At 33.8% G+C, this 57,671-nt stretch carries 54 protein-coding genes, 6 pseudogenes and 1 other annotated feature (2 of these 61 cut by a window edge); of the genes and pseudogenes, 23 read left to right on the top strand and 37 right to left on the bottom strand.

What is annotated here, in order from left to right; all coding sequences use genetic code 11:
- Positions 1 to 583, bottom strand: partial view of a dihydroxyacetone kinase subunit DhaK gene (gene dhaK / locus JNUCC25_RS09150; RefSeq protein ID WP_064471556.1) — the beginning only. The gene continues 1,181 nt to the left of window position 1, outside the view; only the first 583 of its 1,764 coding nucleotides appear in the window; the start codon lies at positions 581 to 583; its stop codon lies beyond the left edge, outside the window.
- A 1-nt stretch (position 584) separates the two neighbouring features.
- On the bottom strand, positions 585 to 1,718 hold the full coding sequence (locus JNUCC25_RS09145; RefSeq protein ID WP_013056510.1) for a glycerol dehydrogenase: 1,134 nt from the start codon (positions 1,716 to 1,718) through the stop codon (positions 585 to 587).
- Between the two features lie 306 nt (positions 1,719 to 2,024).
- Here JNUCC25_RS09145 and JNUCC25_RS09140 point away from each other — a divergent pair, with 306 nt between their 5' ends.
- Complete coding sequence (locus JNUCC25_RS09140) at positions 2,025 to 3,068, top strand: PocR ligand-binding domain-containing protein (RefSeq protein ID WP_029324494.1); 1,044 nt, start codon at positions 2,025 to 2,027, stop codon at positions 3,066 to 3,068.
- Positions 3,069 to 3,356: 288 nt separating this feature from the next.
- Here JNUCC25_RS09140 and JNUCC25_RS09135 read toward each other — a convergent pair whose 3' ends face one another.
- Positions 3,357 to 3,488: an aspartyl-phosphate phosphatase Spo0E family protein gene (locus JNUCC25_RS09135; RefSeq protein ID WP_307872060.1), complete on the bottom strand. Its 132-nt coding sequence runs from the start codon at positions 3,486 to 3,488 to the stop codon at positions 3,357 to 3,359.
- Positions 3,489 to 5,010: 1,522 nt separating this feature from the next.
- Positions 5,011 to 5,225, top strand: a binding site (T-box leader).
- A gap of 43 nt (positions 5,226 to 5,268) precedes the next feature.
- Between JNUCC25_RS09135 and JNUCC25_RS09130 the strand changes: the two genes are divergently transcribed.
- Positions 5,269 to 6,645 (top strand): amino acid permease, encoded by a 1,377-nt coding sequence (locus JNUCC25_RS09130; protein WP_064471554.1) that lies wholly within the window; start codon positions 5,269 to 5,271, stop codon positions 6,643 to 6,645.
- A 317-nt stretch (positions 6,646 to 6,962) separates the two neighbouring features.
- On the opposite strand, the gene JNUCC25_RS09125 is transcribed toward JNUCC25_RS09130, so the two are convergent.
- Positions 6,963 to 7,406: a hypothetical protein gene (locus JNUCC25_RS09125; protein ID WP_029324493.1), complete on the bottom strand. Its 444-nt coding sequence runs from the start codon at positions 7,404 to 7,406 to the stop codon at positions 6,963 to 6,965.
- A 185-nt stretch (positions 7,407 to 7,591) separates the two neighbouring features.
- Between JNUCC25_RS09125 and JNUCC25_RS09120 the strand changes: the two genes are divergently transcribed.
- Together JNUCC25_RS09120 and JNUCC25_RS09115 are read left to right on the top strand one after the other, a co-directional pair.
- Positions 7,592 to 8,317 carry a ZIP family metal transporter gene (locus JNUCC25_RS09120; protein ID WP_013056505.1) on the top strand — a complete coding sequence of 242 codons (726 nt, stop codon included), beginning with the start codon at positions 7,592 to 7,594 and terminating at the stop codon, positions 8,315 to 8,317.
- A 143-nt stretch (positions 8,318 to 8,460) separates the two neighbouring features.
- On the top strand, positions 8,461 to 8,826 hold the full coding sequence (locus JNUCC25_RS09115) for a darcynin family protein (protein ID WP_029324491.1): 366 nt from the start codon (positions 8,461 to 8,463) through the stop codon (positions 8,824 to 8,826).
- 821 nt (positions 8,827 to 9,647) lie between these two features.
- On the opposite strand, the gene JNUCC25_RS09110 is transcribed toward JNUCC25_RS09115, so the two are convergent.
- The 3 genes from JNUCC25_RS09110 to JNUCC25_RS09100 form a co-directional block, all read right to left on the bottom strand.
- On the bottom strand, positions 9,648 to 9,836 hold the full coding sequence (locus JNUCC25_RS09110) for a hypothetical protein (RefSeq protein ID WP_013056501.1): 189 nt from the start codon (positions 9,834 to 9,836) through the stop codon (positions 9,648 to 9,650).
- A gap of 26 nt (positions 9,837 to 9,862) precedes the next feature.
- On the bottom strand, positions 9,863 to 10,042 hold the full coding sequence (locus JNUCC25_RS09105; RefSeq protein WP_013056500.1) for a hypothetical protein: 180 nt from the start codon (positions 10,040 to 10,042) through the stop codon (positions 9,863 to 9,865).
- 303 nt (positions 10,043 to 10,345) lie between these two features.
- Positions 10,346 to 11,200: a malate synthase gene (locus JNUCC25_RS09100; RefSeq protein WP_454223144.1), complete on the bottom strand. Its 855-nt coding sequence runs from the start codon at positions 11,198 to 11,200 to the stop codon at positions 10,346 to 10,348.
- A gap of 625 nt (positions 11,201 to 11,825) precedes the next feature.
- Between JNUCC25_RS09100 and JNUCC25_RS09095 the strand changes: the two genes are divergently transcribed.
- Positions 11,826 to 12,029, top strand: coding sequence for a cold-shock protein (locus JNUCC25_RS09095; RefSeq protein ID WP_016763693.1), 204 nt, complete (start codon positions 11,826 to 11,828; stop codon positions 12,027 to 12,029).
- Between the two features lie 240 nt (positions 12,030 to 12,269).
- Here JNUCC25_RS09095 and JNUCC25_RS09090 read toward each other — a convergent pair whose 3' ends face one another.
- Positions 12,270 to 12,470: a cold-shock protein gene (locus tag JNUCC25_RS09090; RefSeq protein ID WP_013056497.1), complete on the bottom strand. Its 201-nt coding sequence runs from the start codon at positions 12,468 to 12,470 to the stop codon at positions 12,270 to 12,272.
- Between the two features lie 1,093 nt (positions 12,471 to 13,563).
- Between JNUCC25_RS09090 and JNUCC25_RS09085 the strand changes: the two are divergent.
- Positions 13,564 to 13,761: pseudogene (locus JNUCC25_RS09085) on the top strand (MerR family transcriptional regulator); the annotation flags it as partial.
- 443 nt (positions 13,762 to 14,204) lie between these two features.
- On the opposite strand, the gene JNUCC25_RS09080 reads toward JNUCC25_RS09085, so the two are convergent.
- Positions 14,205 to 14,696: a hypothetical protein gene (locus tag JNUCC25_RS09080; RefSeq protein ID WP_151874524.1), complete on the bottom strand. Its 492-nt coding sequence runs from the start codon at positions 14,694 to 14,696 to the stop codon at positions 14,205 to 14,207.
- A 137-nt stretch (positions 14,697 to 14,833) separates the two neighbouring features.
- On the bottom strand, positions 14,834 to 15,037 hold the full coding sequence (locus JNUCC25_RS09075) for a hypothetical protein (RefSeq protein WP_035439302.1): 204 nt from the start codon (positions 15,035 to 15,037) through the stop codon (positions 14,834 to 14,836).
- Positions 15,038 to 15,577: 540 nt separating this feature from the next.
- Here JNUCC25_RS09075 and JNUCC25_RS09070 point away from each other — a divergent pair.
- The gene (locus JNUCC25_RS09070; RefSeq protein ID WP_029324486.1) at positions 15,578 to 16,159 is read left to right on the top strand and encodes a YitT family protein; all 582 of its coding nucleotides are present in this window, start codon (positions 15,578 to 15,580) and stop codon (positions 16,157 to 16,159) included.
- A 276-nt stretch (positions 16,160 to 16,435) separates the two neighbouring features.
- On the opposite strand, the gene JNUCC25_RS09065 is transcribed toward JNUCC25_RS09070, so the two are convergent.
- On the bottom strand, positions 16,436 to 17,332 hold the full coding sequence (locus tag JNUCC25_RS09065; protein ID WP_454223141.1) for a macrolide 2'-phosphotransferase: 897 nt from the start codon (positions 17,330 to 17,332) through the stop codon (positions 16,436 to 16,438).
- A 936-nt stretch (positions 17,333 to 18,268) separates the two neighbouring features.
- Complete coding sequence (locus JNUCC25_RS09060) at positions 18,269 to 19,366, bottom strand: L-dopachrome tautomerase-related protein (protein WP_454223140.1); 1,098 nt, start codon at positions 19,364 to 19,366, stop codon at positions 18,269 to 18,271.
- A gap of 449 nt (positions 19,367 to 19,815) precedes the next feature.
- On the opposite strand from JNUCC25_RS09060, the gene JNUCC25_RS09055 reads away from it, so the two are divergent.
- Positions 19,816 to 20,601, top strand: coding sequence for an SDR family NAD(P)-dependent oxidoreductase (locus JNUCC25_RS09055; RefSeq protein ID WP_454223138.1), 786 nt, complete (start codon positions 19,816 to 19,818; stop codon positions 20,599 to 20,601).
- Positions 20,602 to 20,872: 271 nt separating this feature from the next.
- Here the strand turns inward: JNUCC25_RS09055 and JNUCC25_RS09050 are convergent, their stop codons facing one another.
- The gene (locus tag JNUCC25_RS09050) at positions 20,873 to 21,004 is read right to left on the bottom strand and encodes a hypothetical protein (protein ID WP_255256000.1); all 132 of its coding nucleotides are present in this window, start codon (positions 21,002 to 21,004) and stop codon (positions 20,873 to 20,875) included.
- A 357-nt stretch (positions 21,005 to 21,361) separates the two neighbouring features.
- Between JNUCC25_RS09050 and JNUCC25_RS09045 the strand changes: the two genes are divergently transcribed.
- Entirely contained in the window at positions 21,362 to 21,850 is a 489-nt protein-coding gene (locus tag JNUCC25_RS09045) for a CBO0543 family protein (RefSeq protein WP_064471548.1), read from the top strand.
- 781 nt (positions 21,851 to 22,631) lie between these two features.
- Here JNUCC25_RS09045 and JNUCC25_RS09040 read toward each other — a convergent pair.
- From JNUCC25_RS09040 to JNUCC25_RS09000, 9 genes and pseudogenes are all read right to left on the bottom strand, one after another.
- On the bottom strand, positions 22,632 to 23,909 hold the full coding sequence (locus JNUCC25_RS09040; RefSeq protein ID WP_140456746.1) for an MFS transporter: 1,278 nt from the start codon (positions 23,907 to 23,909) through the stop codon (positions 22,632 to 22,634).
- Between the two features lie 129 nt (positions 23,910 to 24,038).
- A complete protein-coding gene (locus JNUCC25_RS09035; protein ID WP_263033048.1) occupies positions 24,039 to 25,010 on the bottom strand; it encodes a sugar phosphate isomerase/epimerase family protein in 972 nt (323 codons plus the stop codon).
- Positions 25,007 to 26,185 (bottom strand): Gfo/Idh/MocA family protein, encoded by a 1,179-nt coding sequence (locus JNUCC25_RS09030; RefSeq protein WP_140456745.1) that lies wholly within the window; start codon positions 26,183 to 26,185, stop codon positions 25,007 to 25,009. Before JNUCC25_RS09030 ends, JNUCC25_RS09035 begins: the two co-directional genes overlap by 4 nt.
- Positions 26,186 to 26,368: 183 nt before the next feature.
- Positions 26,369 to 27,550: a levoglucosan dehydrogenase gene (locus JNUCC25_RS09025; RefSeq protein ID WP_013084314.1), complete on the bottom strand. Its 1,182-nt coding sequence runs from the start codon at positions 27,548 to 27,550 to the stop codon at positions 26,369 to 26,371.
- A 131-nt stretch (positions 27,551 to 27,681) separates the two neighbouring features.
- Entirely contained in the window at positions 27,682 to 28,503 is an 822-nt protein-coding gene (locus tag JNUCC25_RS09020) for a sugar phosphate isomerase/epimerase family protein (protein WP_140456744.1), read from the bottom strand.
- Positions 28,504 to 28,856: 353 nt separating this feature from the next.
- On the bottom strand, positions 28,857 to 29,858 hold the full coding sequence (locus JNUCC25_RS09015) for a LacI family DNA-binding transcriptional regulator (protein WP_140456743.1): 1,002 nt from the start codon (positions 29,856 to 29,858) through the stop codon (positions 28,857 to 28,859).
- Between the two features lie 193 nt (positions 29,859 to 30,051).
- The gene (locus JNUCC25_RS09010; RefSeq protein WP_098383247.1) at positions 30,052 to 30,762 is read right to left on the bottom strand and encodes a LytR/AlgR family response regulator transcription factor; all 711 of its coding nucleotides are present in this window, start codon (positions 30,760 to 30,762) and stop codon (positions 30,052 to 30,054) included.
- A complete protein-coding gene (locus JNUCC25_RS09005) occupies positions 30,737 to 33,676 on the bottom strand; it encodes a substrate-binding domain-containing protein (RefSeq protein ID WP_454223133.1) in 2,940 nt (979 codons plus the stop codon). Before JNUCC25_RS09005 ends, JNUCC25_RS09010 begins: the two co-directional genes overlap by 26 nt.
- A 379-nt stretch (positions 33,677 to 34,055) precedes the next feature.
- Positions 34,056 to 34,300, bottom strand: a pseudogene (locus JNUCC25_RS09000) (arsenate reductase); the annotation flags it as partial.
- Between the two features lie 268 nt (positions 34,301 to 34,568).
- Here JNUCC25_RS09000 and JNUCC25_RS08995 point away from each other — a divergent pair.
- Genes JNUCC25_RS08995 through JNUCC25_RS08975 form a run of 5 tightly spaced genes read left to right on the top strand, consistent with a single transcriptional unit; the run spans position 34,569 to position 36,884 of the window.
- Positions 34,569 to 34,814, top strand: coding sequence for a hypothetical protein (locus JNUCC25_RS08995; RefSeq protein WP_013056474.1), 246 nt, complete (start codon positions 34,569 to 34,571; stop codon positions 34,812 to 34,814).
- A 16-nt stretch (positions 34,815 to 34,830) separates the two neighbouring features.
- Positions 34,831 to 35,199 (top strand): spore coat protein, encoded by a 369-nt coding sequence (locus tag JNUCC25_RS08990; protein ID WP_013084321.1) that lies wholly within the window; start codon positions 34,831 to 34,833, stop codon positions 35,197 to 35,199.
- 18 nt (positions 35,200 to 35,217) lie between these two features.
- Positions 35,218 to 36,354 carry a zinc-dependent alcohol dehydrogenase gene (locus JNUCC25_RS08985; protein ID WP_013056472.1) on the top strand — a complete coding sequence of 379 codons (1,137 nt, stop codon included), beginning with the start codon at positions 35,218 to 35,220 and terminating at the stop codon, positions 36,352 to 36,354.
- 17 nt (positions 36,355 to 36,371) lie between these two features.
- On the top strand, positions 36,372 to 36,566 hold the full coding sequence (locus JNUCC25_RS08980) for a hypothetical protein (protein WP_013056471.1): 195 nt from the start codon (positions 36,372 to 36,374) through the stop codon (positions 36,564 to 36,566).
- An 18-nt stretch (positions 36,567 to 36,584) separates the two neighbouring features.
- Positions 36,585 to 36,884 carry a spore coat protein gene (locus tag JNUCC25_RS08975; RefSeq protein ID WP_029324473.1) on the top strand — a complete coding sequence of 100 codons (300 nt, stop codon included), beginning with the start codon at positions 36,585 to 36,587 and terminating at the stop codon, positions 36,882 to 36,884.
- Positions 36,885 to 37,126: 242 nt separating this feature from the next.
- Here the strand turns inward: JNUCC25_RS08975 and JNUCC25_RS08970 are convergent.
- Positions 37,127 to 37,645, bottom strand: a pseudogene (locus tag JNUCC25_RS08970) (L-dopachrome tautomerase-related protein); the annotation flags it as partial.
- Between the two features lie 118 nt (positions 37,646 to 37,763).
- Here JNUCC25_RS08970 and JNUCC25_RS08965 point away from each other — a divergent pair.
- Positions 37,764 to 38,114, top strand: a pseudogene (locus JNUCC25_RS08965) (PhzF family phenazine biosynthesis protein); the annotation flags it as partial.
- Between the two features lie 446 nt (positions 38,115 to 38,560).
- Positions 38,561 to 39,595, top strand: coding sequence for a DUF3231 family protein (locus tag JNUCC25_RS08960; protein ID WP_064471547.1), 1,035 nt, complete (start codon positions 38,561 to 38,563; stop codon positions 39,593 to 39,595).
- 369 nt (positions 39,596 to 39,964) lie between these two features.
- On the opposite strand, the gene JNUCC25_RS08955 is transcribed toward JNUCC25_RS08960, so the two are convergent.
- From JNUCC25_RS08955 to JNUCC25_RS08935, 5 genes are all read right to left on the bottom strand, one after another.
- Positions 39,965 to 40,438 (bottom strand): hypothetical protein, encoded by a 474-nt coding sequence (locus tag JNUCC25_RS08955; RefSeq protein ID WP_064472224.1) that lies wholly within the window; start codon positions 40,436 to 40,438, stop codon positions 39,965 to 39,967.
- Between the two features lie 450 nt (positions 40,439 to 40,888).
- On the bottom strand, positions 40,889 to 41,161 hold the full coding sequence (locus JNUCC25_RS08950) for a GlsB/YeaQ/YmgE family stress response membrane protein (RefSeq protein WP_454223130.1): 273 nt from the start codon (positions 41,159 to 41,161) through the stop codon (positions 40,889 to 40,891).
- A gap of 306 nt (positions 41,162 to 41,467) precedes the next feature.
- A complete protein-coding gene (locus JNUCC25_RS08945; protein ID WP_064471546.1) occupies positions 41,468 to 42,286 on the bottom strand; it encodes an STAS domain-containing protein in 819 nt (272 codons plus the stop codon).
- 67 nt (positions 42,287 to 42,353) lie between these two features.
- Positions 42,354 to 43,094 (bottom strand): STAS domain-containing protein, encoded by a 741-nt coding sequence (locus JNUCC25_RS08940; RefSeq protein WP_454223128.1) that lies wholly within the window; start codon positions 43,092 to 43,094, stop codon positions 42,354 to 42,356.
- Complete coding sequence (locus tag JNUCC25_RS08935) at positions 43,046 to 43,216, bottom strand: hypothetical protein (RefSeq protein WP_454223127.1); 171 nt, start codon at positions 43,214 to 43,216, stop codon at positions 43,046 to 43,048. The genes JNUCC25_RS08940 and JNUCC25_RS08935 overlap by 49 nt, the downstream gene beginning before the upstream one ends.
- 391 nt (positions 43,217 to 43,607) lie before the next feature.
- Here JNUCC25_RS08935 and JNUCC25_RS08930 point away from each other — a divergent pair, with 391 nt between their 5' ends.
- Positions 43,608 to 43,940, top strand: coding sequence for an MEDS domain-containing protein (locus JNUCC25_RS08930; RefSeq protein ID WP_253880750.1), 333 nt, complete (start codon positions 43,608 to 43,610; stop codon positions 43,938 to 43,940).
- The gene (locus JNUCC25_RS08925) at positions 43,937 to 44,167 is read left to right on the top strand and encodes an MEDS domain-containing protein (protein WP_223272345.1); all 231 of its coding nucleotides are present in this window, start codon (positions 43,937 to 43,939) and stop codon (positions 44,165 to 44,167) included. The genes JNUCC25_RS08930 and JNUCC25_RS08925 overlap by 4 nt, the downstream gene beginning before the upstream one ends.
- An 84-nt stretch (positions 44,168 to 44,251) precedes the next feature.
- Here JNUCC25_RS08925 and JNUCC25_RS08920 read toward each other — a convergent pair whose 3' ends face one another.
- The 5 genes and pseudogenes from JNUCC25_RS08920 to JNUCC25_RS08900 form a co-directional block, all read right to left on the bottom strand.
- On the bottom strand, positions 44,252 to 44,548 hold the full coding sequence (locus JNUCC25_RS08920; RefSeq protein WP_454223124.1) for a hypothetical protein: 297 nt from the start codon (positions 44,546 to 44,548) through the stop codon (positions 44,252 to 44,254).
- Positions 44,549 to 45,016: 468 nt separating this feature from the next.
- Positions 45,017 to 46,405 (bottom strand): catalase, encoded by a 1,389-nt coding sequence (locus JNUCC25_RS08915; RefSeq protein WP_029324465.1) that lies wholly within the window; start codon positions 46,403 to 46,405, stop codon positions 45,017 to 45,019.
- A gap of 1,030 nt (positions 46,406 to 47,435) precedes the next feature.
- Positions 47,436 to 47,534: pseudogene (locus JNUCC25_RS08910) on the bottom strand (hypothetical protein); the annotation flags it as partial.
- A 252-nt stretch (positions 47,535 to 47,786) separates the two neighbouring features.
- Positions 47,787 to 48,890, bottom strand: a complete 1,104-nt coding sequence (locus JNUCC25_RS08905; RefSeq protein WP_064471544.1) for an NADH:flavin oxidoreductase — start codon at positions 48,888 to 48,890, stop codon at positions 47,787 to 47,789.
- Positions 48,891 to 48,941: 51 nt separating this feature from the next.
- Positions 48,942 to 49,586: a DsbA family oxidoreductase gene (locus tag JNUCC25_RS08900; protein ID WP_029324461.1), complete on the bottom strand. Its 645-nt coding sequence runs from the start codon at positions 49,584 to 49,586 to the stop codon at positions 48,942 to 48,944.
- A 151-nt stretch (positions 49,587 to 49,737) separates the two neighbouring features.
- On the opposite strand from JNUCC25_RS08900, the gene JNUCC25_RS08895 reads away from it, so the two are divergent.
- Positions 49,738 to 50,589, top strand: coding sequence for a LysR family transcriptional regulator (locus JNUCC25_RS08895; RefSeq protein ID WP_029324459.1), 852 nt, complete (start codon positions 49,738 to 49,740; stop codon positions 50,587 to 50,589).
- A 110-nt stretch (positions 50,590 to 50,699) separates the two neighbouring features.
- Positions 50,700 to 50,984 carry a DUF4145 domain-containing protein gene (locus JNUCC25_RS08890; RefSeq protein ID WP_035439300.1) on the top strand — a complete coding sequence of 95 codons (285 nt, stop codon included), beginning with the start codon at positions 50,700 to 50,702 and terminating at the stop codon, positions 50,982 to 50,984.
- Between the two features lie 508 nt (positions 50,985 to 51,492).
- Here the strand turns inward: JNUCC25_RS08890 and JNUCC25_RS08885 are convergent.
- Positions 51,493 to 51,924 (bottom strand): ASCH domain-containing protein, encoded by a 432-nt coding sequence (locus JNUCC25_RS08885; protein ID WP_013056457.1) that lies wholly within the window; start codon positions 51,922 to 51,924, stop codon positions 51,493 to 51,495.
- A 172-nt stretch (positions 51,925 to 52,096) separates the two neighbouring features.
- On the opposite strand from JNUCC25_RS08885, the pseudogene JNUCC25_RS08880 reads away from it, so the two are divergent.
- Positions 52,097 to 52,204, top strand: a pseudogene (locus JNUCC25_RS08880) (M4 family metallopeptidase); the annotation flags it as partial.
- A 972-nt stretch (positions 52,205 to 53,176) separates the two neighbouring features.
- Positions 53,177 to 53,647, top strand: a complete 471-nt coding sequence (locus JNUCC25_RS08875) for a DinB family protein (protein WP_029324455.1) — start codon at positions 53,177 to 53,179, stop codon at positions 53,645 to 53,647.
- 313 nt (positions 53,648 to 53,960) lie between these two features.
- Here JNUCC25_RS08875 and JNUCC25_RS08870 read toward each other — a convergent pair whose 3' ends face one another.
- The 3 genes from JNUCC25_RS08870 to JNUCC25_RS08860 all read right to left on the bottom strand — a co-directional run bounded on the left by JNUCC25_RS08870 (position 53,961) and on the right by JNUCC25_RS08860 (position 57,322).
- A complete protein-coding gene (locus JNUCC25_RS08870; RefSeq protein WP_454223121.1) occupies positions 53,961 to 55,439 on the bottom strand; it encodes an Lsa family ABC-F type ribosomal protection protein in 1,479 nt (492 codons plus the stop codon).
- A 637-nt stretch (positions 55,440 to 56,076) separates the two neighbouring features.
- Entirely contained in the window at positions 56,077 to 56,748 is a 672-nt protein-coding gene (locus JNUCC25_RS08865) for a hypothetical protein (protein ID WP_064471543.1), read from the bottom strand.
- 184 nt (positions 56,749 to 56,932) lie between these two features.
- Positions 56,933 to 57,322 carry a hypothetical protein gene (locus JNUCC25_RS08860; protein ID WP_029324449.1) on the bottom strand — a complete coding sequence of 130 codons (390 nt, stop codon included), beginning with the start codon at positions 57,320 to 57,322 and terminating at the stop codon, positions 56,933 to 56,935.
- A gap of 209 nt (positions 57,323 to 57,531) precedes the next feature.
- Between JNUCC25_RS08860 and JNUCC25_RS08855 the strand changes: the two genes are divergently transcribed.
- On the top strand, positions 57,532 to 57,671 hold the beginning of the coding sequence (locus JNUCC25_RS08855) for a hypothetical protein (RefSeq protein WP_029324447.1). 172 nt of this gene lie beyond the right edge of the window; only the first 140 of its 312 coding nucleotides appear in the window; the start codon lies at positions 57,532 to 57,534; its stop codon lies beyond the right edge, outside the window.

The following is a 57,671-nucleotide window of genomic DNA, read 5'->3' as shown; positions in this document are numbered from 1 at the left end:
CTGTACAAGAAGTTAGCCCAATACCAATGCTTTTAACATTCGCAATAGCGTTTTCCGCTGCCTCTTTCACTTTTGGTAGATCATATCCGCGTTCTGCTGCAGCACCTGCTATTTTATGGACAAGAACAGTACCAGCTACTCCACGTCTTCCAACTGTATATAAACTGTCCTGTACAGCAATATCATCATCTACTTTTACATAATCCACTTGAATTCCATCTTCTTCTGCCAGATAAGCAGCATTCTTGAAATTCATCATGTCACCACTGTAGTTCTTAATAACTAGTAAAGTTCCCTTATCGCTTGCTGTTTCTTTAATGGCTTGATAAATCTGTATTTGAGAAGGTGAGGCAAATACATCACCACAAACTGCTGCATCTAACATGCCCTTCCCAACATATCCAGCGTGAGCAGGTTCATGTCCACTACCGCCCCCACTAATTATACTTACTTTGTTTTTATTAATTTGCTCTTTTTTAATGACTTTATATTTTTCAATTAAATTCAGTTCAGTATGTGCTAGAACCATTCCTTTACACATTTCAAGTACGACATCTTCTGGTTTATTAATAATTTTTTTCATCTTATATTAACCTCTTCTTATAATCATTTCCAATTTGATCTGCTGCGATGATAGCTGCAGCTACTGACTCTGGAGTAATAGGGAATGGCATAGAATAAATAGATTCCTCTGGAATACAAGCTTTATTAGCTACTTCCATTAACTCTTCTTGTGTGATTTGTTCTACTCCAATATCAGCAAGACAAACTGGAAGTCCTACTGCTAAACAGAAATCTAACACTTCTTCTATTTCCTCAGTTGGGGCATTTTCCAATACCAATTGTGCTAATGTACCAAAAGCTACTTTTTCACCGTGGAAGTAGTGGTGCGCACTTTCTAAAAGAGTAAGTCCATCATGAATTGCATGTGCCCCAGCTAATCCACCACTTTCAAACCCTAATCCTGATAATAAGATATTGGCTTCAATAATGTTTTCTAAGGCTGGAGTAACAACATTATGATCGCTTGCAGCTTTTGCTTTAACCCCGTCCTCTAATAGAGTGTTGTAGCAATGTTTTGCTAAAACTAACGCTGCATTTGTACCTTTTGCTGGTGCACATAAGTCCTCACGCACTCCACAAGGTAATCCAGCATTTACATTAGAGAAAGAACGTGCTGTTGCTCTTGCTTCGAAATAAGTGGATAATGCATCTCCCATACCAGATACTAAGAATCTAGTAGGTGCATTAGCAATCACTGTTGTATCAATCAATACAACACTTGGGCTTTGCTTAAAGTATGCGTAATCATCGAAAGCACCCTCTGGTGTATATATAACTGCGGAATGACTTGTAGGTGCATCTGTAGCAGCGATTGTTGGGACGATAATTAATCCCTCTCCCTCTGCCACACATTTTGCTGTATCAATTGCCTTACCGCCACCTAAACCAATTGTACAATCACAGTTGTTTTCTTTTGCTATTTCCTGCAATCTAGAAATTTCTGGTCTTGAACATTCGCCATTGAATCCGCCTTCAAAAAATGTAATACCATATTTTTCTGCTGTTGCATCTAATTTGTCTTGTACACGTTTAATATCTTCAGGATGTGCTATTAAAAGTGCAGAAGTACCAAATGTTTTCACGAAATAACCTAGGTTTAAAATTTCATTTTCACCTTGAATGTATTTTGAAGGACTAATAAATGCTTTCCTCATAACTAAAACCTCCTAATTGACTTTGTAATCCCTTACAATTGGAATTTTACTATCTTTTGTCCAAGATTACATTAGTCTTAAATGACGAGTTTTTACAACCTTTTATCGTATTTTTTTGCTCTCTTCATTTAATATGGTATTATTATGACATTATTTCAGGTAAAAATATTACCAAGTTCATGTTGAGCAGAGATGACCTTTATCGCTAAGAACTCTTTTATTTCATGAACTAAAGAATAAAGAAAAAGTATTCTCAAATAGTTGATTTAAACTACCACAAGGTAAGTAAGGGAGATAAAAACATCATTGAAAACTACTTACATGAATTTAGATAAAATACTAGATTTAAAAAAGTGGCGAAATCTTCAAGATTCGCTTGCTCTTGTTACAAAATTAGCGATTGTCACGGTTAACTATAAAGGAGTGCCCATTTCTCAACACAGTAGCGTACGTCCATTTTGTGAGACTATGCGTAAAAATCCTAATACAGCAAAACTTTGTGAAAAGTGCGATGCGCGGGGAGGACTAGAGGCAGTCAGAACCAATGCTCCTTATATCTATTTATGCCACTGGAATATTGTCGATATTGCCATTCCCATTATAATTGATGATAAATATGTAGGTGCCATCATGGCGGGAGAAGTGAAAATTAAGGATGGTGACAAACATCCTCCCTTGGAACAAATGCTTACTGTTCCATCAAAGGGATTTGAACAGAATTTAAATAATAATGAGGAAATACAGCGTCTATATGATTCTATTCCTACTCTATCCTATACAGAAATTAACGACGCTGCTCAAATGTTATATAGGCTTTGTAACTACATTGTAGAGGAAGCTATGAATAAAAACTTAATTTTAGAAGTATATGAAAAGATGGCTCCAGTAAAAGAGGACCTTTCTACTGAAGACATTTCTTACGGTTATTCTCTAGATAATATTCAAAATATAAAAAAGGAATTAGCCAACACAGTTACTAATGCTTACGTAAAAACGTCTATTAACGATCACTTAGTTTGTAAAAACAAAGTATTACAGCCAGCCTTTGACTACATTTATAAACATAAAAGAGAAAAAATATCTCAACAAAAGATGGCCGATTTATGTCACATTAGTACAGGTTATTTCAGCCGTATATTTACCAAAGAAACGGGTATGAATTTTTCTGTTTTTATTTCTCTCAAAAAAATAGAGTGGTCCAAACAATTATTAGAAAAAACGGATTTGTCTATTGCACAGATTAGCGATGAATTAGGTTTTAACGACCCCGGGTATTACATCAAGACATTTAAAAAATATGAAAATATAACTCCTAACGTCTATCGGAAATATTATCAAGAAAAGCTGTAGAATTTTCAGTCCTGATGTAAGAAATATATATAACTTTTCCATACTGATACTATTACTCTAAAAAGGGATACTCTCAGTATGTAAAAGCAAAATCTCTTTAAGTGGAAACACGATTGATTTTTATCTGAGTAAAATAAGAAATAAACAAGCAGCATATTAAATAAACAAATTTTTTATTTACTCCATCCACTTCATTGGGAGCATATCACACATAAATGAACCCATACAAAAAGACACCTTGATTGCCAATATCGAGGTGTCTTATACTTTTTTTATAAAAAATAAGAACTAATCAGCCGTAGAGGCCTCTTTTAATTGGTTTAGCAATTGATCAATGGATTGGCTAATTACAATGGTATTTTCACTGGTGAATCCTTCCTCTAAAACAACTTGAATCATAAGTTCTCTTCCTACCTCTATATCTACAAGTAAAGCTTTTATTAAAAATTGTTCTTTATATATACTTGCACTTACCTAATCACCTATTGCTCTAAGTTGCTACTTTTTTATTTAACACTAACTATATTTTGGCTTTCCAACAATGTTTTTTCCTGTAAAATCCAATTAAAAGCTCGGAATCCCCTTTTTAGGATTTGAATAGCTCATTTTTTATATCGAATGCGTGTTATAATACATTTTGTAGATGCAAATAAAATTTCCATTCCTAATTTCATAGTTAAGAAAAGTCCTCAATTTATGAGGACTTTTTTATAATTAACATAGAGATATTCAATTTTAAAATTAGAAATTGAATATTTATCCTACCACCAGAATGACAAAAAGGACAAACATGATGACTTGTTTGTCCTTTTTACATAGATGATATGTAAGATTTAATTTGCTATCAATCACTTATTTGTTTTAAACGTACTAAAGTTAAACAGTATAACAGCAATAATAAGCTCTATGATAGCGCCTATTTTTCTTTTAAATCAGAGGTAGGCATGAAGAAAGAGACATTTTACAATAAGGTAAAAGTATACGGGGCAAGGAAGTAAAGTCTTCTTCGTTTCCTAATTTTATTAGATGTCCTAACAAAATAAGTGACTCAACAGTTTGTTAATAATCAAGCTTATAGCTTTAATAAAATCACAGTTTTTTTTAAAATACGTTGATTTAAAAAAACACCCTAAATTAGGTATTCTTCATTTAGATATTCATACTTCCAATTTGGATCATGTTCAACTACTGTAATGTTCATTTTTCTCCCCTTTAATCATTTATTACATGGACAATATAATAAATGATTAAATTAATTCAAAAATCTTAGTATCTCCTAAATTATAATATGTGCCTTCCTATAAAGTACCCTTATTCTCCAATGCCATTAACGATGAGGGTGCTTTTTTCTATGTGAAAAATTCATGAGTGCTTGCCAACTGTATGATACAAGTATGGTTTGATAAAAATACATAGCGAACAGGTGTAATTAACATGACAGAAAGGAAGAGGGCTGCTCAGTCTTCTGGCTGCAACTCCAATCAAAATATCAAATAAAAAAGAGCTTATTTCTTTTGCAAGTTTACATAAGATAAATTATAAGAAGTAACAAAACTTTAAAATTCCTATTATTAAAGGTTTTTGTATATTTGTAATTCAAATGTTGTAAAAGAAAAGTTCCTAAAAGGATAATAACTCTTGCCTTGTTATATTCTTTAGGATAAAATACAATACTGAGATATATTCTCACCATTTTTATTCTGATTTGAAAACCTACTGTACTCTTGTTTGCACAGTAGGTTTTCTATTATAGAAAAGCGTACAATTCAATCACAGTACAAATGATTGGAAAAGGAATGATTAACTACTAAATAGTGATAATTGTTATCTTTATGTAAAATCTAATAACTCTTCTTATAGCTGTAAGTAGATAAAAAACATATTGACATTTAATTTCAAACTAACTAATATGATATACATTACATACACTTTAATTTAATAAACAAAAGCTAAGATAGGATCTTAAGTAATTCTAATCTCCCTGTTATAGAGAGCTGATAATTGGTGGAAGTCAGTACAAAGGTTAGAGATGAAATTCACTCCTAGAGCTTCCTCTTCTAATGGTGTTTTAGAGAGGACGGATAAAACCGTTATGCTAATTAAGAGGTAAGATGTTTTTACAATATAGGGTGGTACCGCGAAATTTTCGTCCCTGCTGAATAATTCAGCAGGGACTTTTTTATGTTAAAAGGAGGGCATCATGAAAGAAAATACTGCATCAAAGAATACGTTAAAAAAGCAATTATTACCGCGACACATTCGAATGATTGCTATTGGAGGAATGATTGGGACAGGGATTTTCAAAGGGAGTGCTGATACAATTGGATTAGCAGGACCTTCGGTTATCTTTTCGTATCTATTTGCTGGACTATTGCTTCTTATTGTAATGGGAGCTTTGGCTGAAATGGCTATTGTATACCCATCCCACAATATGAAAGATCTAATTCAAAAAGCTTTTGGAAGACGTTTTTCTTTTGTAATGGGAGCTACTTATTGCTTTATGTGGCTTACTGTATGCGTTATTGAAGTCATCGCTGCAGGTAGTTTTCTGCAATATTGGTTTTCTTCTATCCCCTTATGGATTCTTTGTCTTATTTGTTCAATTGTACTTATTTTAATTAATGCTACAAGCGTAAAGTCTTTTGGAGAAATTGAGTTTTGGTTTGCTGGTATTAAAATCTTTGTTATTATTGCTTTTATTTTATTAGGTATAGCGATACTATTTGGAATTATGCCAAGCAATAATTCATCTTCTCATTATCTTCATAATTATAGTGATTTTATGCCAAATGGCTGGAAAGCCGTTTTCTCTACATTACTTGTAGTCATTTTCTCGTATGGAGGATCAGAACTCATTGGTTTAACTATTACAGAAACGAAAGATGCTGAAAAGGTATTGCCAGGGGTAGTTAAAGGCGTTATGTGGAGAGTAGTTCTGTTTTATACTTTGCCTATTTTTATTATCTGTGGCTTGATACCATGGGATAAAATTGATGCAAATGCTAGCCCTTTTGTCCAAGTATTTGAAACAGCCGGGCTTCAAGGGGCTTCTCATGTTATGAACTTTATTTTATTAACAGCTGTCCTTTCAGCAGCCAATTCAGGTATTTATGGCTGTACAAGGATGCTTCATTCTTTATCTCAGTCCGGAGATGCTCCTAAAAGTTTGTCCTATGTAAATAAACAAGGCGTACCTGTTTACAGTTTAGCTTTCAGTGTCCTATTTTTATTATTGGGAACGTACCTCGTATACTTATATCCTGAAAAAGCTTTTTCTTATTTATTAGCTATTCCTGGATTTACAGTTTCTCTTATATGGATTAGTATTTGCTTAGCTCAGCTAAAGCTACGTCCTCAATATAAAGAAAAACCATATTTTAAACTTTGGGGCTTCCCTTATTTAACGCTTTTTGCCGCATGTACATTAATTATTAGCTTCATAGTCTTTCTCATAGACAGTGCGAATAGGTTAAGCTCTATAGTTTGTGTAGCATTCGTTCTTGTAATGGTAATTCTTTCATTTTTCAAAAGGAACACCAAACCTACTTCTCTTGAAGTACCGAATGATACCAATTAGATTTTACATTCTTCAAAAACTTAAATCAAAAAAAGATACTTTATAAAGTATCTTTTTTTGATTTATAGAATCACTTGCTTCATCTGAGAGCATTTTTAGTGATTTAACTCACGATTTGTTTTTGGGATTTTTGCTCTTCATTCCAAGCCTCTAAGGTTTCAAGGCCTGTTAAGTGCAAGATACTCTTTGCATCTCCTTATAGTTGTTTTCGCTGTGATTGTAGTTTATTCCTTTAGCGTAATATGCCATATTCGTTTTGAACAATTCTTTCATTTTCTGCATAGCTTGTAGATTAAAATAAGCAACATCGATTTCCATTAAGTGCCCAAAATGGTGATGTACGATTGTGTTTGACATACCTTTGTTATCCACACTGTAAATTCGTTAATCATGTTAATTAACTCACTAATGTACTTGTTTTTGTGATGATCAAACTGTTTGTACGTTTCCTCTACTTTGCTAAAATCAATCCATTTCTTTAGTTTAATCATAGGCGGATTAGTGCTCAAAAAATACGCGAGTTCTTGCAGCTGATTACTGATCCTCAGCCATGTTTCTGCTTTGATTTCTGTCACTTGGGTAGGTTGATACTGTGGCACATACTTGCAAATCGTGGTGTAGAAATAAGCAAAAGCTTCATCAGCAAAATAGACCGATTCTTTATTCCAATACTTTGCATTGTACTCACCTGGTTTCACTTCTATATAATAAGCATTTTCGACCTTGTCCACATTGGTTATCATTTCAAAAGGAGATTCCATAGTAACACCTCTTTTTTAGATAACGTTAGTATGTCCTTTTTTATTAGTGATTTACCTAAAAATTACTCCTAAGTTAATATCATGTACTTTTATTTTTTTAACCATTTATAAAACATAGGTATGATTGCCTTTCCTTTGAATAGGTTAGTTGTAAAAAACCATATAGCCGAAAGGAAGTAGCAATTATGCATATAGAAATGAATATCTTATTTACTTTAGGTTCTTTACTGGGTTTATTAGTAGGAGGAGGAATTCTCAAATTAGTAAACCATCTGGCAAGGGGAAGAATCCAATTTATGTATGCTATATGCGGTGGAATCTTATTGGGCTTATTGTTCTTTGATATCCTTCCGTCTACTTGGCATCTATATGATTTAAGAGGCGTTTTATTAGGAATTGTAGTCGGATATATCATCATGCTATGCATTGATCTCTTTTTGCATAAACAAAACAGCGAAATTTCACCCTTACAGGCACTTATCTTATTAACGGTTGCTATCTTTTTTCATAATGTCATCACAGGTATTACCTTTGGAATAACAGATATGCACCAATCAGCTTCTGTATTCGCAGCTACCCTTTTACATCAGGTCCCAGAGGGGATGGCAATTATGACAGTCCTCTCTATAGCAAAAATACCGAACACCTTCTTTTTACTAATTATAGCCCTTCTATCGCTGTCCTTAGGAGGCAGTTTATTTATTGGTGAAAGTGTACAAGTTTCCTCACTTAAACTACAAGCTTTATCGACTGGTGCAGCAATCGGTACACTGTCTTTTGTTATCTTTCATGAAATAATTGGAAATACCATCAAGCACTTCAGGAAATTGCATGTATGGCTACTAATTTCGCTAGGATTCGTAATTATTTATGTTTATCAATATTCCCTTTCATTATTTCATGGCCATTAGAATGATTAAGTTTAAGTGTCAAAAAGACAACTACAAATGTATGCAGCTATACCTCATTCTGATCATTTATAAAATTAGAACATTCATGATTATGGTAACTAGAAATGAGTGTTATATATAATGAAACCACAGGAGACAATACAATGACAAAAAACACCTTAAATCATGGCATTATAATTTTATTAGAATTTTATCCAACTTGGTTAGCATTACCTCGTGAAAAAAGAAGAGAGCTTGCAGAGGATTTATATTCAATAATCGAAAAATACAGCGAGAACGTTAAAGTGAAGTTCTTTGACGCTGATGCCTTTGGAGACGGTACTTATACGGATTTCATCTTTTGTGGAACATCAGATTTAAAAATGTATCATTTTATGTGGGAAGAAATTCGTGATACATATGCCTATTCAAATGGTTACTTTAAAATGAAAAAAGTGATGATGGGCGTACAGAATGCCTATCAAAAATTCGAGGAAGAAGTCTTAGAAATGGGTTCTGAACACAAATAAAATCTTAGTGTAGCAAAAGATGAAGACGAAATAGATCTTACATTTAAAAAAGGCTGCACAATATTTTGGGGTTATTACGATAGCATACCTATCATTTCTACCTCTCACAACAATCTATTGTCATTCAATTATTAACTCATCCTGAACAAACATCAATGGGGTTGAATTTAAATATAAAAAGTAAATTATAGATTGTATCCTTTATACCTTTTAGTTAATTAACATGTATATAATGCTATTTATGACTATGAAAAAGAAGCCACGCTATCTTAGTGGCTTCTTCCCACATGTACGATGTAGTTACTATTTTAGTTAGACCATTTTTCTTCACTATCAATCCATTTGTTCTCATTTAAATCAAACGATTCTATGTCATCATGAAAATTAAAATAGTTACTTCATCTCTAAATTGAACTATCATAACTTTCTTAACATTGTTTATAGGTATATCTAAAGCTATATATTTTCTCATTGAATCTCTTAGTTTAAATAAACTTTCACCTAACATAATAAATATTGTGAGGTGCATTAGCTATTTATAAATAGGCTACAGAATTCTTGTTTTGAAGGTAGCCGTAAATATTAATAACATTGCCGTTTGCTTGTCCTGTAAGCTTTTATAGTGCCAATTAATATGGTCAAGTTCTAACTCTATTTCAATTAATTGTTCTATAACTTTCTCTTTATCTAGTGAAGAGCTAAGAAGAGCTTTAATTAACCGCTCAATTTTATTACTACTCTCAGAAATGTCATTTAAATCTAAATCAGTCTATTTATTAAAATAAAAAGCACCTCAATTAATAGATGCCTAGTTTTTATTATTATTTTTCTTCTGTAATCATAAACTGTACCACGTTATTTAAATTGATGTGCACTAGCTCTTTTTCATTCGAAATGAATCTTTCATATTTTGTTATATGACTAATGACTTCTTTCTTTGATGTGGCTTCGAATTTTAATTCCTTTGTCCTGCCATTTATAAATTCGAAAATAACTTTAAATTTAAGCATAGGTGTATCTCCTCATTATCTACTTATTATTTTTGTTTCATTAATTCTTCTTCAAAGAAAAAAACACTTGAATATTTAGTAACCGTATAAGAGTATCTTTTTATGTTTTTTACATAATGACTTTTTAAGATTGTTACTAATTCATTCGATACTCTTATAGTTACTGTTTTTCCATTACTAAATATTTTCACGCTTATATCCTTCATCTTCTCTCCTATTAAGAATAATAAGATTATCGTATTATTCTTATAATAGAGCTGAGAAAAGCTTACATCACCCCGTATAGATTTTCCTCATTCTGGTATATGGGCTCAAAAAGTATATAGTTATAAAATAGTAAAGGATTATTTTATATAGATTTTTTTATGACCTACTGTCACTTTTCTACCTCTCCTACGTTCTGCTCTTGCCTTTTTATTAGCGAACAGAGCCAAGGAATGTTCGCTATTAATGATGGGTGTAAAAAATGTGTCAGTCCCTAGTCATTCCTATTATCTTTGGGCTAACATTTACATACGCATCAATGCGCCATTAGGCTTTGGTAACTCCTCAGCTGTTATCAGATTCATTTTACAAAAATGTTCAAAAAATTGTTGTGCCAGCTCTCTTTCCTTTGGGTCACTTTTCAACTCAGCTATATCAAGCAAAATTTGAGCCATCCATAAATTATCAAAATAACGGTATTTGCCTGTATTCCATGTCATTTTTTGGGATGACCTTTCATTTACATAATATTTCCAGAAAGGCATCTGATCCGATTCCTGTTCTGTAAGTTGGAGTCTGTATTTTGAATGAGCAGGAATATATCCATCTTCACAAAGCTTACCGATAAAACCTTCATTCACCATATAGACGCCTAAGATACGTCTGTCTTTTTCAGGCATACTGGAATCTATTGCTGTTAACAAGACAGCACTATTTTGGTGCAAACGGATGGGTTTGGTTGGCTTCCCCTTGTTATTACCGCTTTTTATTACGCCTGAAAAAACCTTCCACTCTAAAAGAGAACTATTCTGTTCTTCTGTGTCACACCAAAAAGCCATTTGTGATTCCGAATGAAGTTTATGATTTTTCATAAGTTTTTCAAGTCCCCAGCGAAGTTCTTGGTTTTTTCGTTGTAGTTTTTTTTCCTCTTCCTTCTTCCGTTCTTCCTCGTTGTGTTCCATTTCCTTTTTTTCTATAATTTTTTCGAGTGAATGAGCAACACTTTTATCATGCAGTTTTAGATGCTTTCCAAATACATCGGGGAAAACAAACTTTTTATTTTCCGATGCGAAATGTATTTCAATACTAGAATCATTATATTTAACTATACTACCTATCCCAAAAAGCTTGTGTGTAACTTTCTTATTGATTAGATTCATTATTCTAGACCTCCTTGTAGAATAAAAACTCGGTTACTATTAGATAGTAAATTAATAATTTTATTCAACTAACTTACCTTTAAAGCTCACACAACTGTTTGAGTTTTTTTAGTTTAAAAAAGTATTGAAAAAATGTATCCATAATTCTATCTGAAAAAAACACAGCGGAATTTGGAATACGATCGAAAAAACAATTGTAAAACTATTATAACATTTTTTGAAAATATTACAAATTTTTCATTGACAATATATTTTAATTTGAGGTAAAATGGAGTTTTGTTATTTATAATAACTCGAAATAAAAGTCTCCAACCAGTCACGAAACTTCTGGAAAGTCCCTATAAATAACAACTTGATTACCGGTGATAAGCGAAATGATTCCACCATTAAACTAACCCTCATTACGTTGGAGGCTTAGTTTAGGGATGTACTACTACAGTAAGTGTTACAAGTAAAAAGCAAAAGAAGAAGATATGAATATTATTACCAAGTGTTTAGAAATTCTCATATCACAAATTCCGTGCATTATTCAATGAAAATAAAGTGGTAAAAAAACACCAATTCATATAAATGATTATTACTCCTTTATAAGCTATAATGTAATATGAGGAGTAGTGATGTTAGTATGTATTATTACGGCAAAAGAAATCAAGAACCTTTAGCTCAAGAACAAACAGAGGTTTGGGAATGTACGGTAGAAGATTGTAAGGGCTGGATGAGAAAAGATTTCTCTTACGACAACCACCAAAAATGCCCTTTGTGTGGAAATCACATGGAAGCTGGAGAACGGCTTATTAATAAAATCCCCCTTAATCCCCATCGAAGATAATTTGTACCAAATTATTTAATTTAATTGAAAATATAGTTAATTCATTTGCATTTGCTTTCTATTTCTATTGTATGTTATAACTAGTTATACCTTGTATCGATCGTCTTGTCTAAAACCCAGGCTTTTTTTAAAGCCTGGGTTTTCTATTGAACTAATAGTAGATAAATCATGGTTTTCTAATTATAAGACCATAACCAAAAGGACTCCTTCATAAGGAGTCCTTTTGGTTATCACTTTTAATTATGCTTTGTGAACGTTAGCAGCTTGTGCTCCACGTTGACCTTGCTCGATATCAAAAGTAACTTTTTGACCTTCTTCTAATGATTTGAAACCTTCACCTTGAATAGCACTGAAATGAACGAATACATCGTCTCCGCCTTCGATTTCAATGAAACCGAAACCTTTGTCTGCATTAAACCATTTTACTGTACCTTGTGTCATAATATTGCCTCCTGCTGTGGAATACTCCACAAATGTATTACCTCTCTTGCTCAATCATACTATTTCAAGATAAAAACTTCTGTTTAAGGTTTTTTCTTCTCTCAATCTTATACCGAACAAAAATAAGTTAAGTATAGTGTAACACATAGAGATATTCATAGCAAATAATTGCTTTTTTCCATTCCTTCACAAAAAACAGTATTATGAGAAACGCTCAGAATTGCAACGAGTGGACAATGACCCGCGAAATAAAGAATATCTTCTTCTGGTAGCTTATCAGTACAACATTTCAACACTTATGCACCAAAATCCCCTTAACTATGTATAGTTAATTTATGGTTAAGGTTGCCCAATATAGATAGTCTCAAAAAGTACACTTTTTGGGATTGTGAAAAAATGACTTAAAAAACAGCTATCCCATCCGAAAAAGTATACTTTTTCGGACTCCTAATTCTATACTTTATTCAAACACTAAAGGAATAAAGTTAAAAAATTTATTGGAATTAATAAAATTGCTTTAACGAAACTCAAATAAAAGGTTAATTAATACTTTTTTATGAATTAATTTACTTTTAATTTATTTTTAACCATATTTTAATGATTCAATATAATCATTGGATTATAATGGAATTACCAAAGTGATTATCCTTCTTTCAACTTGCTTTCTATCTAAAGCAAGTCTTTTTATTTATCGGAATGAAAATGACTAGAATGATATAGGTTGCACCGTATCCACATATTTCATTAGTAATCAAATTAAAATATATTTCAAATATACAGAGAAACGCTCTCTGAGGGAATGAACTTTGGTTTTACATATAATAAATGGTTCGACATAAATTTGAGCAATTTAGAAGCTCTTATTTTCTTCTTATTATTGATTTTGAAACACTTGCTTTTTGAAATTAGTTAACCTAATGTCACTCTCAAGAACTACAAACGCCTTTCATCAAGAAGTATTTATAACGTGCTATATTTAATAAACTTCATTTCTATATACAATCCAAAAGTTAATAACATATATACTGATAAAGCATGGAAATAGGAGAGGATATTCTTGACTAAAAATCATCCATATTTAGATGAGAAAGTTATGACTATAAAAATCGTTACTGAAATGACAGGTTTATCAGAAAGGCAAGTTCGTTATTATGAAGAGCGAGAGCTTATTTTCCCGAAACGAAACTCTTCAGGTACCCGAATGTATTCCTTTTCCGACATTGAAAGGTTAATGGACATCGCAGAAAAAATTGAAGATGGGGTTCGAACACGAGAATTGCGTAAGGATTTATTTTAAAATAGGTAAATTTGATTTGTTCTTTCAGTCTTTGTTCATGTTTACTCAATCCGTATCTTCAATATTTAATGGATTATTTTCATTTTAATTTTTATAAGTGTATATAAAACAAGATTTTTATGCATCCCATTACCATTTAGCCTAGAGAGAAACATTGATACATAAAGAATGTATAAAAATTTGCATATTCTATAAAAATGACTCTGTTAGAACCCTTACTCCCATAAGGGTTCCTTTTTAGGTTGTGTACCGTAAAGAGGTATTATGTTAACTGAACATTCATAGGTTATAGAGTCAAAAAATAGAAGGAACTACTGTCCCTCAACAGTAATTCCTTGCTGTAATATAAATGTATTTTGGGTGATCTAATTTATCTGAAGTAGTTTATACAGAAAGAATGATTGACGAATAACTCACAGAGATAGATTCTTTTTTAGTTATTTACTAACTTCCACTACGAATGGAACTATAAAGACTTTTTTACTGCGCTGAAACTCTCCCCAAATTTTATAGATGCCAGGTGAAGGGAAGGTTGTATGGAACATAGCATTAGATCCTTTTACCCTTTCATCCATCGGGTGTACGTGCAGATATTTTGTTGCGTCTTGATTTAGAATGACAACGTGTCCTACAGCTCCAAGGTATGGTTGTAAATCCTGAATAGGCTGTTTGGTTTGAGCGTCTTCAAAATGAAAATTTAGCATAGTTTCCTGATTCGCTTTTAGCTGGCTATCTATTTTAAGAGACACTTGATTCCCATTAACAGCTTTTACTAATTTCTTATCAGGTGTAAGGCTAACAGGAGCTGGTGTATTTCCCTTAACAGAAACCGTATGCATTTGAACTGTATCCGATTGTCCTTTCGGTACAAAGTCAGCAATTAACTGAAATGATCCTCCCTGAGTAAACGTAACAGGTACTGTGAACACACCTTTTCCCTTATAAGTAGGATGGATGTGTTGATATTTTGACAAGTCTTTGCTTGCAACAATCAGATGCATTTTCTTTTCGTGATTTACCTCAAATTCGGAAATAGGCTTCCCTTTATTATCTTTGATTGTGATTGTTAACTGTTGGTTGTATTAGCCTGAAGATAATGTTTGAACTTCCAATCGGTTTGTACTGCAACTTGTTGTTTTTCTTTTGAAGAATCGTTATGGTCCATGTTTGCCATGTCGTGTTTCATCTGCTTATGTTCAGAATCCTTATTACATGCAAACAAAGCAATCATAGTTAAGAGAGATACCACGATAAATAGTAACTTTTTCATATATACACCCTTTCATTTGAATCAATACATTCAAGGGTTATCTACTAATTCAATTTATAAGCACGTTGAGGTCTTTATAAATCATATGCCTGTTTTTAAAGTGCTATGACTTTTTGACCTTTAAAAAACAAACTACCTAAAAATAGAAAAAACTACTGGGACAGCAGTAGTTTTTTCTAGTGCAAACTATGTTTTTATTGATGACTTTAATCATCATGAATAGTGTAGTTACACTAATGAATTTTATTCCTAGATAATCGATAAGAAAGAAAGCTGCCAGGGAGGGCAGCTTTCTTTCTTACAAGGTTGCAGTGGAAGACGCCGTTCAGACATCTTGAGTAGTTTGCTCAAATGATAAAAAAGTATTCAATTTAGGCAAGTTGCCTGATAAAGAATGAAAACATATAGTGTAGTCAGAATACTTTCAGCTCTGAATCCGTATTTTTTATAACTTCCCTGATCTATAAAATTAAAAAGCGCTTTTCCGATAAAAACATTCATGACAGCTAGCTAAAGCTTATACATATAGTAAGAGATAAATTGACTGAAAAGGTGATTATTATTCAGAAAATACTGGTTGTTCTAGTCGGAAGCTTATTGTTAAGTATAGGAATTAATGGATTTTTAGTTCCTCATTATTTGTTAGATGGGGGAACAATTGGGATTGCTCTCATCCTTCACTATTATTTTGAATTTCCTACAGGTGTGATGATTATTATTTTGGGTTTTCCATTATGCTGGTTTGCTTGGGTTTATGAAAGAAATTATTTTTATAATAGTTTTTATGGTTTAGTTATTTCTTCTTTATTTATTGATTGGCTAGAACCTATTAAAGACCAGTTTCAACTTCCTGTTTTTCCTAGTGTAATTCTTGGAGGAGTGTGTATTGGGACGGGGATTGGTCTTATGCTTCGATATGAGACAAGCACAGGAGGAACAGATTTACTAGCACAACTTATATCAAAAGCTTTTTCTTTAAACATAGGGATGGTTATTTTAATTATAGATGGTTTTATCATAACAGCAGGTCTTCCTTTATTAGGACCTAAAACGTTTCTTTTTTCATGTTCGACAATTTTCATAGGTGGAATGACGACTTCGTTAATTACTAAAAAAGAATAATTTGGATTATAAAATTAGTATCTTCTATCCTCCATTTTTTGCACTTTCTTGATTTTTATAAATTTAAAAGGCCCTTATAATAATTCTGAGATTGACTAAAGGGTTCTCTTTTATGGTTCGTTCCTAGAGAATCCATTATGGTAACTAAAAGGCGAAAAAGCTACCTTTGGGGAAGATGGCTTTTTCTACTGATAAATAAATTAGGTTGTAAGTGGAGTCCTAAAAGACTTCTTAAGTAGTTTGCTCATTATATAAGTTTTTATCAAAGTTATTTTATTACTCAATTGGACCAAGCATCTGTTGGGCCATATCTTTATACTCTTGCATCCCAGAGCTTTTAGCAAACTCAGCAACAGTAATTGCCTGTGTTGTTGCTAACTCTACGATATGCTCTTTCATAAGTGGCCACGCTTTTCCCCCTGCTTTCTCATATGCAGTAATAGCTTTTTCCAATCCACCTTCTCCAGTAAATAAATAGTGAGCAAGAAAATCACGAGATACATCTGTAACGGCTACTTCGGTCCAATCTATTAAGCCAGTGACCTCTGATTGGTGATTAATTAAAATATGCCCCGGATGAATGTCACCATGGCTAAGGCCGGTATAGTTTGGCCACATATCATCATTAGCTACCCAGGCTTCCCAACGATTCAACAAATTATTACGCACCTCATATTCATCTTTTACTTTTTGCATTTTTTCTTTCATTAACTCTCTTGCTTCCGTTGCCGTATAAACCTTAATACCAGCCTTCTTTACTACGTTTGTTGGCAGTTGATGTAACTCTGCTAACATGCGTCCGAATGATTCGTAATATGTGGATGGAATATTTTCTATATCTAAAACCCACTCGTAATTTTGAATTTTAGGATTAATGGTACCCACAGGCACTCCGTCTAATAATCTATAAGCAATGAGTTCATCGGTGGAAATTTCCCAATTGGGTGCTTGAATGGTTGTATATCGATTTACAGCATCTAAAACCATCTTTTCTTGATTAGCTTTTGCCATAGAGTCTAGTCTGCGCGGGATTCGTAAAATCCATTTTTGTCCCTGCTTATCCTCTGCATGGGCAACTTGAAAATCTAAGCCTGATTCATTCAATTTCATTGTTTTTTCGATTACATTTAGGCCTTTTCTTTTTGCTAATTCTTTAATTTCTAGTTTATTCATCTTAATTATCCTTCCATAAATATTCAATTTTTTTTACTTTGTTCGTTGCCCTTTTTATTCTCTACAGCTCTTCTTCTCACAACTAATGTTATCAATTAATAGCTATTTATCAGTATAAATCAACAGTTAGAAACACAAAAAAACTGCAGAAATCTCTGTCTGCAGCTTAAAGTAACCAAGTATCAACCTCCATGTACTCAGTAATACCTCGAAGAAACCATAACAGTAGATTGTTCAAGGTAAATGAGTGCATTTTTAGGTTAGGTATAACAAAAGAAAGATAGATGAACCCACCTTTCCTCATGTCACACATTGCTATGTCCGTTGAAGATTATTAAAAATGGACAGACTGATCCTGTTTACTCTGCAAGTATTAAACAGAGCCTTTGAACATATTAAATTACTTGTTCAAAGTATGGATACGCAATCTGATTGAAGCAGTCATTTTTAATAATCCTCCTTATTGTAGAATGCTTTCATTTTATAACATAAAATTATTATTTTCAATCCCCCGATAAAAGTCTATTTTACTTATCTAAAAGGTCTATTGCTAGGAGTAATGTTTGCACGAGAATTAACATATTAGGTAATACTTATCAAAAAATTTACTTTATAAAGATTTATACTAATACTCTTCCGGTAATGATCATGTTAACTAGATATGTATGCGGTATTGATGTTATTAAATAAGCTTATAAGGATTACCATGCTTAGGATACAAACGAACAGATCAGTTTGGATTTAAATAATATCAATACAGCATTGAATTTACCGATATTATAAAAAATTTCCTGGAACAGTTTAACACTAACCAAATAAACTGTTTCTATTAAACCATTTTGATTTTATTTGGCAGAAGTAAATAAATTTAATACTTCTTGCTTACTCGTGTTTGTTTTACACTATATAATGAAAACAATTAATTGACTATTTTTATTATGAAAAGGTTGGAGCAGGAAATTCATCAATTTTGATACGAAGTAAACTATAAGGTTTCTCTCGTAAGTCTTTTCCATAATGAAATCTAGGCTGCCGATGTAATTGGTTTACAATGACATACAAATATTGATCCGGGCCAATTGAAAAAGTATCCGGCCACAAAATTTTCGGATCATGTGCGATAGTTTCCATTATGCCATTTGGCAATATCTTACGAATACTGTTGTTTTCGTAATCTCCAGCATAAACAGTTCCCTTTGCATCGGTGATCATTCCATCAGACGCACCTTTTTCTCCCCAATACTCCACATGATAAATTAAATCTTTGTCGGGTATAGTTCGGTCTCTTAGAACTTCTGTTGAAATCGAGAAAAGATGACGACTGGTTAGTGGACAAAAAAATAAAACTTTGCCATCGGGAGAAATTGCTATTCCATCAGAAGCCAATCTAAATGGGGAAGTTGAGCCATCTATGTTTCTATTCATCAAAATTTCACCTTCTACCTTCGGTAAAAAATAGGGATCGGGTGAAGTTGATTTTACTCCATTTAACCGTCTAAATGCGTTTCCATTTGATAAATCTACGACAATAATAGCTCCTGGTCCTCTTGAAGAAGAATCTGTTATATAGGCATAACCTGCTTTTCCAACGCGAAAATCAAAACGGACATCATTCAGATAAGTTGTAGGTAGAACAACATCTTCTGTAAAGGTATATACTTTTCTTATTATATTGGTTTCTAAATCAACAGCGACTAATTTTGCTCCCCCTTTAATAGGTTCAGAAAAATTGGGTGCCCCTGTATCTAATATCCAAAGCGTTCCCCTTCCATCAGCAACTACACTTTGGACACTGATGAAAGTCATTGTGATATTTTCGGAGTTAACCAAATTGGTTTGTAAATTAGGATAAGACTGCAATTTATCCTGAACAATTTCCGCCACTGTAAATTTAACATCGTCTCCCCATTTCGGAAAGCAAATGAAAATACGACCGGTTTCTGAAACAGTAACACCTGTAGGCATAGCCCCATAAAATGCATAAACTAGTTCTAAATTACCGAAATATTTTTCACTAGGTAACATAGGTTTCATAATATCCTCCTCAAACATTCAAACGGGATATCTCATATATATGGTTTATATTTTTTCTAATGCATGTTTCTTAATAAGTTTTTCTATACGAAAAGATGATTGAATTGATTGTTTTCGAAATTTAATAAGTCTGTCAGAAGAAAGGAAACATTTTAATTTAAAGGTCTCCAGATGAAGTAGAATTCAATTAGCAGGTAGCGAAGTTCAATATTCCCGAATCAACATTAAGCTGTTATAAATAAGAAATTAGGAAAATTTTCTTTTTTAACTTTATGAAGAAATGTATTTAAGCTAAACTGCCTCTTTAGCACAATAAGCACTTCAACCTTTAGCAATTTAAGTCCACTAATCTTTTATCATAGCTTTGCTTTTTAAAGAAATTTCGTATAAAGTGATGATTACATAGAATACTGTATCAGTCAGTAGTTTAATAACATTTCGGAGGAAAAATGCCAATGAATACAAAAGACTTAAGAAATATCCATGCCCTCGTAACAGGTGCTTCAAGCGGCCTAGGATTTTCCATGGCGGAGGCTTTGCTTCAAGCTGGAGCCACGGTGGCGTTAGCTTCTAGAGTTGGAACTAAATTGGATCAAGCAGTAGAGAAATTAAAGCGCGAAGGTTATCCTGCTGTTGGAATTCCTTTGGATGTTCGATCAGAACAATCCGTCAATAATGCGATCAAATGGGTGAAAAGAGAATGGGGGAAGCTCGATGTTCTCGTCAATAATGCGGGAATTGGGATGAGGACAGTAAACCCGCGTTTTTTAGTCGAGCCTCAGCCATTTTTTAAAGTAACACCAGAGGGGTTTCGAGATTTAATTGATACCAATCTCACAGGATATTTTTTAGTAGCTCGAGGGTTTGCTCCTTTAATGATGGAACAAGGTCATGGGCGAATCATTAATATTTCTATGAATCATGAGACTATGAAAAGAAAGGGTTTTGTACCTTATGGACCATCGAGGGCAGCCACTGAATCACTCTCATATATAATGGCCAAAGATTTAAAGGAATATGGAATTATGGTGAATATGCTTTTACCGGGTGGTGCCACTACTACCGGGATGATTCCGGACGAAGTTCGAAAAGAGATTGAATCAAAATTCCAGCTATTAGATCCAAGGGTTATGGCCGAGCCGATTGTTTTTTTAGCCTCAGCTGCTGCAGAGGGAATCACAGGTGAAAGAGTAGTTGCCACCGATTTTAAAGACTGGCTTCTCAAAAGAAAATAAGTTTTTAATCACAGGGACGGATCCTTTCCTCTTTGAAAAAGTAGAGCTGTCCCTGTGATTATTCTTTTATATTTTATAGAATGTCCAGCTCCAGCACGGGTATAAGCCAATCCGTCAAGAAGACTAAAGAGCAAACCTTCTCGCTAGCTTGTCTGGAGTCACGCCTCTCATCTACACGCTTCCGCTTTTGTTCCTTCGGGTTCTGCATAGTTTTACAACACCTGTTATTCATAGCCAAGGAAAGCATTCCTTCTTCAACTAACCTGCCCCATTACTTTAAGTACATTCCTCCACCAACAAAGAAAGCATCGCCCATGACAACATCATCAATGATGTCAAAATTGGGCTTACTGCCGTTCAATTTCCCCGACTCATCCCCATTCATATAAAATCGATATCTCATAGATCGCAAACCCCTACAATTAATTTTACTTTTAAGTACTTCTCGTTCACATCGCTTATAATACAGGCATTTCCGTACAATGGTATAGTCGTTTTCTGTAATTAATTTAGTGAAAAAAAGGAACCCAAATTGAGCTCTTTTTCACGGTGACCGTTTCTATTTCAAATAAGTGAGAAAGCGATTGTACATATTAAGCATTTGCTAGCCGTTAATTTAAGTGAAAATGTTCATAACCAGGAAACAATTTTATATCAAAATAGAACCTTGCTTATTCACTGTTTACTGATCTAAAATTGGAATTTCCTTAGTATAACCTCCTACATCAAAGATAAACTATCTTTGTGGAGGTGCTAAACATTGGGTCGAAAATTTGAAATAAACCTTATAAAATTCCTTTATCTCTTTGGTATTAGTTCTTTTATATATTTAATAAAAAAACCACTTGCAAAGGAATGGCTCCTTGTTTTCTTTATAAAAAGTTACTATGCATCATTGGTCGATAATCTGGTTGTAAAAAGAGGCTATGTTCAATATCCCACCCGATTTCCAAAACAAGTTAAAACAAGCGTGTTGTTTGATTACATACTTTTCCCAATTACGTGTGTCTTTTATAATCAACTAACTAAGGATTCCCGCATCATTCAGTGCCTTTTAAAAGTTCTGTATTTCAGTATACCTATGACTATTGCTGAGCTATGGTTACAAAAAAATACACGTCTTATTAAATATAAAAATGGATGGAATTGGACAACTACTTTTTATTCTCTCTCTTTTTCCTTATTATTGGTTAGATTTACAATGTCTGTTATAAGACTTATCTTCAATAATAAGTACGATTTATCTTAGATAGAGATTGTCAATCAATAATAAGAGTCAAAAAGAATATAGGGACATTTGAAGAATGATTAAATCTGCATATTCGTTTCAATTATTCACAATTTCTTCTCTACATTAACTTAAATATCCTACTGATTTTCTGTTAATAAACACCAAAAACGGTCAGTTATATGGAGAACTTTTTTTAATGCGTTAAAGGTATCAATAGTTTCTTTAGTCACTTCGATAATTTTGTATGTAGTTACAATTCGATTGTTTCTTTTATCAGTTGATACAGCAAGTACTTTTGGTATTATAATTAAAGTTACTGTGCCTATTCTAGCTTTAGCTACAATCTTAGAGTTTATTTATTCTTTCTTTATCATCAATAGAAGAAACACGTCAAAAAAATGAGCTTTACTCTACAAGAGCAAATAGGTATTTGCTGTATTAAATGTGGAGGAAATCGCTGACTAAGAATTAGAGCAGAAGGGCTAAGAAAGAAGAGTTATTTATTAATTTTGCATATGAACAACCTTAATACGATGGATACTTTATTTCTGCAATTATCTCATTCGATTCATACACTTTAGGCAGAGATTCTTTAAATGGGAGTATAAAATACCTCATGCATTGCTAACATCTCTAAAGAATTTACCTGTTAACTTGTCCATTAGGAAAATAAAAAAATCCATGAAATTATTTGAATTTCAAGGACTTTTTTATTATGTTTGTTATATGATATCTACTCACTTTAGTACTTCGTTAAAACAGTATAAAAGCCTGTCTGCCATATTGATTATCCTTACTTTCAACCCACTTGTTTCTCAGGTGAATAATTGCTTTTGTTTTGTTTTTCTTCACCTGGTAATTTCATAAATATCATCAAAATAGCACTAACAAAATATAAACCAGCAAATATCCACATGACTCCGTGTACACCCATGCTACCAATGAATGTTCCTACAATTGCAGGTGCAATAAAGTAAGACATTCCAGCCCCAAAACTTACAATAGCCATAGCTGAGCCTTTCTTTTCAGGTGCTAGTGAACTTACTAGAGCAGAGAGTGGTACATAACCACATAGAACGATTCCAAAAAATATGCCTACCACAGTTAATGCCCAGAAATTATGCCCGAACATTTGAGGAGTATAAAGCATAACCAGAGTCATTACACCGCAACCGAAACTGCCAATCCACATAATTGTCTTTCGCCAACCTAACCATTTGTCACTGATATAGGGAATGACTAAGTTAAAAGAGATATTGGCCACCCACATAGTTCCCCATATTTGTAACCATTCTTCTGTACTGTATCCATATTCAGAGGACAAGTATAGAGGGAAAAAGATTGGAAGAGCACCTACGCCGGTGGAGTTTATTATACGAACAACTCCTCCTATTGCAATTTTTGGCTTTTCAATACAAATAGTTAGTCCACTGAGTAAATTTTTCAATTTTTCCTTGCCGTTACCCTCACGTTCATGTACTTGGCCTTTTACAACAACAACTCCAATTAATCCACCGATTAACACCCATACGACCGCACTCCACATTAATCCGATATATCCGATTTTCGGAATCATATAAGCTGGAAAATAACTTCCAACAACATAAAGACCCCCACTCCATGCTGCCCAAAATAGCCCTATTGCTGTAGCTAAAATACGGTCAGGACTGCGATACGTAACCCAAACTAAAAACGAATAGCAAAATAAAGGATAACCAAATCCTCGAATAGCATAAGTTGGTAACATAACTGCATAATTATGCGGTTTTAGACCATATTCAATAAAAAGAATTTGACCTACTAACCAGATAACCAAGCCTGCTATCATAACCTTTCTTGGTCCCCATGCTTCTGTAAGGACACCCGAAAAGTAGGAGGCGATTGCTAATATAGCTCCGTATGCTGCAAAGAGAGTAGAAGATTGTTGAACGGTTAAGCCATGTTCAATAAGATACGGTGAAAGCCAACCATGTTCTAGACCATCTCCTACCATAAAAATTAGAGTTGCGATATAGCCCCAAATCATAGCTGATGGAAGACCTTTGGTGTTTTGCTCTCTTTTTGAAATCGCATTCATTTTACTCACCTCAAAATTATATATTTAACAATGCTGATAGTCACATTTACTCATTAGATGGTTCTCTTTAATGGTTAATGATAAATACCCAGCCGAGTATTTATCATTAACCATATAGGAAATATACTGTTACGCCCACCACATTTCAGTTAATTGTTCTTTAAATTGTGCGCCTTTTAATAAAGAGATGGCCTTACTTAATCCTTCATCTAACGAAGCTAGCATATCTTCATGTTCAATGGATATCACATAGTCATATCCTACCGCACGAAGCGCACTCACCATATCTTTCCATACTTTTTCGTTTTGCCCATATCCTACGGATCTAAATGTCCACGAACGATTCAAAGTATCACTGTAATGTTTTGTATCTAATACTCCATTAACACTAATATTTGCCTGATCCAAATACGTATCTTTTGCATGAAAATGAAAAATAGCCTCTTCTCGACCAAGTTTTTTAATGGCTTCTACTGGATTAATCCCTTGCCAAATCAAATGGCTTGGATCAAAATTAGCTCCAATACTTGGCCCAGCATGTTCTCTTAATTTCAAGAGAGTTTCAGGGTTATACACAACAAAACCCGGGTGCATTTCAAGCGCAATTTGATGGATACCGTGTGACTCTGCAAATTTCACTTCCTCTTTCCAGTAAGGAATGACTACTTCATTCCACTGCCAATCTAGGATTTCCGTATATTCCGGCGGCCAAGAACAGGTTACCCAGTTCGGATTTTTGGCACCTGGGTGATCACCTGGGCACCCAGAAAATTCATTAATCACCGGCACTTCTAAACGTTCAGCTAATAAAACTGTTTTTCTCCACACATCATGAGCCTTTTTGGCAACCATCTTATTTGGATGCAGTAAATTTCCATGACAACTTAGACCACTTATTGTAAGTCCTCTACTTATAAGGGCAGCTTGAAATCTTTTTAATTTCTCTGGGTTCTCTAGTAATTCATCGGGATTACAATGACTGTTTCCTGGATAATTGCCTGTGCCCAATTCAACGGCCTCTACACCCATTTCACATAGTTTGTCCAGCATCTCTTCAAAAGGTAAGTTTTGATAAAGAACTGTAAACACCCCTAATTTCATGCACGTACCTCCTGCTTTACCGTCACCTTCATCCATTTTTGTTGTTCATGACTTGCTAAAATGGCGTCGGTAATGCACATGGACATATGTCCATCTTCAAATGTCGCGAAAGTGGCTTTATCACTTAAAGGATTTTTACCTTCTCGAATAAAGGTATAGAAATTCAACAACCCATTTTTTAATGCATCTGGCCAGCCTTCATTATGGCCCCCAGGATGATGAATGGACGATTTTGCTTCAGGATTAAATAAAGCAGGATCTGCAAGAAGAGTTTGATTTGGTTGATCTCGATAGCCAATCCACAGCTTTTCTGGTTCTTCTTGATTCCAAAAAGCAGAATTTTGACTGCAAGCGATTTCGAAGCTTAGCCTATTTTTTCGCCCTGCACTTACTTGAGACACAGTAAATAAGCCTTTTACCCCGTCTTCAAAACGTACAAGAACAGATGCATAGTCTTCTGTGTTAATCGGAATATCTTCATATGCTTCTTCTTGTCCTTTTTGTCCCCCAAAAGTAGATCCTTGAGAAGTAGATTTTTTTCTTACTGGTATAACAGTTGCTAGATCAGCAAAAACTTCGACAATTTTTTTACCTGTTACATATTGAACTGTATCACACCAATGAGAACCGATATCCGCTACCGCCCGTGATTTCCCTCCGACTTCGGGAGCTAAACGCCAATTAAAGTCTGTTTCGAACAATAACCAGTCTTGTAAATAACTTCCGTGCACTAAGTTGACTTTCCCTAACTCACCGTTTCTGATCATCGTTTCCAATTGTTTTACAATCGGAAATTGGCGGTAGTTAAAGTTTACGCCATGTACGACCTGGTGCTCTTTAGCTAATTTCAATAGCTCGGCTGATTCTTCACTAGACATAGCTAATGGTTTCTCCGATAACACATGTTTGCCTGCTTGAATAATTTCTTTATTAATTTGAAAGTGAAGGTGATTAGGTGTACAGTTATGAACAACTTGAATCTCACTGTCTTTTAACATGTCACGATAATCCCCATAAGCTTTCGGAATTCCAAGTTCAACCGCTTTTTGTTCTGCTACTTCCTGGCCATGTTCTGCTAATCCAACTACTTCTACAAAACCGAGTCTTCTGATAGCCTCAATATGAGTAGGTCCAATAAACCCTGTCCCAATAACTCCAACTTTTATTTTTTCCATTTCTTTCTCCACCTTAATAAACTGTATTTTCCATGATTTCTTTTACTTACGTAGTAGCTAAAAAGAGAATTAAAACCTTTATAGCCGCTTGCTGACTTGCCTCTATTGATCCGAATCACAAATCAACAACTCTATTTCTAATAAAGGCTAGTCTACTAGGACTAGCCACTACTAAACTATTATTTAAGCTTTCACTAAATTTTCTGTAAGATTAACCCATACACCTTTTTCAGCTGATTCAAGGATAGCATCTGAAATAACGGCGATTTGATAACCGTCTTCAAAATCTGGTGATACGCTTGTATCTTCAGCGATTGATTTGAGGAAATCATATGTTTCAATAATTTTTGTTTCCCCGTACCCAATTCCTAATGCTGGGATTGGCCATAGACCTTCTCCATATGGATGTGCAGGTCCTGTATAAACCGTTCTGAATCCGCGGCTATCACTTGGATCATCGGAGAAACATACTTGAAGCTCATCACGGCGTTCGTAGTTAAAGTATAATGAACCTTTCTCTCCGTGAATTTCAAATGTTAAGAAGTTGTTGCGGCCCCAGGCATTACGAGTCGCTTCAATACTCCCAACTGCGCCGTTATCAAATTTAATTAAAGTTGAAAACTCATCGTCTACATCAACTTTACCTTTTGGTACATCAGCTTCTGCTTTTACAGTTCCTAGTTTATCTACAGCACCACTTTGAATCGGTCTTTCACCAATCCATGTCTTTGCAATAGCCATTACCTCTGAAATATCACCCACAAGATATCTTGCATAGTCAATCACATGTGTTCCGATATCACCTAATGCACCTGAACCAGCTCGTTCTTTTTGGAAGCGCCATGATAAAGGCGAGTTAGGATCCGCAGACCAGTCTTGCAGGTATGTGCCTCGGAAGTTTAAAATCTTTCCGATTCTTCCTTCCTCAATATATTTTTTTGCTAGAGCAACGGCTGGTGTTCTGCGATAGTTAAATGCGACCATATGTTTAACACCTGCTTCTTTTACTGCGTCAAGCATTGTTTTTGCTTCTGCTGCAGTTCGTGCTAACGGTTTTTCTGAAATGATATGTTTACCTGCTTTGGCAGCTGCAATGGCAATCTCTGCATGAGAGTCATTTGGTGTTACAATATCAATAATATCAATTTCAGGGTCTTCTACTACCTTTCTCCAATCAGATGAATAGTTTTCAAATCCTAAACGTTCTGCTGCATCTTTTGCTAACTCTTCGGTCACATCAACGACTGTGTGTCGTTGAGGAATTGCTGGTGCCGGCCAAAAAAACATTGGCATACCTGCATAAGCAAGTGCATGCGCTTTCCCCATAAATCCTCCGCCAATCATACCTACGTTTAACTTTTTCATTTTTATTCTCCTCCTATGAAAGTAGTCTATTTATTCGGAACTACTATCTTTTAAATAACATCTGCTATATCGTTATGGTAAATTAGGCTTCAAGTTCCTAATATATTATCTCTGTTACTTTCTTCTTGACCTTAAGACTTATTTGCCGTTTCAAAACTTAATAAAAAGTTAAAACTGATTTCTGCTCCTTTTTTCGGATCATTATAGCTATCTAATTCTACTGTAAGCCATTCATCATACCCAATGCCATCCAGCACTTGGATCATCTGGTCAAACTTTTGATGTCCTTCTCCTAAAGGAAGAAATTCTCCATTATAATAATCTTTGAAATGAATATATTTAATGCGATCTGCATATTTTTTAATTACTTCTACCGGATTCCCTCCACCTGCTTCGATATGCGCTGTATCCGGACATAAATTAATCGTTGTTAGTGCCATTAATTTGTCCAGCTGGTCTGGGGCCTCTACGTTTGTTCCTAAATGCGGGTGATAGCTTGGAATAAGATTATATTTCTCTGCAATTACTACTACTCGATTAAGCGCATTGCCTAAATCAGCGTAATCGCTTTCTAAAATACCATTCGTACGGATAGCCCCTCCGCCAATTACTAGATGCTGCGCTCCTAGTTCAGAAGCAAGAGCTGCAACCTCTTCAATTTTTAATAATTCCTCTTCCAAAATATCCGGGAAAATAAAATTCCCTCCAGTGTAAACTCCAATAAAGTCTAAAGAGTAACGGTTCAGCAATGCTCTAAATTCTTCTTTTCTATCTTTAAATTCCATTAGATTTCCGTCAAACATTTCAAATCCTTTATATCCAACTTCTGCAATATCTTTTAAAGCTTCTTCTGTTGATCCATTTGCAAGGTAATAAAGGTCTTTTATCGAAGTGACTCCGGCAGGGTGCCCTACTACCCCGCCCCACGTATTTGTCTGATATCCTAGTTTCATGGTTTCTCCCCTATCTTTAAAGATTCCTTATGAGTGCATAGTGTATTAATACTGGGATTTCATCACCTCCCTAAATTAATTTAGATAAGAAATAATTGAACCAAAATACATGTAATCGATTACAAAGTATTCTAGACAAAGACTGTATTTTTTAATTTATTATAAGAAGAAGGTGTTTTTACTACCTGTACTTGTACTTGATTGTACTTATCAGAAATCTAAACTAAAAATCCCTTTTTAATCGGATATTAAATAATTCTTTTTCCAACCATTTGTAATCGATTACATCTTAATTTTTAAAAAACAAGAAGATTTAAATCATCAGATACATTTTCAAAAGAACTCTTATTCCCTTATGAAATATGTGTTGAGCATGAATCACGTATGATAAGCTGATCTTCCATTAGGTATTGATGTCTTTCAATTTCTTCCTTATTCATCAACTTTATAAGTAATTTCATTGCCATCGTTCCCATCTCAAAAGCTGGCTGTGAGATGGTTGTAAGAGCCGGTTTGAAAATAGATGAAAATTTTATATCATCAAATCCTACTACGGAAATATCATGTGGAACACTTAATCCTTTTGAAGAAATAGCATTTATAGCTCCAAATGCCATCTCATCATTGGCTGCGAACACGGCTGTTGGAGTATGATTAAGATCCAAAAATTGATTCATTATATTAAAACCGCTTTCATAAGAAAAATTACCCTCCTGCACTAGAACGGACTCAATTGTAAGGTTGTATCGTGCCATTGTCTGATAAAATCCTTTTAATCGATCCTGGCCTATCACTCCATCTAGAGGACCTGATATAAATCCTATTCTTTTATGTCCCAGCTTAACCAAATATTCTGTTGCTTTTTGAGCCCCACTGATATTATTAATAGAAACGGTGGGGATGGCTGAACCTTCTATATATTCACATGCCAAAACTACAGGATATTTGAGAGCCATTTCCTCAATGTTCTTCGATTTCATTCTCGCCGTTAGTAAAACCATTCCATCAGCTTTTTTTTGGAGAAGTATGTTTAAATACCCATTTTCTCTTTCCAAATCATTGCCCGTATCCCCAAGCAGAACTTGATATCCGTTTATGACGGCTACAGACTCAATTCCTCTTAATACCTTAGAAAAAAAAGGATTTGTTATATCAGGTACAATGACTAGAATGGTTTTGGTTTCTAATGTTCTTAACTGGCGAGCTAATGCATTTGGCTGATAGTTTAATTCTTTAATTACTTGTAATACTTTCTCAGTCGTTTCTTCCGTTACAGTGTTAGGTTTACTTAGTACTCTTGACACTGTAGCAGTTGAAACATTTGCTTTTTTTGCTACATCTATTATTCGCACCATTTTACGACTCTCTTTTCTTGTTCTTCTCTATAACAGAATTGTAATCGCATACAAAAATATTGTCTAATTGGATTCAGACAACATTTTCTGAGATTCAAACTCTTTAAATTTCCTTTTAAGCGTCGTTTTTATCCATATAAACAAAAAAACAACAAATTAAAAAAACTCAGCACTTATTGCTGAGCTCCATGCTTTATAATAATTTGTACCTTTGCAGATTGTCTACTTTATGCTTGGAAATCCTTGCAGTTTCCTTATAATCTTTAAAATAGGCTTTATACATTTGACCCGTTGCTTCGATTCTTGTTAAAAGTTCTACATTTATAATATAAGATCTATGAGATATCATAAACCTAGAATCAACGGCACCTTCCAAGCTAGTTAAAGCTTCATTTGTCTCGAATTTACCATTTTTAGTATGAATGACAGATTTCCGATCAAGTCTTTCAATAAAGATAATTTCTTCTAATGGAATAAAAATTATATTTTTCTGCTGTTTAATCATTAAATCCTTTTTAAATGAATGTTCTTTATCAACTAGTGAAATAGACACTTGGGAGGCTCTCTCTAAAGCACCATATAAACGATTTCTATCAATTGGCTTTAAAATATAGTCCACTGCCTTTACGTTAAATGCCTCAAGTGCATAATCATCATGGCCCGTAATAAAAATAACTTGTAAAGTCGGGAAAAGTTCTTTACATGCTTTAACCGCTTCCATCCCATTCAATAAGGGCATTCCGATATCTACTAAAGCAAGATCCGGTTTTTCTTTCGTAACATAGTGTATCAATTCTTCACCGTTGGCGGCCTCTCCGACAATTTTATATTTGGATAAACTCCCAATAAAGTACCTTAACAATTTTCTTGAGGTAACATCATCGTCTGCGATCAATACTTTCATCTTGTTGTTCCCCCTTTTCCTTAGCGCTTCTTGATTTCGCAACACTTTGAATAATATCTGGAGCATCTTCATGATAAACGAGCTGCCAAGCATCAATTACATTTTCTTTCATTACTTTTAGAGACGGAACGGCTACATAAGGTGGCGCTTGTTTTCCAAGTAGGCCGTACCCTGCTAGAATCGCTTCGGCGACTCCTTGCTGGTATGGTAGCTGGGCACCTAGTCCTTTAATAGGTCCATCCTGTGCAATTTCCAAGGCGACATTCATACCCAAATCCATTGTCGTAATGACTAAATTGCTTTTTTTTGCAGTACGAGTTGCCCTCAAAGCTCCTTCAGCCGGTACATCCCATACAACAAAAATACCATTTAAATCCTGATGTTCAGCAATCATAGCGGATGCCACTTTTTCTCCATCATTCGAATCAGTAATGCCCCTGCGATCGACAATTTGAATGTCAGGGTACTTTTCTTTTATAGTTTTTTCAAATGCTTCCGTTCTTTGTTTGGTTGCAAAAAAATCAGCATCATGATAGATAATCCCAACCTTACCTTTTCTATCTAATTTTTCAGCCATGATATTGGCCGATTCAATGCCATTTCCATAATTGTCAGCTGAAACAATACTTACATAATCCTTCCCATGCTGCAAACCATTCGGTGTATTGTCCATAAACACCAGCTTCACACCAGCTTGGGCCGCTTTTTGATATACGCTTGCAGTCAATTCTGGATCAACTGGAATGCTCACCAGGATATCGGGGTTTTTGGCTAAAATGCTTTCAATGTCGGCTACTTGCTTTTTCCATTTAAATTCTGCATTTGTCACGGCTACTACCTCAATGCCCATTTTCTCAAAAGTAGTTTGCATTCCTTCCAATTGAGACCTTGACCAATCACTTCCAGTATAATGCATGGCAATAGCAGCCCTATATTTCTTTTTCTTAATTTTTTTTAGCTCTTTCAAAGATAACCGAAGTGTTTTTGCTGAGACAGCTTCCTCGCCATGTGGTCCTGTACTTAAAATTTTATGATCTGGAATATTTTGATTAATTGTATTGTTTAGCGTTTCACTTAGGATTGTCAAAAACTCTTGTACATGAATGGGCTTTGTTAAATAGTTATCAAATCCTTTATCCAATGTATATTGAATATCCTTTGGCATTGCATTTGCACTTACAGCGATGACAGCAATATCTTTCGTTTCTTTGCCTGCTTTTAAAATTTCAAATACTTCATATCCGTTAATATCTGGGAGGTTAATATCAAGAAGAACCAAATCTATTTTTTCGTTTGCTACAATTTCTATTCCTTCTTTTCCTGTACAAGCTGATAAAAGCGTATAGGAAGGCTGTGATTTAATGATGTTACTTACTAAGTGCAAGTTGGATTCGTTATCTTCAATATATAGCAAACGATAGTTATCTTCCTTCCTATTATTTGTTGGAGGAAATTCAGTTTGTTCACCCCATTGTATGAAAGTCTTTAAATCATTTGGAAGAGGAAGACTAAAGCAAAACTCACTTCCTGTTCCTTTATTGCTTGTTACATTAATCTCCCCTCCCATTAGATGCACCAGCTGTTTAACTAAAGATAACCCAATCCCTGTACCTTCTTCTTTTGTACTTTCAATTCGATAAAATGGAACAAACACTTTAGTATATTCCTCTACAGAAAAACCCACACCTGTATCTACGATATGAATGTACTGCTTATTCTCTTGTAAACGACAGAAAACGATGACTTTTCCATTTTCTTGGTTGTATTTAATAGCATTATCAAGTAGGTTCAGCAATATTTGTTTAAGACGTATAGGATCAGCAAGAACGATCATATCTTCCCATTGATCCAGTTGGCTATAAATACTAATATTCTTCTTCTTAGCCAATGGTTGTACAATATTGATGCATTCCTTGATGACAGTTAGAAGATGAACTTCCTCTACAGAAATCTTTAAATTTCCTGTTTCTATTCTTGACACGTCTAAAATATCATTAATTAAACTTAATAAATGGCTTCCTCCACTTAAAATCTCCTGTACAAAATCACGCTGTTGTTCATTTAAAGATTCATCCATCTCCAATAATTGAGCAAAACCCAGAATTCCATTCAGCGGCGTACGCAGTTCATGACTCATCTTAGACAAAAAACTTGATTTGGCCATGTTCACTTTTTCAGCTTCTTCTTTTGCCTGAATAATAACTCTTTCCATTTTTTTTTGTTCTGTGATATCCTCAAACTCCCACAAGTAGCCTACAAAATCATTTTCCTCATTTAAAGGAAAACAATTGTAGCGTAGTGTCATACCTGTATCTATTTTAATTTCTTTCGTAGTTCTCGTTCGTTTTTCTCTATTTTCGAGCTTAATTTTATTAATTTCTTTATCAAAAAGGTAATGTAAATCCGAAGCGTGCATCCCAATATGGCAATCAATTTCCCCCTTCAACTGGAAAAGCTCATAAAATTTCCTATTTAAGATCCTTATTTTTTTATTGCAATCTGTTACTGCAATCCCACTATGTAACCGATCAATCAAACTACGCTGGAATGCATAGGAATTCATTAATTTTCGTTCTTGTTCTTTTTGAAGAATATCCTCTTCCATAATCTTTTTGTTAGTAATGTCCACACAAGTTCCCACTACTTCAGCTACTTTATCCTTATGAAATAAAGGTCTTAAATAAATTACATAGTAAATACCTCTAAATTTACCTTCATATTCAATGTACTGTCCTTCCCATGCTTTTTTGTAATAACCGTTTAGTAAATTGGCAGTGTCAATATCATCCCAATAAAAATCATGAAGCGTCTTTCCAACGATATCCTCTCGATTAAACCCCAATCTATACAGTAATTCTCCCTCGGCAAAAGTATGAATAAACTCGTTACTTCTTTGTACAAACTTAAAAATCATCCCGGTATCAGTAAAGCCTGGTTGTGAAATATATCTGGAATCCTTCATTTGTTTCGCCCCTAGTTAGTTAAAAAAATATAATAGGGATTCTATATGATGAATCCCTTACTTTACGTTCTTTACAGTGCTTAAAGATTAATTTGAAACCAATTATTCATTTGTAATGATTATTGTAATCGCTTTACAAATTATACTTTTCTTATTATAAGCTTCACTATATTGATTAGTCTAACAATACTTACCCATGGGGCTGCCAAACCTTTATTAAAGAAGGAAGGGATCAAAACAAGGAGTCGTCTTTTTGACATTACTGAAAGGAAAGATATTTATGTCGTCAACCCTTCTATGGAGCTTTATATAAAGACTTCGAATTATGAATCCATTTTTCTGCATCTGTTCCTTCTACTTTTGACGGCTCGTCAAAGCCCCAGTGAACTGGTTTCAGATGTAGAAAAGTTACAGATCAATGCTCTACTGCGTGTCCGCATAGTGTCACAACTAAAGCAGATTATTAAGAATTTCAGGATTGATTACATCAGATGTTTGGTTTGAGATATTGATTCCTACCTCTTTCATTACTTTTATGGCATTAGGATTTAAAGCATGAACTTCAAGCCCAGCACTTTTTAGCCCAACTTTCTGCCATGCCATATTTAAATCAAAAAAATTTGATGTAATTAAAAGGGTTTCTTGTTCAGCTAACCTATCAGTTAGCTAACAAGAAAAAAACTATCGAAGCGTTTAGCCTCTGCTATCATAAATGAATTAATTTTATTAATTATTAGAATATTAAACAAACCAATATAATTCACCTATACAAAAATTATAGAATGTTTTCTCCTATATTCGGAACAATAACATTGTATTTACGTAAAAAGGAGGGTAATCAGAAATGGATATTCAGAAATTAGCCGATCATGAGTCATTGGATCTACATGAAGTTATTAATTTTAAAACCCTTTGCTTAGCGAAATCAAAACTAATGCAAGGACTTGTATTTGATGATGATTTGAGAGCATTGATGCAAAAAGATGTTGAACAATCGATACAAGCGCTGGGAGAATTACAGGCAATTTATCAACGTGCACCTTTTGAAGCCCCTGTTCCTCAAAACCGGCCAACACCAATAATAAATTAAAAAGGAGGTAAATTCATTGAATCATGACTATTTAGATCCTATAAACTCGCTACACGTACCAGAGCTCGCAGATACCACATTTGCGATGGACTTTCTTCTTCGTGCCAAGGAAGGTGTTCGCAATATCGCAGTCGCATTAACGGAGTCCGCATCACCTGATGTTAGAACTCTCTTACGAAAACAGTTAATGCAAGGAATTGCCATGCACCAAGAAATTACAGAACTAATGATCAGTAAAAAATGGTTCCATCCATACGAATTAAGTGAACAATATCAATTAGACCAACTTTCTGCCAACAATACATTGATGATTGGCAAAATGAATCTATTTCCTGTTGAGACCAATAGAAAAGGTCTGTTTGACCGAACACCTGATGAACACTAACACTGGAGGCTATATATCATGAAGGCAGTAACGTATCAAGGCATTAAAAATGTTGTAGTCAAAGAAGTTCCAGATCCAAAGATTCAAAAACGAGATGACATGATTATTAAAGTAACCAGTACAGCTATATGCGGATCTGATTTACATTTAATTCATGGCATGATTCCTAACCTGCAAGAAAACTATGTGATTGGCCATGAACCAATGGGAATCGTCGAAGAAGTTGGTCCAGATGTGACGAAGGTAAAAAAGGGAGATCGTGTCATTATTCCTTTTAATATAGCATGCGGTGAATGTCTTTACTGTAAAAACCATTTAGAAAGCCAATGTGATAATTCCAATGATAATGGTGATATGGGTGCCTATTTCGGATATTCTGGTACGACGGGTGGCTATCCAGGTGGGCAAGCTGAATATTTAAGAGTACCATTTGCCAACTTTACTCATTTCAAAATTCCAGAGACTTGTGAAGAACCAGATGAAAAGTTAGCAGTTATTGCCGATGCAATGACTACTGGTTATTGGAGTGTTGACAATGCAGGCGTAAAGGGTGGAGACACAGTTATTGTTCTTGGCTGTGGTCCGGTTGGTCTTTTTGCTCAAAAATTCTGTTGGCTAAAAGGAGCAAAGCGTGTCATTGCCGTAGATTATGTAGATTATCGTTTGCAACACGCCAAACGTACCAACAAAGTTGAAATTGTAAATTTTGAACATTTTGAAAATGCAGGAATGCATTTGAAAGAAATGACGAAGGGCGGCGCTGATGTTGTCATTGATGCAGTTGGTATGGACGCTAAAATGACTGATATGGAGTTCCTTGCGAGTGGAATGAAACTGCAGGGCGGAGCATTTGGTGCGTTTATCATGGCTTCACAAGCAGTACGTAAAGGCGGGACAATCCAAGTTACAGGCGTTTACGGTGGCAAATATAATGGATTCCCAATGGGAGATATTATGAACCGAAACGTCAATATTCGCTCTGGACAAGCACCTGTGATTCACTATATGCCATATATGTTTGAATTAGTTTCGACCGGAAAAATTGATCCAGGAGATGTCGTGAGTCATGTACTTCCACTTAGTGAAGCAAAGCGTGGCTATGAGATTTTTGACACCAAAATGGATAATTGTATAAAAGTCTTGTTAAAACCTTGAGGAAGGAGGTAGAAAAAATGAATTACGCCTTACATGAAGTTCTTGAGGTCCATGAAATGGCTGCATTTAAGACCAATTGTTTGACTAAGTCCAAAACGATGAGAGGGTTAGTTACAGATCAGCAATTAAAAGATATTATGCAACAAGATATTGATGTATCTGCGAGACAATTACAAGAATATGCTTCTATCCTTTCCAACGCTAAGCAGTAAAATAGGAGATGAATGAACATGAATCCAATTATTGAAAATTTAACTGGCATGAATGCACTATCGGATCAAGTGGTTGCAATGGATTTATTGATTGCAGCTAAAAGTGGAGTTAGAAATTACGCCATGGCAGTTACAGAGGCAGGAACACCTGAAATTAAAGAAATGCTCACTCGCCATCTAGTGGAAGCTCTTGATATGCATGAACAAATTTCTGCATACATGGTAGAAAAAGGATGGTACCATGCTTGGGATACAAACGAACAAATCACTTTAGATTTAAATAATATCGATACAGCATTGAACTTACCCACTCTATAAAAATAAAATAGGAGCAGTTTAACATTACCAACCTAAACTGTTCCTAATAAACCATTTATATTTAAATAATGGAAATATACGATTGCACTGGCCATTTTCTTTTACGATTACAAATTTGATGTCTTTTCTTTTAGAATTAGAGATAAATGAAGCCAATTACGAACTATTGGCTTCATGTTTACCCGTTCAAAGATTAAAAAATGAACCAATTATTCTTTATACCAAATAGTAGTATAAGGAAATTAATCAATTTTCATATGAAGTAAACTATAAGTTTTCTGTCCTAAATCTTTTCTAGAATGAAATCTAGCCTGCAGATGTAATTGAGTCAAAATGACATACAAATATTGATCCGGACCAATTGAAAAAGTATCCCGCCACAAAATTCTCGGATCATATGCGATTGTTTCCATTATGCCATTCGGCAACATCTTACGGATACTGTTGTTTTCATAGTCTCCAGCATAAACGGTTCCTTTTGCACCTGTGATCATCCCCATTAGACGCACCTTTTTCTCCCCAATACTCCACATGATATAATCCATGTCCGGTATCGTTCTGTCTCTTAGGGATTCTGTTAAGATTGAGAACAGATGACAACTGGTAAGTGGATAAAAAAATAAAATCTTTCCATCGGGAGAAATTGCTATACCATCAGACGCCAATCTAAAGGGAGAAGCACCGCTATCTGGATTTCGATTCATCAAAATTTCACCTTCTACTTTCGGTAAAAAATAAGAATCCGGTGAAGATGAATTTGCTCACCTTAGTGGAAAAAGGGTTCAATTAGCTTTCTCTACTGATGTACCTATTACATCTGCTATCCAATAATTAGTAAATAAACCTCTCTTAAAGGTTGCCAAAAATAGTGATCGATACCTTATAGAAGTAGCAAATGAAGAATTATTGAAAGGACTTGTTCCTAATTTAAACCTCCTTGCTACTCTGCCTATTACGGATTTAGTCGTAACCAGTCCTGCAACTAAGTATGATTTTATTCCTCGTTATTTTGCTCCTAGAATTGGAATAGAAGAAAATTTTGTAACGGGTTCAGCCCATTGTGATCTAGCTCCTTATTCGAGTCAAAGATTAAGTAAAAAACAGTTATATGCTTTCCAATCCTCTGAAAAAGCTGGAGAGTTATTCAGTTATTATCAAGATGATTTAGCTTATATAACTGGTAAGGCCATTACTATTTATAAAAGTCATTTCAATGAATTGTTACTCTAAGGAAAAAACATTCAACAACAGAAAAAAGGGTTCTGTTGCAATAATTTCATTTTTTTCTAAGAGGTATAACTGTCCTGTTGGTGTTCAATCTTATAAAGTTATTCCAAAAAGAGTGATTATGTTAACTAAACATGTATAAGATATACAGCTTAAGGACAGAAAAAACGCTGGGCCTATTCAGTGGTTTTTTTTGTTTATTGAAAGGTAGTCGTAAAGTGATGATTCAATCCGTCTTAAGTAGTTTATTTAAAGAAATAAACTTTATGAAAAAAGATAGAAAAAGCTAATGAAGCCTTGAGGAGTGAACTTTGTTCTTATACAAATAACAAAGGTTATAATTTACTTAATAGGCTTGGATAAAGTAGCAATATAATGTTTAAAGACTACAAAGAATAAAAATGATATAAAAGGCAACTCTAAGGAAAAATAAGCTTAGGAGATTATACATGAGAACAATTAAACCAACTAAAATAGGCTCAAAAAAGTCAAATTTCAATGAAAAATTGACAGCACCAGAAATGGGAAAACTTTGGGCAACCTATATGGGTAACAGCATGTCTAATTGTATTTTAAATTATTTCCTAAAACATGTTGAAGATCAAGACATAAAAAAACTAGTAGAACATGCGAAAAGATTAACTGAAGAATTTCAAAGGAGTGTAAAGGAAATCTTTATCAAAGAAAACATACCTCTTCCACATGGTTTTACGGAGGATGACGTTAATCTAGGTGCTCCAAGATTATTTGCAGACGAGTTCTATGTACATTACTTAAAATATGCAGCAAAAGCAGGACTTAGCATTTATAGCATTGCTATACCTTTGATGTATAGAGAAGATGTACGCAATTTCTTAACTTATTGTATGAACTCGACAATGGAATTAGTGGAAGAAATTAAAACAATTTTAATGGATAAAAGCCTTATTATTGAACCACCTATTATTCCAGCTCCAGAACAAGTAAGAATTGCCGACACTGATTATTTGAGTGGTTTTGTTGGAGACGTTCGTCCCCTACACGCATTAGAAATAGCTCATTTATACGATAATATTGAAAATAACGTAACAAGCAAAGCCTTAATCATGGCCTTTAGTCAAGTTGCCAAAAGGGAAAAGGTTAGAGACATATTTATAAAAGGGAAAGACATTACAAATAAAGCAGTTGAACGTTACATGGAAAAACTTCACTATGAGAGCTTACCAGCTCCAGGATTTATTGATCATTTAGTCACCACTTCAACTTTTGCACCTTTTTCTGATAAATTAATGCTGTTTCATAAGGTCGATATGTTTTCCATGAAAATACGAGCATTTGGGAATTCACTAGCTGTAAATGGAAGACATGATTTAGCGTTACTATATGGAAAGTCATTAATGAATATAGCAAATTTTGTTAAGGACGCATCAAATATTCTGATAGAGAATGAATGGATGGAAATCCCACCCGAAGCTGTAGATAGAGAAAATCTAGCTTCAAAATAGTATCTTTGATAAAAGTGAGAAAACAACAAAAAAGCCTTAATAAAAGGGATTTTTTGCATGTGATTTCTGATAAAATCCATTATGGTGCCTAAAGAAGATACGACATCAAATGGACCTGCAATGGGAGGCTTGAGCCGATGCGTGTTGAAAGGGACTCGCACGGTTCTTAGGGGAGGCAGGGGCGTGATGCCCCTAACTTACCCGACTTAACTAAACATGTATATCATATAAAGCTTAAAAATAGAAAAACCACTGCTCCCGTACATTAGTTTTTCTGTTACACATATTTTATGTTTAAGTACTGATGCCTCATGACGTCTTAATTAGTTTTACGTATATTTAACACTTTATTCGTATTATCCTAACGTTCTAAGATCTTTTGCCAGATAAAGTGTTATCTTTTACATACATTTCATAGTGTCCATTTATGTAACTAGATACCTTTAAATTAAGTAAAAGAGCTTTTAGGTTAACTATTTTTTCAGTATCTAACCCACACTCTTTTGCTATATCTTCAATCCCCTTTTTACTGATTTGTATGTTATCTTCCAAATCGGTTACTGTTTCTTTACTGTACTGGAAAGGAACTTCATCTATAACTTCTGTAATTAATTGATCCTGCCCTTCATACTCTAGTCTCCCTTTGACTGCAGCATGTTTTCCAATTAATACAGCCTGCTCCTTTATATCCGACAGCAGAATCATTAATCTAATTCGTTGATTCATTAGAATATGGTGTTTATCAAAAATAGAGATAAGTTTGGTTTGATAATCATCCATGGTTGTATGAAGTTGATGTTTTGCTTCTCTTATTACTTCTTCGCTGTTTTTAATAAGTATCATACTCAAATTCTCTACCCTCCCCGGATCATACATACTTTCATTATAACAAACTATAAAAAGGGAACGTCACTTTTCACTATTTATCACGATAAATAATGTACATAAACAAATATTATCATGGATTTATTAATCATTAACATTGATTGTAGGGAAATGTACCGACTCATAGTTTTTAAAGATTTACACCAATAATAAGCGACCTCATTAATTTCAATTAGAATTATAAGGTCGCTTATAAGAAATTCTGATTCAATTTTTGTATTTTTTCCGTTCTTTTATTGCAAAGCAATTGTTTTTTTATCAAACTCTCGTCTCATTTTTAACATGTATATCAATTATACTGAGCAAATAAATAAGGTAAGAATTTAATTTGAATTGCTTCTCTTCAATAAAGTCAGATAATATTAGAGTAGTATTACTAGTCACTCCAATTTACATTTTATCTCTTTCTCATGCATGATGACCATGAGTATTGTTTTGACCCATTTTGCGCATAATAAAGCTTACAATTAACACTAAAATAATCGATCCAATAATAGCTGGGATAATTGCAAATCCACCTACGACTGGTCCCCAATTACCTAAGATAAGTCCACCTAACCAGGCACCAATAAAACCAGCAATAATATTACCGATAATTCCTCCAGGGACATCTCGGCCTGTAATTAAACTAGCAAGCCAACCGATAATCCCTCCGACAATTAGCATCCATAGTATTTCCATTAAGAATCGTCTCCTTGTTAAAAGATTTAGTTGACTTTACCCCTAAATGAGACGAATTAATCGTGGGATTTTTTTCTTATTTGGAGGCTTTTCTCTCAGTTAAGTAGAAAATTTCACACAGATTTCTTTAAATAGTTACTAAGTGCTAGTCCTATTCACCATATGAATTTCCTATATAAAAATAATCCATATATCATAAATTTATTTGTTTCTATGGGTCGTATAATTCGTTTTATGGTAACTAATCTCTTATATGATATATATCTTAAATCAACTTAACTCAAGAAAGCTAGGAACTTTAATCTCCTAGCTTTCTTGAGTTGCTATTGCTTGTTTAACAGTTGCATAAGTTTTAATAGAGGAGAAATCAATGCCATTTCTAACAACTGTTTGGGCAAGTTCAGGTCGTATACTTGTCATCACTACCTCAATACCTTGTAAGCGAAGAACACTGTAAATATCAAAGAGGTAACGTTCAGCTATACTGTCTATATTTAAAATACCTGAAAAATCAACAATTAGATACTCTACCTTCATTTCAATAATTTTCAAGATAACATTCTCTAAGATATATTCAGCTCTTTCTGAATCAATAGAGCCAATTAGTGGGAGAACAGCGGTTTTATCTTGAATGGGGACCACAGGAACAGATAATTTCAATACTTCTTGTTGCGCCTTTTGAATAATTTTATCTTTCACTTGTTCAAATACTACAATCGTTTCATTAATACTTATATCGAGCAAATAGTTAAATCGCTTATTAATAAATACAAATTCTTCTGAAGAAAGTCCATGCTCTATACTTATTTTAGTAAGGTAATCGATGAAGACTAGGCGCGTAGGAGGATAGCGTGTAATAATAATAGAGACTCTCTCCCCTTGAGATGCTGTACGCTTACCATTGGTCTTACTCCATTCAACAAGTCCTTCAGGTACGTTGTTTTCACTGCTATGGAGACTTTTTCCTAAAAACCTAATAAATTCAGTATAGACGATAATTGCTTGTTCAAGCTCCTCCTTTAGAGCCTCAAAGTTAGGGCTTTGAGAAATTTTTTGAACAATTTCATTTGCTAACATTTCTGCGTTATCATTTAAGTATCTAGCAACGCCTATAATCCCTTTCAATAATTGTCACTTCCTCATCTTCTTATTCATGAATACGTTTAGTTAGTCATTTTATCTCTTGCTTTCTCTATTTATTGTTTTTGGCACGAATAAGTAGATCTTCTATCGCCTTTTGTAAACTTGATTTTATAGTCAAGCTACTAAAATCAATACCTATACTTACAATGGTCTGTGCAACTTCCGGACGAATTCCTGTCAAAATTGTTTCTACACCGAGAAATCTTAAAGAGTCTATCACTTTAAAAATTTGATCTGCTACCATGGTATCTATAATATAAACACCCGACAAATCTACTATTAAACGTTGAAGCTGCAGTCTGTTTGCTGATTTCAACGTTTCTTCCATTAGATAGTTGGCTCTTTCCATATCTATATTTCCAATAAGAGGTAACACAGCGATTTCTTTGGCTAAAGGTACCACAGGAACCGATAATTCAAGAAATGTACTTTGCGCACGTTCAAGAGTTAATTGATAGAAATGCACATAACTTAAACTAAAGGAATAAGCTGCATGATCGAGAAGAGGATCAATAATTCCGCCTACTTCAAATACAGTATCTATTGACATCTTATCTTTCTTTATTACTTCCTTTAGTGTCTCCCATAAGAAAGTTCGATAATACTTTGTATCTTTTAACGCTTCATCCAATGAAACCTTCAAATTGAAAAACATTTCTCCTGTTTCTTTTCCCCATTGTGTAAATTTTTGGAGTGCTGTTTCTTCATCTAGATGATCCCTAAGAACTTCACCAAATAGACTTATAAAGTGAGCACGAATATTAATAAGTTCAACTTCAAAAGGAGCCAATTTCTTCTTTTCTTCTTTTCTTCTTCTGTAATACCACTAATTCTACTCTCATGTACCTCATTAGCGATTTTAAATCTATATTCTAAGATTTTATCCCCTAAAAATCCTATTTCATCTTCCATCTTTTCCTCCGAAAAGCCTGTTGAGGCTATTATTTAGTTTTTATATTAATTATACCACCACGTGTCAAAATACTTATTTTTTCGTTAATTTCTTAGTATAAAATTCTCTATTATCATCTTTAGTACTTATTATACAAATTTGTTACAAAGGGTGAAAAATCAAAGTCGAATTCGTCTGCTATGATATGATTAATCCAATAAATAGAAATCTTGTATGTTATACACATCATAAAAATAGACGTTAAACTGATGCTCTACGGCAACTTGAATAGTTTACTCAATATATTAAAGGACGTTCAACATCGGAATATGTAAAATTAACACAAATAAGAATATCTTATTATTCTATAGGTTTTTAATTTTTTTTGCTAAAATCACTCTGAGGTGAACTATGAAAACAGTTAATCCTATATCTAATTCTAAAAAACTTGATATAGGTCATGTCTTTTACCGTTTTGAAGATAAACAATTTTACATAAATAATTTAATGAGTTTTATTAAGAATGGATTAGAGAGTAAACAACGTATATTGATAATTGAGAATATGAGGGCACTTCCTCTAATAAAAGCTAATATTGATAAAAAGTTTAATCATAAACAAAAAGAATCTATTCGTTTAATTAATAATTTTGATTATTACTTGGCAAATGGTGATTTTTACACCAAAACTATTCTTACTCATTTTCAAGAAGATTTGTCTATGTTGAAAATGAAAATACAATGATAAAAACATGGGCTCACGTAGAATGGGCTTCAGAGAAACCAGATGTTCTTTTACTAGAAGAATTTGAATCAACTGCCGATAATTTTGTTAAGGAGGAAGGTATGGTTTCAGTTTGTGCATATGCTGCTGATTCTTTATCTTGTACTTTGGATACTACTCTGCAGCAATTACATCAATACATTATGACAGATCATAACTTTTTTATTTCCCCCTTTTACAATGGGTGAAGTTATTAAAAGTATGGCCAACAATCTACTTTTTCTACAAGTTATATAAATGTAAAAACTATTATAGCGAAAGTATTTCACTATTTACTTAACATTATAGAGTTTCCATACATATTTCTCTTTATAATCTATATATTTACTCCAACGATCTCCTTCTCTAATATAATCTTCAAACGTAGCGTTTCTAACTACAATATAACCACCACATTCATCCGCGGTCTGTTTTGCAATGGATTGTGTGTCAAAGGGAAACGAGACCAATTCATCATTTGTAAATTCGTAACTAGAGATTTCTTTCCTTTTTACGTTTCTACATGATTCATTTACATAATATAACTTACCTAACTTTATAAGGTAGTATAGATATTCTTTGTTAGGCAATTTACTCCCCTCCATTTCTACACCCTTCAATTGCTTTATAAGTAAATATTAACCTATTATTTGGACTTAAAAACCTAAAATCCTTTTAAAAATCCACCCTTTTAGAATAGCTTCAATTACGCAATGTGAATGTGTTATGCTACCGAAATAGATACCAATTAGGTAAGGGAATCGGAATTCTTTAGATACTATGTAGCTACTAGAGTAAGATTGCCTGTCCACTCGAAAAATGACAGATAAACCTTACTGCAGTAGGTAAGGAGTAGGTGGTTATGCAGGATGTGCTCATTTCTTATATACTGAAGGTTGTCCTTTTGAAATCAATAGCACCACAACAAATTGTATATCTCAGTTTCTAAAATAAGCAATCAAAGCAAAAAAAGAAGGATTGAAACCCTTCTTTTTTGCTATATAATTATTGGGCTGGTTTTGCTAATTTGAAGGAAATAAAGACAATAAAATTTAAAACTATCTTCTTGTTTGCATTTCAATTTGTTGAGTAACCTTCTTCCCAAGTTCCTCTGATGCACTGCATAGATAGCTTAATACAATATTTTGTGTATCCTTTGATATGCCAGCAAGATCAGTGGAGAGGTTGTCCACTAAATGTTCTTTCTGCACAGGAGAAAGAGAACAATAGTATTCACCAGCCTGCGTAAAATCATCGGTTTCAGGCAAGTCCGATCGTATAAGTCGTCCCTCTACCCATCTACCATTTCCACTAGTCATGAGGGAGTCAGGTGACCAATTTTCTTGATGGTTGATTCGAATTTTACGAAAATCTGGCCCCAAGCGCCGACGTTGTGAATCCGAATAAATATTTGCACGCCCTTGAAGCATTTTATCGTCGGATAATTCAACTCCCTCCAGAAGATTCGACGGTGAAAATGCTATTTTCTCTACTTGTTCCATAAAATTAGTTGGATTACGATCCAATACTAATCGTCCAACCGGTAACAAGGGGTATTGCTGTTCATCCCATACCTTGGTATCGTCTAAAGGATCGAAAGAAAGAATAGCTTCATCTTCTGGCTTCATAAGCTGTACATAGAGCCCATACTCCACCGTCTTTCCCATTGCTATGGTATCATATAGATCCTTACCAGCAATATCAGGGTTTTCGCAGGCTAACTGATGTGCCTCATGACGGTCAATATACTGTTCACCAGCAAATGGAATCCAACGATATTTGACATAATGACGAGTTCCTCGTGCATTCCTCCATACATAGGTATTTACACTATGACCAGAAATATGACGCAGACTTTTCACTGTGCCGGCATCCGAGTAAAGTCGAACAAGGAAATGAGTTGATTCAGGGGCTCTAGCTACAAAGCTCCAAAATCGTTCAGGGTCTATTAAATTATTTACTGATGAGGGTAAAAATGCCTTAATGGACTCTGGAAAACGAATAGGATCTCTCACAGAAAACACGGGAATATGGTTAAAAACAAGATCAAAAACACCTGCTTGTGTATAAAATTTAGTAGCAAATCCACGCACATTACGAGAGGTATCTGGAGTACCCTTATTACTTACAGCAAGAGAAAACCTTACTGTGGTGGGAACTTGTTGGCCAGGTTGCTGTAAAAAACAAAGTGTTGTGTATTCGGACATAGAATGCTGTGTCTCAAAGTATCCAAAAGCGCCAAACCCTTTCACATGTACCGGCCTTTCTATAATCTTCTCATGAACAAACGTTTCCATTGTTTCATGCAAAATACTGTCCTGCTCTAGTATTGGACCTCTTTCACCTATAGTTTGCGAATGAAATTTTGCTGGTATATCCTCTGCCCATTGTGTAGACCTAAGACTTTTTAACTTATTACTTTTCTCCGTATTCTTGTTTTCTTCCATAATCCTACCTCCTATATGACCAACTCAATTATTTTAATACAACACAACACTTATGTATGCTAAGTCTCATGGCAATTATGACTAAAAATATTAAAATTACGAGTGGGAATTTTGGCTTAGAAACATTTTTTGGCTTCAGCCAAAGGTCAAATAAATTTAAAAAACGAAGAAAATATTCTCATGAAAATTAACAAGCTTGTAGTAGATACGTAAGCACTTTGGTAACATTGCATATCCACTCAAAAAATAAAGAAGAATTCTTACGGCAGTAGGGATGGGCAGATAGTGATGTAAGATTTGATTTCATTTCATATAGGAGATGTTGAGTGTTGTTCAAGTAAGGCTAATAAAGAGCGAAAGAACGAGGCTTAAAAAGGAGTGATTGATTATGATGTATGAATTAGAATTCGTAATCCTAGAAGAACAACGTGTAATTGATCATGCATCCCATCAACAGAGACATGATACTAATTTATCAACTGAAGAAACTTTTTTTAAAAAAAAGTACTGCATCTAGAAATCCCAATGTAACACAATCTAATTCTCAATGTTGTGTATCATGTTGCTAACGTTGTAAATAACAGATAATTTTAAATTATAAGTATAATAAAGGTGAAATAATGGTATAGTGGGAGATAAAACTACCTTATGAGTTATAAGTGAGGAGGTTTTATCTTCCTTTTTTTATTCTGTGTTTCTAAAAAATAAGACGGGGAGGATTTATATGAATAATGTTATTGATCTTTATCAATTCCGAAGACATAAAAAAATTAAGAAGGTTTTCCGTTTCATTGCATTAATTGCGATAAGTATTATATTGATTATGTTTATCTATATATTACTTATAATAGACACACATCATCCTTCTGAGTTTCCTTCTTACATTGAGCCTAAACCATAATACCTGAATGCTCTTAACCTCCTCACTTAAACTCAAAAACCTATTAGTAAAACTTAATAAAAACAGATATAGGCCCTTTTGAGTTCTTAAGGACCCAGATACTATATATTGAAACTACACATTTTTATTTTATATACTCTTCTTCATTCCGCATTCTCTACATTCACGTAAGAAAACGCCACCTTTTACGGAACTTTTGAAGTAAGCTGAATTGCAATTGTCGCATCGAACACTTATCTTATTATCGAGACTGAAATTCAAATAATATAGTTAAAATAAGGGTCCTTACATATTAGACATGTATAATATGTAAGGACTCTTCTATTCACAAACTTTTTTGTAGCCAAAGACTCAAGCAATAAATAGAGTGATGAATTTTATCTAATTCATCACCCTATTCATTATGCGTTACTATGTTAATTATAAAATTTGGTTTTTTCTTATTCAAATAAGGCACTATTACTAATGCACGGAGAATATCTACACTTCAAATCCTTTGATTTTAGCGTCAGGACTTAATGTCTTTTCTGGTACAAATTCGTCTGGTTGTTCTCCATTTTTCACTTTGTTTGCCCAGTCATGGTTAGCAAGTGCTCCACGACCTAAAGTGATGACATCTGCTTCACCTTTTTCGATAATTTCTTTCGCTTTTTCTGGGTCATGAAGGCTTCCGTTTGCGATAACAGGTAATTTGCTGTACTTTTTAGCTAATGCTGCAAGAGTAGCTCCAGTTCCTTCGCCTTCAGAGAATGCAGGTTGCCATGCTTCAAATTCTGTTACATGGATAAAGTCTAGTCCTGCTTGTCCTAACTGACCAAAAATAATTTCAGCGTCTTTCTCTTTATCGGCCCACTTATGATAATAGTCATTTATTTTACCTTGAGAAATTCTAATACCAACTGGATAGTCTTTTCCAACTGCTTCACGCACTGCTTCTGAAACCTCTACTAATAAACGAACACGATTTTCAGTAGTGCCACCATATTCATCAGTTCGCTTATTTGCATAATCTGTTAAGAACTGGTCTAGGATATACCCATTTGCACCGTGGATTTCAACTCCATCAAAACCAGCCTTTTTAGCATTCTTTGCAGCCTCAGCAAATCCTTTAATTACTACTTTAATATCTTCTTTTGTTGCTTCTTTAGGTACTGGGAATTTACCATTACCACCATAAACCTTCATTTGTTCTCCTTTTGGTTCAACAACTGATGGCCCGATTGAGTCCTTTACAAATCGATTTCCTTGAGATAAAGCACCTGCATGCATCAATTGAAGGATTATTTTTCCGCCTTCTTGATGAACAGCATCTGTAACCTTTTTCCAACCCTTAATTTGTTCGTCATTAATGATACCAGGTTGATCGAAATATCCTTGACTATAAGCATCATCTGGATATGTTCCTTCAGTTATGATTAAACTAAATCCTCCACGAGCAAATTTCGCATAATAATTAACCATTTCGTCAGTGGCTACACCTTCTGGTGTAGCGCTTGTGCGTGTCATTGGGGCAACACCTACGCGATTGTCAATTGTAATACTACCTAATTTCACTGTGTCCAAAAGTAAATTGTTGTTTGGCATAATATATACTCCTTCTTTATTTAAAATTATATATGGTGATAAATTGTTGAATTAACACCTATTAATTCCGCACGCCATACCCTCTGGGAAATCAGGCTGCTTTTTATTAATTTCTTCTGCAATAATATCTTCAAAAGATTCTTTAGAACGAATACCAGCTATTTTGGTATCACCAATAATAAAAGTGGGCACTGCAGAGATATCTGCTTCTTTATATGCATGTTGAAGTGCCTTTTGATGTGTCTCCCGATACTTTCTCGTTTCCAGAGCTGATCGGTACTCATCTGTATTTAAATTGACTTCGCCAGCTAGCTTGGTCAGTATATTAATATCACCGATATCTTGTTCTTCTTGGAAAAAAGCTTTTAGTATACGTTTGTTATATTCGTTTCCTTTCCCATTTTCCTTTGCATATTGATAGCCTTCAAATGCCAAATGAGTATATGGTTGAGGAGAAACTTTTGGAAGTACTATATTAACTCCCATTCTTTCTGCCATAGGGTAAACAGATTGTCTCCAAGTGCTCTGTAGATAGCTCCCTTCAGGCTTTAAAGTTTCAGTCGGAAAAGGACGTAATTCATAAGGCATCCACTCTACTTCTACATCCTTTCCTTTAATTGCTGCCTCCAATGGCTGTTCAGCTAGAAAACAAAAAGGACAAACGTAATCAGAATAAACCTTTATCTTTACCGTCACGTATAATACCGCCTTCCTTAACATAATTAATTTGTTACTATTGATAACAAACTTGTTATGCCCTTATAATAATATACAATATATAATCAGTAAAATAGATATATCAGAACGTAACGTTCAATAAAATTGAACTAAGGAAGGAAGAAGCAATATGGAGCTTAGACACCTGGTCACATTTAAAACGATTGTAGAGAAAGATGGCTTTAAAAGAGCAGCTGATCATCTCGGGTATGCTCAATCGTCTGTTACCACCCATATTAAAGAATTAGAAAGAGAATTGGGAAAACCCTTATTCGATCGATTAGGTAAAAAAGTGGTGTTGACTCAATATGGTCACCACTTTTTACCGTATGCGGCCAAAATCATTGATTTATATTCACAAGCTTTAAACACCAATGATGAGCCGATTGGAAACCTCATTATAGGTATTTCTGAATCACTCACAATAGACCGTATCCCCCCAATACTAATTGAATATAAGAGATTATATCCGAAGGTTAGTCTCTCTTTAAAATCAATTGATAATTATGATGTAACATCATATTTACAAAACGGAGATATTGATCTTGCATTGATACTCGAGAAAGATGATTTATCCCTTCCAGAACTTTTTACGGAGAATTTGAAAAGAGAAAAAATGGTTCTAATACGCCCTAACGACGTTGAAGACTCTAGTACAGTACTATATACCGAGCGATCATGCAGTTATAAATCTGTTTTTGAACACTATATAAATTACAAGCAAATGGATGTAAAAGAGAGTCTGGATTTTCAAAGTATTGAGGCTATAAAGCAGTGTGTTAGAAGTGGTCTTGGTATTTCGCTCGTTCCTTATTTCTCAGTAAAAGAAGAGCTAATGACAAACAAATTGTCGGGTGAAGAAGTACCGCCAGATCATCCTGCCATTTCTACTTTCCTTGCTTATCACAAAGATAAATGGCTCTCACCAGCTATTTTAAAAATGAATGAATTGATAAGGGAACATTCTAAGGGATGGGAATAATCTTTTATTACCCAAATTACATTTAATGCGTATTCATAATGAATACGCATTATCTAAAGCACTAACAACAACTAAAAAATTAACATTGTAATAGCAATAAAAAAGGGAGTATTGATAGCATGATAGGACAATTGGTAAGAAAAGGATTACCAGAAGAGGTGGAAAAGGCTTTAGATAACCTACGAGTAATAGGAAACGAAGCTGTGCATCCAGGTACTATAGATATAAAGGATAACGCTAATGTTGCATTTGCTTTATTTAGACTATTGAACTTTGTTGTAGATAGAATGATTACACAATTAAAAGAAATTGATGAAATTTATGAATTGTTACCTGAGGGGAAAAGAAAGGGAATTGAACAACGTAATACTAGAGTCACTAGTAAACAAGGTTAAGCATACCTTGTTTACTTTTATGTTAAAGGCATCGTAATGCGCTCACCGTAAACTTTAACAAATTTAAAGTGAATTTAAAAACTGACTTTTAAAAAGCTATTTTATATCATTACTCTTACTGACGATAAATGAATATTTTTCTAAAATATAAGCATTTTAGAAAGACTTTTTTAATAATACATTTCAATTTTTATATAGAGGCTTTTAACATAAACTATTCTGACGAGTTTCTTTCTTTTATTTTACCAAAAGTGTTCGTAAAAGTGTGTCGTTTTTAAAGAACGTTTGTAAAGTGATTTTAAATATAAGTGAACGTTAAGAGTAATGGATTTTATATCTGAAAGTAAAGTTCGTAAAGGTATACTTTTTCAAACTTTATTATTTTCTATTAATTCACGAATCAAAATATATAGATGTCTGAAAAAATAAAGAAGCTAGAAGATTTTGTGCGTGAAAAGTGGGTTCCTGAAGGAGCTGATTCAGCCCATCGTGTGCAATGTATCAGCTCCTATAAAATTAAAACATGCTCCCATAATCCTAGCTTTCCCTTTGCTGGAATAAATTCATCCAGCATCTGCATATCCTCAACTACCCAAGCATAACCTCCCACTATAAAGTTACCCATAAAATAGTCATTCCCTGATACGATTCGACCATCCTCCAGAATGGCCCATGTCTCATTGTTTTCAGTTACCTTCAAACAATCTACAAGTTTGCATACAGCAATGATCTGGCCAGTTGGAAGATTCTCTGGTGTGTATCCGTGCTTACCAAGCAACGACTTTATGGCTATATGGTTAGAGACGTCTTTATCTATTTTTTTACTTGTGTGAATGGCAAGTGGCCCCCGATAATTCGTTCTCCATGACCTTGTTTCATATGTTGCCTCTCTAAGGACAAAAAGGCTTGCCCACGGCTGGATCATTGATAAAACCTTCATTCTGACAGCCTCCAACCTATAGAAGTTTATTTTGATTATAGAGTGTCCCTTTAAAGGAATATTATGAGCAAAAGGCAGAATATCAGTTCACGGAGATCTAATTTATGAGGCATGAGTCATGACCAGTGATCATTAATATCATATATTAATCAGCGAACTATTTTTGTTAGGTTTTACAAACTCACTAGATGTGATTGGGCACGAACTTACACATGTAGTGACCCAGTTCACAAGCGGGCTAGAATATGAAAAGCAGCCTGGAGCTTTAAACGAACAGATTTAATGTGGTTTTTTATACCAATTGTGGAAGTTTACGTAACGGAAGGAATTCAACTGGTGAATCGATTCAACTAGGCGTAAGTAAAATTAATATTTATAGTGATATGAAGTATGTATATTTTACAAAAGCACGCGAAATTCTAAGTACTACCGAATACTGGGATCCACTTTATTTTCCGAAAAGCCAAACAAAAAGCGTTTGTCAGGTTGAAGGGTGCAATGGTAAACACAAGAGTTTAGGTTATTGTTCGAAGCATTATAAACGATTTAGAAGTCATGGAAATCCTTTTTTAGTTGCGCCAACACACGGAGAGATTAAAAGGGTAAAAGATTAAATTTGTCATAATTAAGGTTCAGAAAAAGGGTTCTCCTTCTTACTATGAATTATATTATATTTGTCCAGTAGTACAATATTAGATATGTAAATAATAAATTATTTACGATATATTTATGGTTTTAAACTTCACACTTATTGAAGACAAAATAATAATTTTTCTACAAGATATGTAATAATTAACGTTAATTTTAATAAAATACGTTAGGTATTATTCTTATTAATAACTTTAAATTACATTTATATAAAATAATATTGTATCTTTTGTTTTTTATTATATGTCATAGAACTTTATCTTTTATATTTGTAAATAGAAAAACTAATATAATACATAAAATAAGTTAATATTTACTTATTAAAGTATTGTGTTTTATAAACTTATTTTATGATTTAGATATGAAATAATTATTCTTGTTTATAAAGATATTGCACTAAGAGGATAAGTGAAAAAGAAGAAGAATTTACTCCTTTAGAAAGAGAAAAAGACAATCTGTTAATAACAGTATAAATGACAAGAATAGATAAGTTATGTTAACTGGGTACGAATATTTTGAAGCACTAGAGGTAACTAAGTTATATTCTTCTCTCCCTATAGGTGGTATAATATGGATGATTGTATCAGTGAAAGGGGAGAAAGAGATGAACAAACTTGTATTCAAGCAATTTGAAATTGGAAGAGAGTACTTCCTCAAAATTATAGGGGCTGTGTCTGAGGACCAAACTGATGTGCAGCCAGATGGTTTTAACAACACAATTCATTGGCATACAGGTCACGTTTTGACAGTTACTGAACAAACTATGTTTGGTTTTCCTCATGCAACAACCCATCTTCCAGCAAACTATATGGAATTGTTCGGAAATGGTACGAAACCAGCCGATTGGAAGGGAGATGTGCCTACTATGGATGAGCTTATGATACAGCTAAAAGACCAATTGGCTCGTATTCAGCAAGTTCCTGCTGAACAGTTAAACAATACCTTAGAAAAGCCATTTCTAGGATGTAAAACCTTTGGAGAGCTTGCGGGTGTTACACTGATGCATGAAGCCACTCATATGGGACAGATTCAGGCAATGAAGCGAATAATTGAACATGTGGGCGTAAAAAATTGAATTTGACAAAATGATATAACAAAGTTATCGGAAAGTATAGCCATTTTCTCCTTTTCTTTATATTAAAAAGAGAGAGTGGGGTTCACGTTATTACCTTGTATTAGACAGGCTTTATAAGATGTCTTCTTTAACTATTGGCTAGTCCCAGTAGTTTTTTCTCTTTTTAAGATGAATATAATATACAAAGTTAACATAATGTTGCTTATCTGTACAAAAACAAGACAAAACCTTTTTACAAAGGGTTTTGTCTTGTTAAATATATACTAAAGGTTTTCAAGTTTACTAATAGTTTCTTTTAATTCTTCATATCTGCTTACATAGAGATGATTTTTGTTGCAACTGTTTGTTGAAATGCTTGATCATGCTCAACGATAACCATTGTGGGACTAAAGCTTTGAATGAGCTCCTCAATCTGCATACGCGAATAAATATCAATAAAATTTAATGGTTCATCCCAAATATATAAATGAGCTTTTTCACATAAACTTTTGGCTATAAGCAGCTTTTTCTTTTGTCCACCAGAATAGGAAGATATATCTTTCTCAAATTGAATTCGGTCAAAATCCATCTTACGTAGGATGGATTTAAATAACGTTTCATTAATCTCATATTCTTCAATAAAGTCCGATAATCGTCCTTTCAAATGAGAGGTATCTTGTTGGACATAAGAAATAATGAGGCCTGAACTTAAATTCATTGAGCCTGTATACTGTATTGGTTTTCCTAGAATTAGTTTTAGAATACTACTTTTTCCACTTCCATTCTTTCCATCAAGTACAATACGGTCACTTTGTTCAACTTTAAAGCTAATTGGCTTGTTTACTATTTGGTCATTATACTCAACAGATACATCAGTCAAATTAATCAATTCGTTTGATTGACATTCTAATGGTTCTAATTTTAACGACTCGGTTTTTTCCACATTTTTCAACAGCTTTGACTTTTCTTCAATAGCTTTTTGTTGCCTTGATTCAAGGTTCTTTGCTCTCTTCATCATCTTTGCTGCTTTATGTCCTACAAAACCTTTATCCAACTTAGAACCAGAATTTGTTGTTCCATTTTTTGAAGATTCCACTTGATTAGACCAACCTGTTGCACGCTTTGAAGATTGTTTTAATCTTCCAATGTCTTTTTGTAGACGATGATTTTTTGCCTCTTCGTGCTCCTGCTGTCTATCAAAGTTTAATTTCCACGAAGAATAGTTCCCATTTTGAACTTCAATGTTTGCTCTATTGATAGATAAGATATGATCCACGCATCCATCTAAAAACATTCTGTCATGTGAGATTAAAATAAACCCTTTTTTCTTTCTTAGATAATCAGAGACTATCTTTCGTGCATCAGTATCTAGGTGATTGGTTGGTTCATCAATCAATAAAAACTGACCCTCATTCAAAAAAAGTCCTGCAAGCAACACCTTTGTTTGTTCCCCATTTGATAATGTTTTAAATGGTCGGTACATGACCTCCGCATCAACATTTAAATAGGATATTTCACGAAGAACTTCCCAATCTTCTACTTGGGGGCAGATTTCTTCTAAGATTTCATGAGTATACTTGTTTTTATCTGAAACTGGATAAGGGAAATAATTAAATTCTACCGAGGAAATGATTTTCCCACTATACTCATAATTCTCTAATAATAAATTAAAGAATGTTGTTTTACCTCGTCCATTTCTACCGATAAATCCAAGTTTCCAATCCGTATCTATTTGAAAGTTTACATCTTCAAAAATATTGTCAAAGCTACTTGGATAAGAAAAAGTTAAATTTTGAACTTGTATCATTGACATAATAATTCCTCCTTTGTATATCAACACTTTTTACTTTTTATACAAAGTCGGCACATCCATCTATTCTAAATTACTCTGTATAAGTTTGATGGATATTAACGACTTATACAGAGTATTACATGCGTAACAATAGTGTCTAAATTGCTCATTTCTCTCTCTCCTCTATTCATCAGATTAAGTTGCAGAATTAAAAAATATTAAGCTTACCTATGAGAGCATAAAAAATCCTCCCAATTTGTAATTGGAAGGATTAGTCTTTCACTTATGTTAAATAAGTGCTTATTTGCCATCGGAATAATGACAAATGAAGTATAAACTGATTTATAAAAATGGATAGACTAACCCTATATTTTGTAGTTTGAAGTTATTCATTTCAAATAAAAATATAGATTAGTTAATCATTGTCCATTCATCAGTCCTCTCATAATTGTATCTTTATATTAACAATTTTTTTTATGGAATACAATGTCGCAATGTATTCCATATCGTTTACGATTTCCATCTGTAATAAAAACCAAATTAGAAGTAAGCTTTTATTTATAAATTTAATGTTAAGTAGTCTTTCTAGTTAACATTAAACATTTTATCGGTAGAAGTAAAACAGCCCTTTTAAGGGCTTTTATGGCTAACGTAGTTGTTATGTACCTTGTACCTCTGTTTTGAGCGTTAAACATTCCTTACAAAAATAAAAATATATAATCATTTCTCCCAGAAAGAGGTCCACCACTGATATAAGATCTGCATTAAAATCCTGAGTAACACTGGAAACATATTTCATGTCGTGATTACAAATTGGACAGCTTATATCGTTTGGCTTCTCGACATATAGAGGCGCTCCTAACACTCTACATATATACTCCTGACCAAAAAAGTCAAATGCATCATAATAGGCATCTTCATTGACGGGTATATCTTCTCCTGACATATTGATAAGTTTGAGTTTCGTATAAGGAAGTGGAACTGGTATTTTATCTTTTTCATCTTGAATCCATTCTTCTTTATCATTTTGAATTAAAATAGTAACATTTTTTGTTGTAGGATTTAATTGAAATAGTTGAGGCTCCCATAAAGTAGAACAATTTAAGCATGATATTAAAGGTAATTCTTCAAGTTTAGAAGTTCTTAGTTCACTTAATCTATCATCCTTTAGATCAAAACATAAAACTTGATGTAAATCTTCGCCACATAACTGACATTTTGGTACATTCCATTCTTGTCCTCCGAAACGATGATTATAAACATCATTGCCTTCAATGGCTCTAAAGCCTTTATGACCCTTCCAATGCTGTCCATAAGGTTCATTTATCATTATAAGTCCTCACTTTTATATAATTGTTAGCTTTATTATAACCCAACATAAATTACATTTAAGAATTTGTATACTCCATTCATTATTAGTTTACATAATCACAGTTACAGGAACCAAAAGGAGCACATTAAGTGCTCCTTTTCTCATTACCTTATAGTATTTCTTAAAGAATTTTATTATTGCTCTATTTGTCTTTATTATTTAAGTCGTGCCAATCCCAATATGAACTATACAGTTCATCATGTAAAAATTCTTCATCTTCATCTTGTTTTTCTTCTAACTTTAAACCAACCCATATATCTTCTTCGTTCTCTAATACAGGATCACTTACCCCATCTAGTAAACAAAAAGCACTATGAAAAGCACCCATAATGTTATCTCTTACGATTTTTTCTATTGCAATAATACTTTCGTCAGTAAAATTTTGAGAATTTAAAGCACTTATTTCATCTTCAGTTAGATCAAATTCCTCCCAGGATAATTGTTTATCTGGTTGTTTCAATTGGTCCCCGACTTCTGCATATTCCTTAATGATACTATGTAGTTCTCTTAAAAATAACTGTTTAGAATCCATATTTAATTCTCCCATGTATGTTATAAGTTCTATTTATTATATCAGTTTCACTTTGATACTCAGTGTATAAAGTATACAAATTCAGTTTATATAATACCAATTAGAGGAAGAAATCTAATAACGAACGATTACGAGTTTAATTAGAATAATGTATTAGTGATATACCAACAGATATAATATAATGAAATAAAAAGGGAGAAATATCCAAAATGAAAAAACGCTTGTTGAATTGGAGCATTATCATTGGAATTACTACTATTTTGGCTATTGGTATACCACGAACAATAAGTAATGAAGCAGAGGGTTTGAGTTCGCCAGAAGAAGAAAAAAAGGTAGAACAACTTGAAGG

The sequence above is a fragment of the Priestia sp. JNUCC 25 genome, from assembly GCF_053667915.1.
Note: the sequence above shows the minus strand (reverse complement) of the source record. Positions and strands in the feature narration are given on the sequence as shown.

Excerpts from the sequence above, each read along its gene's own strand:
- JNUCC25_RS09040 (WP_140456746.1), bottom strand. The coding sequence starts at position 23,909 with ATGAATGCGATTTCAAAAAGAGAGCAAAACACCAAAGGTCTTCCATCA.
- JNUCC25_RS08950 (WP_454223130.1), bottom strand. The coding sequence starts at position 41,161 with ATGGAAATACTATGGATGCTAATTGTCGGAGGGATTATCGGTTGGCTT.
- JNUCC25_RS09055 (WP_454223138.1), top strand. The coding sequence starts at position 19,816 with ATGCCAATGAATACAAAAGACTTAAGAAATATCCATGCCCTCGTAACA.
- JNUCC25_RS09060 (WP_454223140.1), bottom strand. The coding sequence starts at position 19,366 with ATGAAACCTATGTTACCTAGTGAAAAATATTTCGGTAATTTAGAACTA.
- JNUCC25_RS09005 (WP_454223133.1), bottom strand. The coding sequence starts at position 33,676 with ATGATTTTTAAGTTTGTACAAAGAAGTAACGAGTTTATTCATACTTTT.
- JNUCC25_RS08935 (WP_454223127.1), bottom strand. The coding sequence starts at position 43,216 with ATGGAAGATGAAATAGGATTTTTAGGGGATAAAATCTTAGAATATAGA.
- JNUCC25_RS09090 (WP_013056497.1), bottom strand. The coding sequence starts at position 12,470 with ATGACACAAGGTACAGTAAAATGGTTTAATGCAGACAAAGGTTTCGGT.
- JNUCC25_RS09065 (WP_454223141.1), bottom strand. The coding sequence starts at position 17,332 with ATGAATAAACTAGAAATTAAAGAATTAGCAAAAAGAAAAGGCCTAAAT.
- JNUCC25_RS09130 (WP_064471554.1), top strand. The coding sequence starts at position 5,269 with ATGAAAGAAAATACTGCATCAAAGAATACGTTAAAAAAGCAATTATTA.
- JNUCC25_RS09125 (WP_029324493.1), bottom strand. The coding sequence starts at position 7,406 with ATGGAATCTCCTTTTGAAATGATAACCAATGTGGACAAGGTCGAAAAT.
- JNUCC25_RS08905 (WP_064471544.1), bottom strand. The coding sequence starts at position 48,890 with ATGCCAAACAACAATTTACTTTTGGACACAGTGAAATTAGGTAGTATT.
- JNUCC25_RS08955 (WP_064472224.1), bottom strand. The coding sequence starts at position 40,438 with ATGATACTTATTAAAAACAGCGAAGAAGTAATAAGAGAAGCAAAACAT.
- JNUCC25_RS08870 (WP_454223121.1), bottom strand. The coding sequence starts at position 55,439 with ATGTCAATGATACAAGTTCAAAATTTAACTTTTTCTTATCCAAGTAGC.
- JNUCC25_RS09110 (WP_013056501.1), bottom strand. The coding sequence starts at position 9,836 with ATGCTTAAATTTAAAGTTATTTTCGAATTTATAAATGGCAGGACAAAG.
- JNUCC25_RS08930 (WP_253880750.1), top strand. The coding sequence starts at position 43,608 with ATGAAAACAGTTAATCCTATATCTAATTCTAAAAAACTTGATATAGGT.
- JNUCC25_RS09100 (WP_454223144.1), bottom strand. The coding sequence starts at position 11,200 with ATGAATCTAATCAATAAGAAAGTTACACACAAGCTTTTTGGGATAGGT.
- JNUCC25_RS08925 (WP_223272345.1), top strand. The coding sequence starts at position 43,937 with ATGATAAAAACATGGGCTCACGTAGAATGGGCTTCAGAGAAACCAGAT.
- JNUCC25_RS09030 (WP_140456745.1), bottom strand. The coding sequence starts at position 26,185 with ATGGAAAAAATAAAAGTTGGAGTTATTGGGACAGGGTTTATTGGACCT.
- JNUCC25_RS09025 (WP_013084314.1), bottom strand. The coding sequence starts at position 27,550 with ATGAAAAAGTTAAACGTAGGTATGATTGGCGGAGGATTTATGGGGAAA.
- JNUCC25_RS09050 (WP_255256000.1), bottom strand. The coding sequence starts at position 21,004 with ATGAGATATCGATTTTATATGAATGGGGATGAGTCGGGGAAATTGAAC.
- JNUCC25_RS08915 (WP_029324465.1), bottom strand. The coding sequence starts at position 46,405 with ATGGAAGAAAACAAGAATACGGAGAAAAGTAATAAGTTAAAAAGTCTT.
- JNUCC25_RS08975 (WP_029324473.1), top strand. The coding sequence starts at position 36,585 with ATGAATCCAATTATTGAAAATTTAACTGGCATGAATGCACTATCGGAT.
- JNUCC25_RS09095 (WP_016763693.1), top strand. The coding sequence starts at position 11,826 with ATGTATTATTACGGCAAAAGAAATCAAGAACCTTTAGCTCAAGAACAA.
- JNUCC25_RS08895 (WP_029324459.1), top strand. The coding sequence starts at position 49,738 with ATGGAGCTTAGACACCTGGTCACATTTAAAACGATTGTAGAGAAAGAT.
- JNUCC25_RS08865 (WP_064471543.1), bottom strand. The coding sequence starts at position 56,748 with ATGATAAATGAACCTTATGGACAGCATTGGAAGGGTCATAAAGGCTTT.
- JNUCC25_RS08875 (WP_029324455.1), top strand. The coding sequence starts at position 53,177 with ATGAACAAACTTGTATTCAAGCAATTTGAAATTGGAAGAGAGTACTTC.
- JNUCC25_RS08885 (WP_013056457.1), bottom strand. The coding sequence starts at position 51,924 with ATGAAGGTTTTATCAATGATCCAGCCGTGGGCAAGCCTTTTTGTCCTT.
- JNUCC25_RS08995 (WP_013056474.1), top strand. The coding sequence starts at position 34,569 with ATGGATATTCAGAAATTAGCCGATCATGAGTCATTGGATCTACATGAA.
- JNUCC25_RS09105 (WP_013056500.1), bottom strand. The coding sequence starts at position 10,042 with ATGAAGGATATAAGCGTGAAAATATTTAGTAATGGAAAAACAGTAACT.
- JNUCC25_RS09120 (WP_013056505.1), top strand. The coding sequence starts at position 7,592 with ATGCATATAGAAATGAATATCTTATTTACTTTAGGTTCTTTACTGGGT.
- JNUCC25_RS08860 (WP_029324449.1), bottom strand. The coding sequence starts at position 57,322 with ATGGATTCTAAACAGTTATTTTTAAGAGAACTACATAGTATCATTAAG.
- JNUCC25_RS09015 (WP_140456743.1), bottom strand. The coding sequence starts at position 29,858 with ATGGTGCGAATAATAGATGTAGCAAAAAAAGCAAATGTTTCAACTGCT.
- JNUCC25_RS08980 (WP_013056471.1), top strand. The coding sequence starts at position 36,372 with ATGAATTACGCCTTACATGAAGTTCTTGAGGTCCATGAAATGGCTGCA.
- JNUCC25_RS09115 (WP_029324491.1), top strand. The coding sequence starts at position 8,461 with ATGACAAAAAACACCTTAAATCATGGCATTATAATTTTATTAGAATTT.
- JNUCC25_RS08985 (WP_013056472.1), top strand. The coding sequence starts at position 35,218 with ATGAAGGCAGTAACGTATCAAGGCATTAAAAATGTTGTAGTCAAAGAA.
- JNUCC25_RS09145 (WP_013056510.1), bottom strand. The coding sequence starts at position 1,718 with ATGAGGAAAGCATTTATTAGTCCTTCAAAATACATTCAAGGTGAAAAT.
- JNUCC25_RS09020 (WP_140456744.1), bottom strand. The coding sequence starts at position 28,503 with ATGAAACTAGGATATCAGACAAATACGTGGGGCGGGGTAGTAGGGCAC.
- JNUCC25_RS08960 (WP_064471547.1), top strand. The coding sequence starts at position 38,561 with ATGAGAACAATTAAACCAACTAAAATAGGCTCAAAAAAGTCAAATTTC.
- JNUCC25_RS09035 (WP_263033048.1), bottom strand. The coding sequence starts at position 25,010 with ATGAAATTAGGGGTGTTTACAGTTCTTTATCAAAACTTACCTTTTGAA.
- JNUCC25_RS09010 (WP_098383247.1), bottom strand. The coding sequence starts at position 30,762 with ATGAAAGTATTGATCGCAGACGATGATGTTACCTCAAGAAAATTGTTA.
- JNUCC25_RS09075 (WP_035439302.1), bottom strand. The coding sequence starts at position 15,037 with ATGAAAAAGTTACTATTTATCGTGGTATCTCTCTTAACTATGATTGCT.